The sequence below is a fragment of the Pseudomonas fluorescens genome, from assembly GCF_001307275.1.
GTDB lineage: Bacteria > Pseudomonadota > Gammaproteobacteria > Pseudomonadales > Pseudomonadaceae > Aquipseudomonas > Aquipseudomonas fluorescens_AA.
The window spans coordinates 3,381,838-3,439,508 of record NZ_CP012831.1; the positions used below are offsets into that span (position 1 = coordinate 3,381,838).

Genomic DNA, 57,671 nt, shown 5'->3' on the forward strand with positions numbered 1-57,671 from the left:
TGGAGGCCAAGTGATTAGCGACGAAAGCGATCGTTTCAACCCGCGCGATCCAAAGCCTGCGGACGCCGGCAAGCCATCGAAAAGCGTCAAGCGTCGCGAAGCCCGTCAGCTCGCGACCCAGGCGCTGTATCAATGGCACATGGCCAAGCAATCGCTGAACGAGATCGAAGCGCAGTTTCGGGTCGATAACGATTTCAGTGATGTCGACGGTGCTTATTTCCGCGAGATCCTGCATGGGGTCCCGCAGTTCAAGACCGAAATCGACACCGCGCTCACGCCTTGCCTGGACTTGACCATCGAAGAGCTGGATCCGGTTGAACTGGCGGTTCTGCGCCTGTCCACCTGGGAACTGCTCAAGCGCGTCGATGTACCGTACCGCGTGGTGATCAACGAAGGGATCGAACTGGCGAAAGTCTTCGGGTCCACCGATGGCCACAAGTTCGTCAACGGTGTGCTCGACAAGCTCGCCCCGCGCCTGCGTGAAGCTGAAGTGAAGGCGTTCAAGCGCTGATTGGCGCTTGTTATCCCAATGGGTGAGTTTGAGCTGATCCGTAACTACTTCGCCGCCGCGCCTTGCGCGCAGGGCGGCGAGGGCGTTGCGCTGGGGATCGGCGACGACTGCGCCTTGCTGGCAGCTCCTTTCGGAGAACAGCTGGCGGTCTCCACCGACACGCTCGTGGCCGGTGTGCATTTTCCAGACCCTTGCGACCCGTTCCTGCTCGGCCAGCGCTCGCTGGCCGTGGCGGTCAGCGACCTGGCCGCCATGGGCGCCAAGCCTTTGGCCTTTACCCTTGCCCTGACCTTGCCGACGGTGACCACCGATTGGCTGCAAGCCTATGCCCGCGGTTTGAACCAGATGGCCCAGGCCTGTGGCGTGGCGTTGGTGGGAGGGGACACCACGCGTGGGCCGTTGAGCCTGACCATGACCGTGTTCGGCCACGTGCCTTCCGGCCAGGCCCTGACCCGCAGCGGCGCACAGCCCGGCGACCTGCTGTGTGTCGGCGGCGAACTGGGCAATGCCGCCGGCGCCTTGCCGTTGGTGCTTGGCCAGCGGCGCGCCGAGCCTGGGATTGCCGAGCCACTACTGGCTCATTATTGGTCACCCCGACCGCAGATCGACTTGGGCCTGGCGTTGCGGGGAAAGGCCAGCGCGGCGATGGATATTTCCGATGGCCTGCTGGCCGATTGTGGGCATATCGCCCTGGCGTCCGGGGTAGCCTTGCAGGTTGAACGGGACCGACTGCCGCTGTCCAGCGCTCTGGTCGCGTTTCTTGGCGAGGCCGATGCCGCGCAGGCCGCCCTGAGCGGCGGTGACGACTACGTGCTGCTGTTCGCACTGCCACCGAGCCGATTGTCGGCGTTACAGGCCGCAGGCTGGCCGATCCATGTGATCGGCAGCGTCCTGGCCGGGCAAGGCGTCACGCTGGTGGACAGCGACGGGCACGACATCACCCCGCACGTACGGGGCTATCAACATTTTCGGGAGACACCGTGACAGATCATCCCAACCAGGTCCCGGCAGAGTTCGTTCCGCCTTCGGTCTGGCGCAATCCCTGGCATTTCCTGGCATTTGGCTTTGGTTCGGGCACTTTACCTAAAGCGCCGGGCACCTGGGGCTCGCTGGTTGCGCTACCCTTCATTCCGTTGTGGCAGATGTTGCCGGACTGGGGCTACTGGTTGATGCTCGGCATCACCATGCTGTTTGGCTTCTGGCTGTGTGGCAAAGTGGCGGACGACCTGCGGGTGCACGATCATGAAGGCATCGTCTGGGACGAAATGGTCGGCATGTGGATCACCTTGTGGCTGGTGCCGGAAGGCTGGTATTGGTTGCTGACGGGATTTCTGGTGTTCCGTTTCTTCGATATCCTCAAGCCGTGGCCGATCCGCTGGATCGACCGACATGTGCACGGAGGCGTCGGGATCATGCTCGACGATGTATTGGCCGGGGTTTTCGCCTGGCTGGCAATGCAAGGATTGGTGTGGTGTTTCACCTGAAGGAGCCAGGCATGGGCGTAAGCCGCGCACTACTGCTGTTGCTGTGTTTAGGAGCCTGTGTGGGGGTGAGGGTGGCCGAGTCGGCGCCGCAGCCTGACAAGGTTCGCGCGGCGAGTGAGGAGTGGGCCGATTACACCCAGGCCGATGGCCAGGGCATGGGCTGGGACATCTTGCGCGCGGTGTTCGAGCCTGAAGGCGTCAAGCTGGAAATCCGCAGCGTGCCCTACACCCGCTCGATCGGGTTGGTGCAGCGTGGCGAGGTCGACGTGCAGGTCGGCGCCTATCGGGATGAATCCGAAGGCGTGCTTTACCCGAAGTGGCACTACGACGTCGATCACATCTATGCCTTGGGGTTGGCCTCCAAGCCGACGCCTACCCTGGCGACGATTGGCAACTATCGGCTGGTATGGATGCGTGGGTACGAATACAACAACTACCTGCCCAACATCCGGCGTTTCAATGAGATCCACCGGGCGGTGGGTATCTTGCCGATGCTGATCCATGAGCGAGCGGATTTTTACATTGATGCGTCGATGGAAATCGAAGAAGTGCTCGCCAAGGCCGATAATCCGAAGCAGTTCAAACTCTCGCCGCTGATCAATTTGCCTCTCTACCTGGGCTTTGCCAACACCGCCAACGGACGGGCATTGAGCGAGCTGTTCGACCGGCGGATGGAAGTGCTGGTGAAAAGCGGCCAGCTCAAGCCGATTTTCGAACACTGGAAGCAACCCTATCCTTTCGACGAGAATGGCAAGCCACCGAAGCCGTAATCAAACTTTTCGATGGTTATGGCCGACAATTCAGCCTAAGCGTCGGTCGGGACGTGCTGTTACAATGCCCGCCTCTGCGAAACTCCAGTACTAGATCAGGAGCACACCGGTGCCTGTCGTTTTTGTTGCCGCTTCCAAGCTGCCAACGCCCTTTGCGCAATTCACCATGCATGGTTTTCTCGATGAAGCCACCGGCCGCGAGCACGTCGTGCTCAGCCTGGGTGATTTCGCCGACGGTTCTCCGGTGCTGGGTCGCCTGCACTCCGAATGCCTGACCGGTGATGCCCTGTTCAGCCAGCGCTGCGATTGCGGTTCGCAACTCGAGGCCGCGCTGCAGGCCATCGCCCGCGAAGGCCGTGGCGTGTTGCTGTACCTGCGCCAGGAAGGCCGTGGCATTGGCCTGTTGAACAAGATCCGCGCCTATGAACTGCAAGATGGCGGCGCCGATACCGTGGAAGCCAACGAACGCCTGGGCTTTGCCGCCGACCTGCGTGACTACAGCATCTGCCTGCCGATGCTGGAGCATCTGGGCGTGAAGTCGCTGCGCTTGATGACCAACAACCCACGCAAGGTCAAGGCGTTGACTGACATGGGCATCGTGGTGGCCGAGCGTGTGCCGCTGCACACCGGTCACAACCCCCACAACAAGCTCTACCTGGCAACCAAGGCCAGCAAGCTCGACCACATGATGGGCAACGAGCACCAAGGCGAGGTTGACCGGGCGTGACGCGCGGTCAGGTTCGGCGGCGGCTGTCGGTCAGTTGGTGGAAATACCTGGCCCTGGCCTTGCTGCCACTGTTTGTGATCAATGCGGTGTTCGGCCAGGGCGAAGCGATTCTGCCGGTGCTGGCGATGCCGTTGTTCATTGCCGGCCTGGCGTCGATGTTTGTCAGCCTGCGATTCTTCGGGCCGTATAAACAGGCCCTGGTCGCCACCCAGAAAGCCCTCGACACACCCGAAGAGCCCCAGGCCTGGATCGACCTGGCGGCCCGTCGCCGCGCCGCTTTCCTGGTGGCCGGGCTGCCAGCCTGGATCGGCGCCCTGGCGGTATTCGTGGGCCTGGAAGCCGTGCCGTTGATGTTGCTGGCCTTGTCGACCGCCGTGTTGTTCTACCTGTACCGCATCCCGCGTCAACTCGGCTGATGAACCGCTGGCTGGCGGTCTTGCTGCTGGCCGTCAGCGCCTCGACGATGGCCGCCTCGCGGGTCGTCAGCCTGGCGCCGTCGCTGTCGGAAATCGTCGTTGAACTGGGCTCCGCCGACCTGTTGGTGGGCGTGCTGGATGGCGGGGATCGCCCGCCGGCGCTCAAGGACGTGCCTTCGGTAGGCCGTTACGGGCAACTGGACATGGAGCGCTTGCTCAGCCTCAAGCCCGATCTGCTCCTGCTCTGGCCTGGCAGTGTCGGCCCGGCCCAGCGCGAGCAGCTCAAGGGCCTGGGCATCCCCATCCATGTCGCCGAGCCCCGCAGCCTCGACCAACTCATCACGCAAATCGAAGCCATCGCCAAGCAGCTCGGCCGCCCGGAGCGGGGCGTACAACGGGCGGCGCAGTTGCGCGGACGTCTCGAGGCGCTACGCCAGCGCTATCGCCGGGACCCGCCGTTGCCGGTGTTCTACCAGGTCTGGGACCGGCCGCTGTACACCGTTGGTGGCGGGCAGATCATCAGTGATGCGCTGAGCGTGTGCGGTGCCCACAACGTTTTTGCCGATCTGAGCGTGCCGGCGCCGCAGGTGAGTGTGGAAGCGGTGCTGCAACGTAGTCCGCACGTCATCCTGGCCACGGAACAGACGCAGCTCGATGCCTGGAAAACCTGGCCGGTGGCGCAGGGGCGCTTGTTGTTGGTCAATGACAAAGGCCTGGAACGGCCCAGTGGGCAGATGATCGAGGCGACGGCGCGGCTATGTGAGTTGATTGCGCCAGACCGATAGGCCGCGGCGCCTGTAATCGCGAGCAAGCTCGCTCCCACAGTTAACCTGTTGTGAAATCCCTGTGGGAGCGAGCTTGCTCGCGATGAGGCCAGACCAGACACCACAGTTGTTCCTGGATCAGAGTGACGGGGTCCAAGTCACCCCAAACAACCACGCCCGACCTTCCTCCCGATACCCATACTGCCCGCCATCATGGCTATACAGCGCCCGGCTGTAACCCTTGTCCAGCAGGTTATCCACCTTCATCTCCAGCTTCACCTCCCGGGTCAGCGCCCAACTGCCGCGCAACCCGAGCAGGGCATAGCCGCCCAAGGCGTTGCGGTTGTCTTCGTCGTCATAGCTGCCGCTCACCGCTTGCCAGGTGGCGCCCAGGCCGAGGCGATCGAATTGCCGGTCCAGGTCCAGGCTCAAGGTCCGCCGGGCGCGGCGGGCCAGGGTGTGACCGCTGTCGCGGTCGCGCGGGTCGATGATGGCCAGGGCCAGATTGCCCTGCCAGCCGAAGACATCCTGCAGGTAGGCCATTTCAAAGCCGTCGATCCGCGCCGAGGCGACGTTCTGCGGGCGTGAGTCGCGGCCAAAAATGATCGCGTCTTCCAGGTCGGTGCGGTACAGCGAGGTTTCCAGGCGGGCGCTGTCGCTCAGTTGGCTGCGCCACTGCAGCTCGTAGCTCTTGGCCGTCTCGGGCTTCAGGTCGGGGTTGCTGAAGTCCGGGTAGTACAGGTCATTGAAGGTCGGTGCGCGGAAGCTCTCACTGTAGGTCAGCAACAGGTCGTTGGCCGGATTGACCGGCACGGTGAGGGTGCCGCTCCAACTGTTCTGGCCGCCAAACTGTTGGTTCTGGTCGCGACGCAGGCCCAGTTCCGTCGAGAACGTTTCGGCCTGGAAGCGGTGCTGGATGAACGCTGCACGGTTCCAGCGGCTGTCCTCGTCGAACGGCGTGCTGCTGTTGACCCGGTCCTGATACCAGTCGCCGCCGACGATCAGGCTGTTGCGCTCGTCCAGCGTCACATCGTTCTGCCAGGTCACCGAATCGCGGTAGGTGTTGAAGACTTCGCGGACATCGCTGAGCTTGTCGAAGGTCTTTTCGCGGTTCTCGCTGTGGCCCAGTTCCAGGCGGGATTTCCAGGTGTCGTTGATGCGCCCGTCCACATAGGTGCTGAAGCTGCTCACCGCGAACTCGCTGTAGGGTTGCTGGGGCAAGGACTCGAAAGTGCTCGGGTCGAAGCGGCCGAACGGGTTGTCGTATTCGCTTTTGCCGCGGTTATCCAGCAGGTTCAGGCCAACTTCCAGGTCATCGCTGGCCGCATGGCTCAGGCTCAGGCTGAAGGGCTGGTTGCGGTTGGCATCGTCGTCGCGGTCGCTGGCGTAGGACTCGTGGGTCCGGTTGCTGCCAGCGCTGTCGTCGAGGCTGGCACCGAGGTTGAAACGGGTCTGCTCGTCGCCGCCGGACAGGCCCAGGCTGCGCTCCCAGGTCTGGTGGCTGCCGACCCCCACGTGCAGGCGCGGTTGCAGGCCCTGGGTGTTGCCGCGCCGGGTGAAAATCTGGATCACCCCGCCCACCGCGTCGGCGCCGTAGATCACCGAGCGCGAACCACGCAGCACTTCCACGCGCTCGATCTGGTTGATGTTCAGGCGTTGCAGGTTGCTGTCACCGGAGGTGGCATTGCCGATGCGCTGGCCGTCCACCAGCACCAGGCTCTGGGCCGATTTGGTCCCGCGAATGTAAATCCCCGGCAGGCTGCCGCGTCCACCCAGCGGCGCCACTTGCACACCCGGCACGCGGCTGAGCAAGTCCGTGACACTGGCCGGTTGCAAGCGCTCGATGTCGTCGCGGGTGAACACGGTGTTGGCGGCACTGCTGTCGTTACGGGCCTCGACCTGGCGGTTGGCGCTGATCACGATGTCGGGCAGCTTCAAGGCCTGGTCGCGTTCGAAGGTGTCGGCCAGCAGGTCGGGGGTGGGTAGCAGAGAGAGGGTGAGGGCGAGGCGGAGTTTCATGGGGTTCCGGACATTTCTGGTCTGCACAAACCCCTTGTGGGAGCGAGCTTGCTCGCGATGGCGGAAGATCAGTCAAGTCATCCATTGGCTGACACACCGCTATCGCGAGCAAGCTCGCTCCCACAGGGGCTTGTGTTGGCTGAACTTACAGGCCCAACAACTGCAACCGCTGACGCACCGCCGCTTCGATCCCCGCCTCGTCCAGCCCGCATTCGGCCAGCATCTGCGCCGGCTTGGCGTGTTCGACGTAGCTGTCCGGCAGGCCCAGGTGCAGCACCGACTTGAGGATGTTCTCCCGGGCCAGGAACTCGCTGACCGCCGCGCCGGCACCGCCCATGATGGCGTTTTCCTCGATGGTCACCAGCAGGTCATGGCTGCCGGCCATCTCGCGCACCAGGGCTTCGTCCAGGGGTTTGACGAAACGCATGTCCACCACGGTAGCGTCCAAGGTGTCGGCGACTTTCAAGGCCTCGGCCAGTTGCACGCCGAACACCAGCAGGGCGGTTTGCTTGCCCTGGCGGCGGATCACGCCCTTGCCGATCTCGATGGGTTCGAGGTCGGTCGAGAGGGGCGCGTTCGGGCCGGTGCCACGAGGGTAGCGCACCGCCGCCGGGCCATTGAACAGGTGGCCGGTGGTGAGCATCTTGCGCAGCTCGTTTTCATCGCTCGGGGTCATCACCAGCATGCCGGGGATGCAGCGCAGGAACGACAGGTCGAAGCTGCCGGCGTGGGTCGGGCCGTCTTCGCCCACCAGGCCGGCGCGGTCGATGGCGAACAGCACGTCGAGGTTCTGCACCGCCACGTCATGGATCAACTGGTCGTAGGCCCGTTGCAGGAAGGTCGAATAGATCGCCACCACGGGCTTGGCACCTTCGCAGGCCATGCCGGCGGCGAGGGTCACGGCGTGCTGCTCGGCAATCGCCACGTCGAAATAGCGCTGCGGGTAGCGTTCGCTGAACGCCACCAGGTCCGAGCCTTCCTTCATCGCCGGGGTAATGCCCACCAGGCGTGGATCGGCGGCGGCCATGTCGCACAGCCATTGGCCGAAAACGCTGGAATACTTCGGTCCACCGGCTTTTTTCGGCGCGGCGGCCGGTGCGTCCAGGGGTTCGAGCTTGGTGATGGCGTGGTAGCCGATCGGGTCGACCTCCGCCGGGGCGAAGCCTTTGCCTTTCTTGGTGACCACGTGCAGGAACTGCGGGCCCTTGAGGTCGCGCATGTTGCGCAGGGTGGCGATCAGGGTCGGCAGGTCGTGGCCGTCGATGGGGCCGATGTAGTTCCAGCCCAGTTCTTCGAACAGCGTGCCGGGCACCAGCATGCCCTTGGCGTACTCTTCGGTACGGCGGGCGATTTCCCAGGCACCGGGCAGGCGCGACAACACCTTCTTGCTGCCTTCGCGCATGCTGGCGTAGGTGCGGCTGGAGAGGATCTTCGCCAGGTAGTTGGACAACCCGCCGACATTGCGCGAGATCGACATGTCGTTGTCGTTGAGGATCACCAGCATGTTGGCGTTGACTTCCGGCGCATGGTTCAGCGCCTCGAAGGCCATGCCCGCGGTCAGTGCGCCGTCGCCGATCACGGCAATGGCCTTGCGCTCGCTGTTTTGCAGGCGGGCGGCAATCGCCATGCCCAGGGCGGCGCTGATGGACGTACTGGAATGGCCGACGCCAAAGGTGTCGTATTCACTCTCGGAGCGACGCGGGAAGGCGGCGATGCCGTCCTTCTGGCGCAGCGTGCCCATGCGCTCGCGACGATCGGTGAGGATCTTGTGCGGATAGGCCTGGTGCCCGACGTCCCACACCAGCCGATCGTCCGGGGTGTCGAACACGTAGTGCAGCGCGATCGTCAGCTCGATGACGCCCAGGCCGGCACCGAAGTGCCCACCGGTCTGGCCGACTGTATAGAGCAGTTCCAGGCGCAACTCATCGGCCAGGGTTTCCAGCTCGGCTTCACCCAGGCGACGCAGGCCGTCCGGCGTGTTGGCGCGGTCCAGCAGGGGCGTGGTCGGGCGCTTGCGGGGAATCTCTTGAAACGTCGTGGGCATCAGGCGAATCGTTATAGGTATAGAAAGAGGCGGCAGTTTACCTTATGCATCGCAAGCTGCCCACGCGTAGGCCGGAACTTGGCCGATACGCACTTATGAATGGGTTGACCCTGTATCAGCTACGTCGTTCGACGATATAGCGCGCCAAGTCGCGCAACGGTTCGGCCGCCGCGTCAAAGGGTCGCAGCGCGGCCAAGGCCTGGTCGCGCAACTCCAGGGCGTAGACCTTGGCCGCGGCGAGGCCGAGCAGGGCCGGGTAGGTCGGCTTGTCCCGGGCGATATCGGCGCCCTGGCGTTTGCCGAGGGTCTGGGTATCGCTTTCCACGTCGAGGATGTCGTCCTGCACCTGGAACGCCAGGCCAATGGCCCGGGCGTAGGTCTGCAAGGCTTGCAACTGCTCGGGGGTGGACCGACCGCTGGCCAGGGCACCGAGTTGGACGCTGGCCTCGATCAGCGCGCCGGTCTTGTGCCGGTGCATGTATTCCAGGGCGTCCTGGTCCAGCTTCAGGCCCACCGAACCCAAGTCGATGGCCTGGCCGCCGACCATTCCAGCGGGGCCCGCCGCCAACGCCAGGGCGCTGACCATGTCCAGGCGAATCTGCGCCGGGCAGTCGCTCAGGGCCGGGTCCAGCAGGGCGCTGAAGGCCAGGCTCTGCAAGCCGTCGCCGGCCAGGATCGCGCAGGCTTCGTCGAATTGTTTGTGGGTGGTCGGCTGGCCGCGGCGCAGGTCATCATCGTCCATGGCTGGCAAGTCGTCGTGCACCAGCGAATACGCGTGGATCAGCTCCACCGCGCAGGCCGCGCCGTTGGCATGTTCGGCCTGGCCGCCCAAGGCTTCGCACGCGGCATAGGCCAACAGCGGCCGCACACGCTTGCCGCCGTTCATGACGCTGTAGCGCATGGCTTCGTACAGGCGCGCCAGTTCCGGGCTCGGGGCGCTGAACAACGTATCCAGTGCAGCATTGACCCGGGCCTGGCTGCTGGCCTGATAGGCACCGATCATTCAGGTTGTTCCGCGTCGAAAGGCTCTTCGGTCAGCTCACCGTCGCGCTCGAGCAGCAATTGCACTTTCTGCTCGGCCTGGGCCAGCGCCGCCTGGCAGTCGCGAGTCAAGCCGATACCCTGCTCGAAGGCGGTCAGCGAGTCTTCCAGCGACAATTCGCCGTTCTCCAGCCGTTCGACCAGTATTTGCAGGTCGGCCAGAGATTGTTCGAAATCCAGTGCAGCTTTTTTGCGGGCCATGGCGGCTATTCCGGTTGACTGTTAAACCGGCGCGACACTAGCAGACATGGGGTTTTGGGGCAAATCAGGGCGGGGGGATCGAAGCGGGACAACGGGCTTGCACCGACCCGCTTTTGTGGCGAGGGAGCTTGCTCCCGCTCGACTGCGCAGCAGTCGCAATCCGTTTCAAGCCCAGCAGGTAGGGGCCGCTTCGCAGCCCAGCGGGAGCAAGCTCCCTCGCCACGGGTTTGCCTCCGAAATAAACGTCAGTTTTCGTATTCGGCTCATTTCGTGAGCCGAATACGCCTGCTATTCGGCTCACGCACCTCCCAGTACGTGATTTCCCACACAGAATCGCGTGTTCCCCGATTGTGGAAAATCTGCCGAATAGCTACTCTTCGCGCCATCTACGGCCCCTTGTAACGGGGCCTCCAGACGAAACCCGAATAATGACAAGCAGCGCCGAGGAAGGGCGCCGGGTTGCGTTGTGCATGGCAGGAGGCATACGTGCGTTTTCTTTCTTTATTGATCGTGTTGCTCGGTGCGCCGTTGGCGTGGGCCGAGCCTTCGGCCGAGCTGTCGGAGCCGGTCGGGGGCTGGCGCTACAGTGGCCTGCTCGATCGCACGGAAAACCCCCAGGTCGCCTATCCCACCCCGCCCATCGACCGGGGCGTGCAGCGCAACCGCACGATGATCGAGGGCCGGATCAAGGACATGGGCACGGCTCGCCAGCCCCATAGCCTGGCGGTCAACGGCAATCCACTGAATCTCTATACCGACGACGAGGGCCGTTTCGCCCGACCGTATGCGTTCGGCGCCGGTTCCAACAGCGTCGAGGTGCGCAGCTCCGAAGGCCGCTCCCTCAAGCGCGTGCAATTCTATGAAGCCAACAACCTGCGCACCCCGGCACAGATCCGCGTGGTGCTGGGCTGGGACGACCCCCAGGCCGAACTCGATCTGCATATCGTCACACCCGACGGCCAACATGCGTTCTTCGGCCGGCCGGCGCTGACCAATGGCGGCGGCCTCGACCCGGACGGCGTCGACGGCCCCGGCCCTGAAATGTTCACCATGACCGCGCCGATGCACGGCACCTACCTGGTCTACGTGAATTATTGGGGCAACTACGGCAGCGGCGGCTACAACTTTGATGAGGCCAGCAACCAGAACGAGGTGATCACCTCGCAGATCAACTTGGTGCTCAACGAAAACACCGTCGATGAAAAACGCGAGACCTTTGTCGTGCCCCTGCGCGCCATTGGCGATCTGTTGCTGGTCAAGACTTTCAATTACTAAGTATCCGCTCCACGGATGAACAGGCCCTTGTGAATATGAGCGACAACACTGCTTCCCCGACCACGCCGACCCCTGTCGCCAAACCTGTGCGCCGCTGGCCGGCGATACTGATCGGGCTGTGCCTGGTCGCGGGTGTGGCCGCCGGGTTGGGCTGGTTCATGACCAAGCCCAAGGCGCCGCCCATGGAGTTGGCGTTGGAAAAACTCGGCCTGAGCCGCCCCGACGGCTTGCTCGAGGCGCATTCCCTGAGCCAGTTGCCCAAGGACCTGTTGGCGGTGCCGTTCCTCAAGGCCACGCTCACCGAGGACTTCGTCTTCTATTACGAGGCCCACGCCGACCGCCTCGGGCTGATCGGCAGCCTGCGCCGGATCATCTACGAGCATGACCTCAAGCTGCAGGACAGCCTGATCGAAGAGCTTTTCGACCAGCCGGCCGATGTCGCGTTGTGGCGCGGTGCGGACGGTCGCCTCAAGGATTTCCTGTTGGTGATGGATCGCGGCGGCCTGGCGAAGGTGCTGGAGCCGTTGGCGAAAGTCGCACTGGATGACGCGCAACTGAGCAAGCTCAGCGACCTGAAGGTCGGCGGTGACGACGTTGCGCTCTACCAGCTCAGCTACAACGCCAGCAAATCCCTGCTCTTCGCCTCCCATGGCGACAAGCTGGTGGTGCTGTCCAACCCGACCAAGCTGTACGACCCGGCCAGCGGCTCCGCGGTTGAACCGGGCAGCGTTTCGACGACTGCCCTGGCTGCCTTGCTCAACGGCGACAAACTGTTCCCCGAAGCCTTCGGCCTGCCGCCCAAGGCGCCGGAGGTCAAGCAACGCATCTCGGTCAACGCCAGCGTGCTCGCCATGGGCTACCAGCGTTTCATCCCGAACTTCGCCGGTTTGCGTTTCGACATGGACGACAAGGGCTGGCACAGCTTCCTGGCCATGGACGAGCTGGAGAACCAGCCGGACTTCGACTTCAAGCCGATCTGGCAAGCCATGCCCATGGGCGCCAGCGCCTGCGTAGCCTTGCCCCTGGCCGCCGAGCAACAGAAACCGCTGCTGGTCAAACTCGGCGCCGACGAAAAAGCCGCCCAGGCCATGGTCGACCATGTGGCCGGCGCCGCAGGCCTGTGCTGGTACGCCGATTCGCGCCTGTACACGCCGCTGTTGGTGGCGAGCCTGAATGAAGACGATGGCAAGCTCGATGCCGACCTTGGCAACCTGTTCGGTTCGATGGTCGGCGCCTACGAAAACAATGTCGCCGAACATGCCTTCCCGGTCGTCGAGAAACAACAAGGCTCGACCCACCAGTGGTTGCGTCAGGTTAGCTCCAATTTCGGCCCCTACCTGGCCAAGGAAGCGGAGCAGCCCGAGGCGATTACCGGCAAGGCGTTCCTGCGGGTCAGCCTGGCACGCCACGGTTCGACCTTGCTGTTCTCCCTCGATGACAAACTCGTGGACAAGGCCCTGGGCACCCTCGACAAGCGCTTCCCGCCCATGGCCGACGTCGTGCCCAAGGACCTGCTGATGCCGGTCTACTTCGGCCCGGATTCCATGGCGCAACTGATGCAGCGTGAAACCCTCGACAGCTTGCCCCAGGACATGGAGCCGGTGTTCTACAACGCCGCGCAAACCTACCTGATCCCGAAGCTGCGCACCCTCGGTGGCTATGGCAAGTACGCGCTGACCTTGCCTGCAGGCAGCGAGCCGGATGGTCACTGGCAGTGGCTGCCGCTGGAATGGAAAGCGCTGTGACAGCACTGATCCGCAACCCCGCGTTGACGTTGCTGCTGGCGTTGCTGCTCGGCGGGCCGGCGCTTGCCGTCGAGGCGCCGGCGCTGGATGTACAGCAATCCCAGGTCTTTCGCGCCTGGTTCGTGCGCATTGCCCAGGAACAACTGAGCAGAGGCCCGAGCCCGCGCTGGTATCAGCAGGACTGCGCCGGGCTGGTGCGTTTTGCCGCCAACGAAGCGCTCAAGGTCCACGATGAAAAATGGCTGCGCAGCAATGGCCTGTCCAATCGCTACCTGCCGCCGGAACTGCCGCTCAGCGATGCGCAACGGCGCCTCGCCCAGCAATGGCAGCAGGGCGGCGGCAAGGTCGGGCCCTACGTCAACGCCATCAAGCTGATCCAGTTCAACAGTCGCCTGGTGGGCCGCGATGTCGCCCAGGCCCGTCCCGGCGACCTGATGTTCTTCGACCAGGGCGACGACCAGCACCTGATGATCTGGATGGGCCGCTACATCGCCTATCACACCGGCACTACAACCCCTACTGACAACGGCATGCGCTCTGCAAGCCTGCAACAACTCATGAACTGGAAGGACACCCGATGGATACCCGACGCAGCCAACCCCAACTTCATCGGCGTCTATCGACTCAACTTTCTCTCCCAATGACCGGTGCCCGCATGTTGCGCTTGTGTTCAAAATTGCCCCTGCTGTTCGCCTTGTTGCTGGCACCTGTCGTGAATGCCGAAGACACGGTGGAGCCCAGCGGCTACACGCCGGTGGCCGGTGAAAGTTTCTTCCTGCTGGCCGACAGCAGCTTCGCCAGCGACGAACAGGCCATGGTTCGCCTCGAAGCGCCGGGCCGCGACTACCGTCGGTTCCGCATGGAGCCCTACGGCGGCGCCGACATCCGCGTCTATCGCATCGACAAACCGCTGGATTTCCTCAAGCGCCAGAAGAACCTGCACCGCGTGGTCAGCGACGGCCAGTTCAAGGGCGAAGGCCTGTCGAACACCCTCGCGTACCTGTGGGACAACTGGTACCGCAAGTCCCGTCGGGTGATGCAACGGGCGTTCTCCTACGAGTCCCGCCAGCAAGTCACCGAAGAAGTGCCGGAATTGAAGATTGGCGACGCCCTGGTCGCGCCGACGCCGTATGAAGCGCCGGCACAGTTCGCCTTGATCCCGGGCTTGCCGGTGGTCAGCCAGTTCCGTTATCCGCTGTGGCAGGCCAAGCCGATCCAGCCGCCAGCCGGGGTCAACCTGGCCGGTTCCTCCAGTGAGTTCGTCAGCGTCGCGCCAGGCAATGTCTATGTGCCGCTGGGCCAGTTGAAGCCGGGCCTGTACCTGGTGGAAGCGCTGATCGGCAAATACCGCGCGACCACCATGGTCTTCGTCTCCAACACCGTGGCCGTGAGCAAGATTGCCGGCGACGAATTGCTGGTCTGGGCCGCACGCAAGCATGAAGGGCGTTCGGTGCCCAAGGTCAATGTGCTGTGGACCGACGGCCTGGGCGTGATGAGCAGCGGTGCCACCGATGAAGACGGTCTGCTGCGCCTCAAGCACGTCAGTCCGGAACGTTCGTTCGTGATCGGTGAAGACGAGGAGGGCGGGGTATTCGTCTCGGAAAACTTCTATTACGACAGCGAAATCTACGACACCAAACTCTATGCCTTCACCGACCGGCCGCTGTACCGCCCGGGGGATTGGGTGTCGCTGAAAATCGTTGGCCGTGAGTTCAAGAACGCCCGTGATTCGGTACAGCCGACCGCCGCCGACGTGAATGTCAGCGTGCTGGACGCCACCGGCACCGCGCTGCAAACCCTGGCCCTGAAGCTGGACGCCAAGGCCGGCACCCAAGGTCGTTTCCAACTGCCGGAAAACGCCGTGGCCGGCGGTTATGAACTGCGCTTCAGCTACAAGGACCAGCTCTACAGCAGCGCCTTCCGCGTGGCCGAATACATCAAGCCGCACTTCGAGATCGCCTTGAACCTGGCCAAGCAGGATTACCGGACCGGCGAGCCGGTCAAGGGCAACCTCGTGTTGCTGTACCCGGACGGCAAGCCCGTGGTGAATGCCAAAGTGAGCCTGAGCCTGCGCGCCCAGCAACTGTCGATGGTGGATAACGAGCTGCAATACCTGGGGCAATTCCCGGTGGAACTGACCAGCAGCGAAGTGACCACCGACGCCAAGGGCAACGCGACCCTCGACCTGCCGGCCGCCGACAAGCCGAGCCGCTACACCCTCACCGTGTTCGCCAGCGATGGTGCGGCGTATCGAGTCAAGACCACCAAGGAAATCCTCATCGACCGTGGCGCGGCGAACTTCCGCCTGAGTGCTCCCCAGCGGTTCAGCGCCGTCGGCCAGAAAGTGGCGTTCAGCTACGCCAACGAAGGTGGCAACGAGCAAGCCAAGGCCGTGACACCCGGCAGCTACGCCTGGGTGCGCCTGGAAGACCAGAGCACCGGCGAAGGCAAGCTGGCGGCCAAGGACAAGGGCTTCAACCTGACCTTCGAGCGCCCGGGCACCTACAACCTGACGCTCAAGGACGACCATGGCCGGGTCATCGGCGCCGCCGCCCATGCGGTGACCGGTGAAGGCATCAAGGCCGTGCCGGGCACGGTCGAGATCGTCTTCGACAAGCCTGAATACAAGACCGGTGACGAAGCGCTGGCGCTGATCACCTTCCCGGAACCGGTCAGCGATGCGTTGCTGTCGCTGGAGCGGGACAAGGTCGAGGCCACGGCACTGCTGTCCAAGGGCGGCGACTGGCTGAAGATGGAAAAACTCAGCGACACCCAATACCGCGCGCGCATCGCCGTGAAGGATAGCTTTGCGCCCAACCTGACCTTCTCGGTGCTGTACACCAAGGGCGGCCAGTACAGCTTCCAGAACGCCGGCATCAAGGTGGTCACGCCGCAGATCGACGTTGCCGTCGTCACCGACAAGGCGACTTACCGCCCCGGCGACACGGTGACCGTGGACCTGAGCACCCAGTTCGCCGGCAAGGCGATCCCGGCGCACCTGACGGTCAGCGTGGTGGACGAAATGGTCTATGCCCTGCAACCGGAAGTCGCGCCGACCATCGACCAGTTCTTCTATCACCCGCGCCGCAACAACGTGCGCACCAGTGCCAGCCTGTCGTTCATCAGCTACGACGTGGCGCTGCCAGGCAGCCCCGGTGCGCCGGGCAAGGCCAACCGCAGCGAACGTGGGGTCAAGGTGCTGGAGCGGCCGCGGCGTGAAGACGTCGACACCGCCGCTTGGCAGCCGGAGTTGGTCACCGACGCCAGCGGCAAGGCGCGCTTCACCTTCAAGATGCCGGACTCCCTGACCCGCTGGCGCATCACGGCCAAGGCGATCGCTGACGACGGCCAGGTGGGGCAGAAGAAACAGTTCATCGCCTCGGAAAAACCGCTGTACCTGAAGTGGAGCGGCCCGACCCGTTTCCGCACGGGCGACAAGCCGCAACTGGGCCTGTTCGCGTTCAGCCAATCGGAAAAACCACTGAAGGCCGAACTGCTGATTCGTTACGCCGGTGCTGAACAGCGTGTGGTGGCGGAGCTGAAAAACGGCATCAACTACGTGGCGCTGCCAGCCATGGAGCTGAGCAGTGGCGACTTGAGCGTGCAGTTGCAGTTGAACGGCGAAACCCAGGATGCCCTGGCCATGCACTTGAACGCCATTGGCAACGGCTGGCAAGTCACCCAGAGCCAGCGCGTTGACGTGTTGGGCACCGACACCCCGCTGACCCTGCCGGCCGACGCCAGCGATATTCGCCTGCGCCTGGATGACAGCCCGCAAGCGTTGTTCCGTTCAGCCCTGGACGACCTCCTGAGCTACCCGTACGGAGGCGTCGAGCAGACCGCCAGCCGTCTGTTGCCGTTGAGCATCGCCTATCCGACCCTGGCGTCGAACCCGCAGATCCGCGACCGCTTGCGGTTGATCATGCAAAACAGCCGCTTGCGCCTGGTGCAGATGGCCGGGCCGTCGGCGAGCTTCACCTGGTGGGGCCAGGACGGTGAGCCGGATGCCTTCCTCACCGCCTATGCCTATTACGCCGACTGGCACGCCAGCCAGGCCCTGGCCCTGAGCCTGCCGCCGGAACACTGGCAGCGGGTGCTGGAGGTCTACGCCAAGCAGGCCGGAGATACGCCGCTGCTGCAACGGGCGTTGATCCTGTCGTTCGCCAAGCAGATGCAACTGCCGGTGAACACCTTGCTCAGCGGCCTGATGGACGATCTGGCGAAGGCCAGTGAAGACAGCACCGAGAGCGTGCTGGACAGCGGTGAAGACAGCCTGGTCATGTACGCGCCGGATTCGGCCCTTGGCTTGGCCAGCGCCCGTGTCCTGACCGCGTCCCTGGCGAAACAGGCCAAGGTGCCGTTGCCGGCGGCCTTCAGCCGTCAAGCCGATGCGGCGCAACAGCAACTGGAACTCAGCTCCCAGCCGTTCGTCGAGGCCCTGGTGCTGTCGTTGCAGAGCTTCGATCAGGCCCGCGCCACCGCGCTGCTGGAGCGCGTGTTGCCACAGCAGTCCACCCTGGAACGGGCCCTGGCCCTGACCTGGTTGCAGCGCAGCATCGAACAGGCAGCGCCGGCCGTGGCCTTGGCACCGGGCGAAGGCTGGGCCGCCAAGCAGGGCGCGACCGGTGAAACCTACTGGCAGTGGCAGGGCGTGCAGCTTCCAACGACGCTGACCCTGACCGGTGCCCAGGAGCGCCCATTGCAAGCGGCACTGAGCTTCCAGAGCCAGCAACCACCGGTAGCGCCAATGGCGGTGTCCATCACCCGGCGCCTGTCGCGCCTGGTACCGGGGGACGAGGCCTTCACCTTCAAGCTCGAAGCCGTGGGCAACAAACCGTTGTCCAGCGACAGCCTCTATCTGGATGAAGTGATCATCAACAGCAAGGCCTCGACGCCGCTGCGCTACGGCATGCTCGAAGTGCCGCTGCCGCCGGGCGCCGATGTGGAGCGCACCACGTGGGGCATCCAGTTGATGGGCAAGGCCGACAGCGAACCGACGTCCCTGGAAAAGGCCCGCTTCGAGCCCGGCCAGATGGCGTACGCGGTACCGGTGGACGCCCTCAGTGGCGAGCTGCGCCTGCGGCACTTGGTGCGCTTCTCCCAGAAGGGCCAGTTCACCTTGCCACCGGTGCGCTTCACCCAGGTCTACGCGCCGCAGAATCAGGCTCGTGAACAGAAACCTGCGCTTGGTCAGGTCACGGTCAACTGACATGCGCGGGCGGTGGGTTGGGTGGTTGTTGTGCTTGATCCCTGCGCTGGCAACGGCGCAGGACGAGCCGTTGCGCCTGGCCTTCGACGGTCAATTGCTGCGAGTGAGCCAGGCCCAGGTGCTGGATCGCCAGCCGCTGCCTGCTTCCTTGCAGGCGCCACTGGGCAGTCTGTGGAAACTGTTTGTCTACGCCTGGTTGGTGGACACCAACGCTCGCGAGCCGGTCTATGAGTGCCGCGGCGAGTCGAAGGAAGAGGTCTATTGCTGCAATGCCGGGCAGAGCATCGGTCGCGATCAAGCCTTGGTGAAATCCTGCGGTTTGTATTTCGAACCGCAACGGCTCGGGCTGTCGGCTTCGAACTGGCGCGCTTACTGGCAGGCCCGCCAGGCGCCGGCCTGGTTGTTGGACCTGTCGACCTTGCAGCCCCAGACGCAGGTGTCGGTCGCGGAACTGCTCAAGGCCCTGGCCATGCTGCCGGCCCAGGACCAGGCCCGTCGGGTGCTGCTGGATGTGGTGCTCGGCGCGGCGGACGGGCGGCTGGTCGGCGAGTTGGGCAGTCGCCTGCGGGTCAAGACCTGGAGCTGGCTGGGTGACCAGGGGCCTTCCTCCCGACAAGGCGGTTTCGCCGGTTGGCTGGCCGACGGCACCCCGGTGTGGGCCGGTGGCCGTGGCACCAGCCAGCAGGTCCTGAAGGTCTACGGCGAAGGTTTGGCGGCGGCATTGCCGTCGCGCTGGCCGGCGGAAACCGGGCGTTGCGTGGAAGTCGGCCTGTTTGCCCGCTATCCCTGGCAGCGGGTGATGGCCGGTGACCGGCCTGCCGCGCCGGGTCAATTGCGCGGTGACTACCGCGTCGAATTCACCAACGGCAACCAATTGGACATCCACAGTGATGGCGAGCTGTTCCTGATGCCCGGCAAGCTGGTGGCGCGCCTGGACCGGGAGGAATACGTCGCCCGGGTCCTGCAGCGCGAAGCCAAGGCCGAGCCCGTCGAAGCCGCCAAGGCCTTGGCCGTGGCGATCCGCACCTATCTGCTGCAGAACGCCCAACGCAACGGCGATTGCTTGAGCATCGACGACAGCAGCCATCGCCAGCGCGTCGCGCCGCGCCCGGCGGCGCCTGAAACCCGCGCCATTGCCGCCTGGACCAGCGACCTGGTCCTGGCCGGCACCGACGTCACCTACCACTCCGACCAGCCCGGCCCGGACAAGCTGTCCTGGGCGCAAGCCGTAGAGCAAGCCAACGCCGGTCAACGCTACGACGCCATCCTGCTGCACGCCTACCCGCGTGCCAGCCTAAGCCGTTGGGACAATCCGGTGGCGTCCTGCGAGGCGCTGCCCGCCGCCCAGGACTGGCTGCTCAAGCAGCGCCGGGGCTGGCGTGAGCGGCTGGAAGGTGAAGTGGGCTACAACGAAATCAGCGCTTTCGCCGTCTGTCGCGTTGCCTTTGGCCGGCCGTATGTCGACCGCGAGCGCCAGCGCATCTATGTGCGCGGCGTGCTGTCGCTGCAAGACCGCCTCGACCTGACCCATGAATATCTGCACCTGGCCTTCGAAGCTCACCCCAACGGCCAGGACGAAACCTATATCGAAGGGCTCGCCCGTCACCTCTTGCTGGAATAGACCATGACACTCCGTTATCCACAGGTCTTGCTGTTGCTCTGCGCCCTGACCGCGTTGCCTCCGGCCATGGCCGCTGACGCCATCAAGCTCGACACTCCCGTTGGCGGCTGGCGCAGCGGGGCGCCGGGCGGTGAAGGCGAAAGCTTCAGCCAGACCGTCAACTACCCGGCCTCGTCGGTCAACACGCCCCCAGGCCAGGCCAACACCGCCCGCATTACCGGGCAGATCAAAGGCGCGCCCAAGGACAGCAATGCGCCGGGTCAGTTGATCGTCAATGGTGTCAGCTTGCCGCTGAAGCTGGATGGCGAAGGTCGCTTCGACCGGCCGTTCTCGTTCCCCAACGGCAGCAACAGCGTGGAAGTGCGCAGCGCCGACGGCCAGCAGCGCCACCGCACGCAATTTCTCAACACCAGTGGCGGCGCCACGCCGGCCAAGCTGCGGGTGTTGCTGACCTGGGACAGCGACGGCACCGACCTGGACCTGCACCTGGTCACCCCCGATGGTGCGCACATCTGGTACGGCGACCGCGCCGCTGCCAACGGAGCCGCCCTCGACGTCGACGTCACCACCGGCTACGGCCCGGAAATCTTCGCCATGCCGGCGCCGATCAAAGGCCAGTACCTGGTGTATGTGAACTACTACGGCGGCGGTTATCGCAGTGAAGAGGACGGCGAAGAGGGTGAGGGTGGTGGAGAGCAAGCGCAACAAGCCCTGACCACCGCGCAGGTCACCGTGATCACGGAGGAAGGCACGCCGAACGAGAAGATGGAAACCTTCGTCGTGCCGATGCGGGCGGTGGGCGAGCTGACGCTGGTCAAGAGCTTCAGCTATCCGTAAGCCGCCATCAGCAGCGACAACTGATGTTGCAGCCTGTGGAGCTCCCCCTGTGGGAGCCGAGCTTGCTCGCGATGACGGTCTTGCATCCAGCATCAATGCAAGCTGACCCACCGCCATCGCGAGCAAGCTCGCTCCCACAGAGGATCGATGGTGGACGCCTGATCTGTGAACGCTCAAAAAAAACTGTGGGAGCGAGCTTGCTCGCGATGGCGTCGGTAAATCCAGCATCTCTGCAAACTGATATACCGCTATCGCGAGCAAGCTCAGCTCCCACAGAGGATCGATGGTGGACGCCTGATCTGTGAACGCTCAAAAAAACTGTGGGAGCGAGCTTGCTCGCGATGACGTCGGTAAATCCAGCCTCTCTGCAAACGGATAAACCGCTATCGCGAGCAAGCTCAGCTCCCCCCACAGAGGATCGATGGTGGACGCCTGATCTGTGAACGCTCAAAAAAACTGTGGGAGCCGAGCTTGCTCGCGATGGCGTCGGTAAATCCAGCCTCTCTGCAAACGGATAAACCGCTATCGCGAGCAAGCTCGCTCCCACAGAGGATCGATGGTGGACGCCTGATCTGTGAACGCTCAAAAAAACTGTGGGAGCCGAGCTTGCTCGCGATGGCGTCGGTAAATCCGGCCTCTCTGCAAACGGATAAACCGCTATCGCGAGCAAGCTCAGCTCCCACAGAGGATCGATGGTGGACGCCTGATCTGTGAACGCTCAAAAAACTGTGGGAGCCGAGCTTGCTCGCGATAGCGTCGGTAAATCCAGCCTCTCTGCAAACGGATAAACCGCTATCGCGAGCAAGCTCAGCTCCCACAGAGGATCGATGGTGGACGCCTGATCTGTGAGCGCTCAAAAAAACTGTGGGAGCCGAGCTGAACTGGCCTAATAATTCCGGACACCTCTTAAGGGCGATATGATTTCGCCAACTTGGAGGTTCCATGAACGAAAGAAAGGTCTATACCCGCGAGTTCAAGCTGCATGCTGCCAGCATGGTGCTTGATGATAACTGCCCGGTACCAGAAGTTTGTGCATCTCTGGACATCGGACCCACCGCTTTACGGCGCTGGGTTGATCAGGTTCGTAAGGAACGCGAGGGCCAGCCAGTTAAAGGCACCAAGGCGATTACTGACGATCAGCGCCAGATCCAGGAGCTAAAAGCCAAGATCAAGCGCATGGAGATGGAAGCTGAAATCCTAAAAAAGGCTACCGCTCTCTTGATGTCGGATCCCGATCGTTTCCGATGATCGCAGAGCTAAGAGAGTCATTTCCGACGGCCGTGGTGTGTCGTGTGTTCGGCGTGAAGCGCAGCAGCTTTTATGAGTGGATTCAGCGGCGATCCAAGCCGCGGATCAGACGTGAAGAACTCAGGCTGAAAGTCGTTGAACTGCACAGTGAAAGTCGCGAAGCCATGGGCTCCAGGATGATCAGCAAGGGCCTGAAATCGCAAAATATTGCAGCGGGAAGAAGCCTGGTCAGAGCGCTGATGAGGGAAGCCAACATTGTCAGTAAACAACGCCAGCCGCATCCATTTAGATCCAAAGGCGTGGAGGCATTTGTCGCGCCTAATCGGCTCAAACGCAACTTCAAACCGACTGCAATCGATCAGGTTTGGTGTGGCGACGTTACCAGCCTGATGGTGGGTAAACGCTGGATTCATCTGGCCATCGTGATCGATTTGTTTGCTCGCAGGGTTATTGGTTGGGCTTTTTCTCTGGTTAATGAGGCCAACCTAGTCAGCAAAGCGCTACGCATGGCGACAGCTGTACGAACGTGTCCTCCAGGGCTGATGTTTCACTCAGACCAAGGATGTCAGTACACCAGTCGCAAGTTTCAAGAAGAACTGACCCGCCACGGCATTGTGCAAAGCATGAGTCATCGGGGACAGTGCTGGGACAACGCTCCAATAGAGCGTTTTTTCGGCACACTGAAGTCAGAGTGGGTACCTCGCAACGGCTACAGCCTGATCGAGGAGGCAAAAACGGACATGGTGCGTTTCTTCATGTACTACAACCGCACCAGGCTCCACAGCTACAACAACTACCTGTCGCCAATAGCCATGGAGCAAAAAGCGGCATAAACACCGTAATCGGTGTCCGGGATTACTTGACCAGTTCAAGCTTGCTCGCGATGGCGTCGGTAAATCCAGCCTCTCTGCAAACGGATAAACCGCTATCGCGAGCAAGCTCGCTCCCACAGGGGGCGTCAGCATTTGTGACAAATAAAAATCTCACGCGTGAGCTATTGTGGGCTTTTGAAACTACCTGTAGTGTTTCTCACGCGTGAGTTTTTCACAGTGGGGTCAGTACCATGCCAACCAGCGCTCCATCAGATCCGCCTGACGGGTCTGTGACCGATTCAGCGAGCCGCACGGGAGAGCGCGCCAAACCCTCCGCGAAAAAACCGTCGAGCTTCTACATGAAGCAGATGCGTGCGGGCCTGAGTGCCGCCGGGTATGTGAAACACGAGACTTGGGTGCTTCCGGAAAACCGAAGCCTGCTCAAGCAAATGGAGAAACAGCTACGCCAACCGATTCTGGCTGGCTCATTCATGTCGGAGGATTACATGAGCGCAGGTAATAACTGGAACATCGATCGCCTCTACAGCGCCCTTCAGGCCCTGGACGAAGTGGTCGCGAACGACATCACTCTCTCCCTCGTCCAAGGCTCCGAGTCCAGCATCAAGCTGGAAATGAATGACTTCGGTGGCTTGCCGATCTACATCGCAGTCGTGGGCGACCAGATCATCGTCGATACCGTCCTGGTGGATGTCGAGTCGATCAGCGACGTGGCGGCCTTCAACGACGCCGTGTTGCGCAGCCGGGAAATGTTCCCGCTGTCGTCCATCGGCATCGAGACCATGCCCAACGGACAGGTCGTCTACAACATGTTCGGCGCGCTGAGCTCCGACTCCAGCCTGACCAACGTCGTCACCGAGGTCAAAACCCTCGTCGACAACGTCCAGCGCGCCAGCGAAGCGTTCGAACGCTTCTTCATCTAATTCGCCGAACAGGAACCATCCAATGACTCAGTCCATCTGGAGCAAATTGTTCACCGCCCTGCGTGGCGGTGCCAACGAAGTCGGCGAATCGATCGTCGACCAACAGGCCTTGCGCATCCTCGACCAGGAAATCCGCGATGCCGACAGCGCGCTGGCCAATGCCAAGCGTGAACTGGTCACCATCATGGCCAAGCACAAGCTGGCGACCGATCGCGTCGGCGAATACAACGCCAAGATCAAGGACCTGGAAGCCAAGGCCCTGGCCGCGATCCAGGCCAACCGCGAAGACCTGGCGCTGGAAGTGGCCGAAGCCATTTCGACCCTGACCAACGAACTGGACGCCGAGCAAAAGCACGCGACCGAATTCGGCGGCTACGCGGACAACATGCGCAAGGACATCACCAAGGCCGAAAGCCGCATCAAGAGCCTGCGTCAGCAAGTGGACATGGCCAAGGCCCGCGAAAGTGTGCAGAAGGCCCAGGTCAGTGCCTCGATCGCCAGCGGTGGCGCCAATGGCAAGCTGGAAACCGCCGTCGGTACGCTCAACCGCCTGCAGGCCAAGCAACAGCAACGTGCCGCTGAACTGCAAGCCCAGGACGAACTGGCCGAAGCTTCGACCGGCTCCGACCTGGAACGCAAGCTGCGCGATGCCGGCATCACGCCGAACGAAGGCAGCGCCAATGCGATCCTGGAACGCCTGAAGAAAAAATCGGCTGAGTGATCTGTTCGGGCTGAACAATCAAGGCAGGCCGAGCACAAAACCTGTGGCGAGGGAGCTTGCTCCCGCTGGACTGCGCAGCAGTCCCATTCCTTGGGGCCGCTTCGCGCCCCAGCGGGAGCAAGCTCCCTCGCCACAATAGTGTCCGGCGCTCCTGGATTTAATTGTGACGCAGGTACTTTTATCCAAGCGCCGCAACAGGTTTAATGCTGTCCGGCCACTACGTTCGAGCGCTCACACGCCAGAGCGATGATCCCGCCAGGAACGAAGCCCCACGGAGTCAGGGACGAAATGTCGATTTTCCTTTTGTTGCGCTCGTACGCATCGTCCTTCTTCCATCGGTTCGGCTGGGCCGGCCTGGCCATTGCGCTGGGCGTGCACCTGTCCACGGCCTGGATCGGCCTGGTGCTGCTGGGCGAGCAACACCTCATCGCCGCCGCCACGTTTATCTACTTCTATCTCACCACCACGCTCACCGTCGGCTATGGCGATCTGTTGCCACAGACATCCGCCGGGCGAATTTTCGTGGCGACCTGGATCATGCTCGGGGGCATTGCCCTGTTGACGACGGTCATCGGCAAAACCACCAGCAGCGTCATCGATGTTTGGAGAAAAGGCATGAAGGGCAAAGGCGATTTCACCGGCAAGGTCGGCCACACGGTCCTCATCGGCTGGGAGGGCGCCTCCAGCGAACGGGTCATCGACCTGCTGCTGCAGGACGAAACCTCCAATGACAACCTGATCGTCATCTGCGATTGCGATCTCGAAGAAAACCCCATGCCCGGCAAGGCGTCCTTCATCAAGGGCGACAGCCTGTCCTCCGTCGCCCTGCTGCAGCGCGCTGGCGTGCCGGGCGCCGAACGCGTGCTGGTGCGCACCCATTCCGACGACCTGACCCTGGCCACCGTGCTGGCGGTCAATCAACTGGGGCCTGCCGGGCACGTGGTCGCCCACTTCAATGACAGCGAAATCGCCGCCCTCGCCAGCGCCTATGCTCCAAGCCTGGAATGCACCTCCAGCATGGCCATCGAAATGCTGGTGCGGGCCTCCCAGGACCCGGGCTCGTCAGTGGTCATCAATGAGTTGCTCTGTGTGGGCGAAGGCGCCACCCAGTACCTGATGAAACTGCCCGAGGCGTTTGAAGCGACGTTTGGCGAGCTCTACACCCGGATGAAAGAGCAGCATAACGCTACGCTGATCGGCTACCGCGCCCAGGGCGCCCGACACCCAGCGATCAACCCGCCTGGCGCCACGCGCGTCGTGGGCGGAGAACTCTTCTACATCGCCTCCACGCGACTCAAGGAAATTTCCCATGGGGTGGTTTAAACAGTTGATGGGGCTCGAGGCCCCGAACGCGAACACCACAGCCAGCCAGGGCGCCCCCGTCACCGGGCCGTTGGGCCTGGCCTCCGGCAAGCAGGTCATGTTCGATGCCACGCTCAAGTTGTTGCTCGACGGCAACAGCACCGTGGTCATCCCGGGTTCCCAGCAGATCTGGAGCCTGGGCATCGTCGACCTCGGGCAGTCGAACTGGCTGTCGCGCTGCTACATGAACGACGAAGACTACTGGCTGCAAGTGCACACCAGCGGCGACATCGCCGGGCAGGTCGAGTCGGTGATCCTGTTCAACTACCTCAGCTACGTCACGATCAACAGCGAAACGGAGTTGCGTCGCCTGGCCGGCCCTGAAAGCCTGATCGGCCTGCCGACCTACACCCACGACGGCGTCGAATACACCCGCGAATGGGGCACCGAGGCGGGCCAGACAGAATTGGTGACGTTGAGCGAGCGCGTGAGCAATCCGGATGAGTCCTACAGCGTCGAGCACCGTTCGATGCTGTACGCCCGCGACACCGGCCTGACGGATCGCCGGGAGTTCCTGTTGTTCTCCGTCGAAGAGGACGCCGAAGGCACCGTCAGCCTGAGCACTTCGCTGGGTATTTCGCTGTACACCACTGACCTGAACACTCTTTGAATAAGGAAGAAGTCCATGCTTGAAGCGCTCTCCATTTCCCTGAACAAGGCCGCCGTGTTCGGCTTCGCCCTGTACATCCTCGGCGCCGCCGTGCTGTTCGCGCTGTTCCAGTTCATCTACATCCATGTCACGCCGCACAAAGAGTTCGAACTGATCCGCTCGGGCAACGTGGCTGCGGCGATCGCCCTGAGCGGTGCCCTCATTGGTTTCGCCATCCCGGCCAGCAACGTGATTGCCTACTCGATCAGCATGCTGGACTTCGTCGTCTGGACGGTGATCGCCGCGGTCGTCCAGTTGCTGGCGTTCCTGGTGACCAGCCTGGTGCTCAAGGGCGCTTCGGCGCGCATCAAGCAGGGTGAAATCGCCGCCGGTATCTACATCGCCGCCGTGGCCATCAGCGTCGGCCTGTTGAACGCCGCGTGCATGACGCCTTCCACGAACTGATTGCGCCACGGAGAACGCGATGAAACGAAGCAAGTACGTCCAGCTTTCGCTGGCCGCGTCGGTCGCCATGGCGATATCCGGCTGCGGGCCGACGGAAAAAACCTACGAGTTGAAAAAGAAGTACAACTTCCAGTCCGTGCAGCAATGTGTCGATGAAAAGCTGCCGGTAGACATTTGTGCTGACGCCTACATGACTGCCATGACGGAGCATCGCCGCATTGCGCCGGTGTACGACAACCAGGCCGATTGCGATGCCGACTTTGTCCCCGATTGGTGCCAGCAGGATTCCGCTGGCAAGTTCATCCCCAAGCTCGGTGGTTTCGAGCTGAGTGCCGAGGGCGAGGTTACGCAGTCCGAAGTGGACGCGGCCAGGGCCCAATTGCCGGCCTCGGAAGCGATGAATACCGGTGGAGGTTTCAGCAACCTGCTGACCGGATTGCTGATCGGCAACATGCTGAGCAGCAACCGCAACAGCTATTTCTCCGAGCCGGTCTACCGCTACCGCGATGATCGTGGCAGCTTCGGCTCCTCCACGCTCAGCCAGCGGGTGTCGACAGGCTCGACGTTCACCAGGTCCAACCAGGCGCGATACGGCAGCTACACCGACTCCATCAAGTCCAGCAGCAAGCCGATGTCCGTTGCCTCATCCACCTCCCGTGGCGGCTTCGGCAGCAAGTCCAGTGCCCGCAGCGGTTGGGGCGGTTCGAGCAGCTCCGGCGGTTGAGGAACCAGCGCCATGAAGAAGATCCATTGCGCCGAGCGTCCTGACTGGAAGCAGACCGCCGAGCAGCTCGGCTTTCTGTTCCACACCATCGACGATGAACCCTATTGGGACGAAAGCGCGTACTACCAGTTCACCCTCAAGCAGATCGAGGACGACCTGGAAGACCCGACCACCGAGATCCATGACATGTGCATGGACCTCGTGGCCCGCGTGGTCCAGAGCGAAGAGTTGCTGGAGCGCCTGAGCATTCCCGCGCCGTTCTTCGACCTGGTGCGCACTTCATGGCTTGAAGGCCACCCGCACCTGTATGGGCGCATGGATTTCTCCTACAACGGCAGCGGTCCGGCCAAGCTGTTGGAACTCAACTACGACACGCCGACCAGCCTCTACGAAGCGGCGGCGTTCCAGTGGGGCTGGTTGGAGCAATGCATCGAGCGCGGCACGCTGCCGGCCCATGCCGACCAGTTCAACAGCATCGACACCAAGCTGCACCAGGCCTTCGCCCAGTTGCAGCTCACCCAGCCGTTTTATTTCGCCTCGGTGAAAGACTCCATCGAAGACAAAGGCACCACGGACTACTTGCGCCTGATCGCGGAAAAAGTCGGCATCGAGTCGCGGCACATCGATATCGAGGACATCGGCCTCAACAGTGACGGGCGTTTCGTCGACCTGGAAGAGCGCTGGATTCCACACCTGTTCAAGCTGCATGCCTGGGAGTTCATCTTTCACGAGCCTTTTGGTGCGGCGATTGCCCAGTGTGATACGCAGTTTTTCGAGCCGGCCTGGAAGTCGATCATCTCGAACAAAGGCATCCTGCCGCTGCTGTGGGAATTCAACAAAGGCCACCCGAACCTGCTCGCGGCTCACCTGGATACCGACACCAGTAAAGCGGTGCCCAAGGGCTGGGTGCGCAAGCCGTTCTTTTCCCGGGAAGGTGCCAACATCGAGCTGCAGACCGCTGACGGCTTGATTGTAAAAGAAGACGGCCCCTACACCGACGCGCCGTTCATCCTCCAGGAATTCGCGCCGCTGCCGAAGTTTGACGACAGCTACACCCTGATCGGTTCCTGGGTCATCGGCGACCAGGCAGCCGGCATTGGCGTGCGGGAAGACAACAGCCTGATCACCAAGGATTCCAGCCGGTTCCTGCCGCACCTGATCCTCGACTGATAGCCCTGCACACCACCCCCCTGTGGGAGCGAGCTTGCTCGCGATAGCGATGGATCAGCTGACATCGATGTTGACTGACCTGAGGCTATCGCGAGCAAGCTCGCTCCCACAGGTTTAGGTGTTCGCCGCAGGGTTTTTCAGGTCCACCAGTACCGCACCAGGTGGAAGAAGATCGGCGCGGCGAAGCAGACCGAGTCCAGGCGGTCGAGCATGCCGCCGTGGCCTTCGATCATGTGGCCCCAGTCCTTGACGCCGCGGTCGCGTTTGATCGCCGACATGACGATGCCACCGGCAAAGCCCAGCAGGTTGATCAGCAAGGCGATGAGGAACGACTGCCACGGATTGAACGGCGTGATCCACCACAGCGCGCCACCGATCAGCGAGGCCAGGAAAATGCCGCCGACAAAGCCCTCGACGGTTTTCGAGGGCGACAGGTTCGGCGCGATCTTGTGTTTGCCGAACAGCTTGCCGCACACGTACTGCAACACATCCGACAGCTGCACCACGATCACCAGGTAGGCGATCAGCAACAGGTTGCGGCCTTCGAAACCGGCGATGTCCAGGGTCAGCAGGGCAGGGACGAAAGAGATGCAGAACACCGCGATCATCAAGCCCCACTGGACCTTCGAAGCGCGCTCGAGGAAGTGTGTGCTATCGCCGCCCAGGGACGCCAGGATCGGCAGCAGCAGGAACACATACACCGGGATGAAGATCGAAAACAGCCCGTACCAGTCGTAGTAGATCAACAGGTATTGCAGCGGCAGCGCCAGGTAGAACGCCGCCACCAGGGCCGGGTAGTCACTGCGCCGGGTCGGTGTCAGGGTCAGGAATTCCCGCAGGGCGTAGAACGACACGGCGTAGAACAGCAGGATGACCGCCGCGTTGCCGAGCCAGAACGCCACGCCGATCACCAACACCATGATCCACCAGGCATTGATCCGGGCGTTGAGGTTATCGATCACCGAGTTCGGCGCGCCGCGGGTTTTCAGCCTGAGAATGAAACCGATCAACGAAGCCAGCACCAGAATGGCGCCGATCCCGCCAAACAACATCAGGGTATATCGATCCATGTCAGACGTGCTCCGGGGCCAGTGCCAGCAGCGCGGCGCGGCTGCGTTCAAGGAATTGCTCTTTGCTTTCGCCTTCTTCGATGCACAACGGCGCGCCGAAACTGGTGGTGCACAACAGCGGCAGCGGCAGCACACGCCCCTTGGGCATGACGCGGTTGAGGTTGGCGATCCACACCGGGATCACCTCGACCTCGGGGTGATTTTTCATCAAGTGATAGATCCCGCTCTTGAAGGGCAACAGGCCTTCCTCCGGATTACGCGTGCCTTCCGGGAAGATGATCAGCGAGTCGCCGTTTTCCAGTGCATCGAGCATCGGCTGCAATGGGCTGTAGGAAGGATCCTTGCGCTCGCGGTCCACCAGCACGCCGTTGAACACCCGGTTGATGATGTAGCGACGCACCGGGCTGGTCTGCCAATAGTCGGCCCCCGCCACCGGGCGGGTAAGCTTGCGCAGCGCCGGCGGCAGCGAGGCCCAGAGCAATACGAAGTCACCGTGGCTGCTGTGGTTGGCGAAGTAGATCCGTTGCACCGGCGTCGGCGCGCAGCCGAGCCACAGGCTGCGCGCGCCGGTGACCATGCGGGCGGCGGAGGTGATGAGGTTGGCGACCACGGGTTCGAACATGAAGATTCCTTGTCCTGAGAAGTTCGGGTAGTGACGCAATCTTTAACAGCTGTGGTGAGGGAGCTTGCTCCCTCACCACAGAAGCCTATCTAGATACTTGAAGCCAACCAGGGACTGGCCAGGATGAAGCCCAGCACCAGGACGACTTGTACGGCCAATAAGCGTGACTGCCGACGCAGCAGCAACAATGCGCCATGCCGGCGTTCGGTCCAGAGGCGACCAGCACGTGCGGCCGGTTGCAGGCCCAGCGCGGTGAGGGCCTGATCCAGGGTATAGGTGCGCTCGGCCAGGGACTGGGTGCTGTCAGCCATGCGCTGGAACAGATCGGCGTCAAACGCCACGCGCAGCGCCCAGTATTTTTCCAGCACGCCAAGCACCAGTAGCGCCGCACTCAACAGCAGCAACCACGGATCGATGAGGCCCACCAGCCACTGCCCCAACCCCAGCAGCGCCCCAAGCAGCGTCAGCCCGGTGGACAGCTGGTCCAGCGAATGACCCCGGCGCAACAGGCTCGCCACGGTGTGGAGCTCCATATCACTGATCATGGACATGCCCCTGTGCTGTGGATAATTGCTCCAGCGCCCGACGGTGCGCCGCCTGCAAAACGATACGCGGTCGGGCGCGCTGGATTTGCACGATCGCCGCATCAACGTTCGCCGCCCGGCCGCTGTGCAGCAGCCAGGCCACCACCGCCGTGGCGCTGCGCGAATAACCCAAGGCGCAGCAGACCAGCACCGGCCCGTGCTGGCGCAGGCTTTCGATAGCTTCTGCCGCTGTCAGGCATTGTTCGGTGGTCGGCGCCGTCAGGTCGAGCACCGGCAATGAGCGATAGGCGACCCCCGTGCTGTCCATGGACAGTTCCGCGCAGAGGTCGAGCACGCCGGTAAACGCACTGTCCTTCAATTCCATCGGCGTGGGGATTCGCCCCAGCCAGACGTTATCCGCCACCTGATCCGGTTGCGGATGCTTGCGCGTCCACCAACGAGAATTGATCCACGCCGCCGCCAGATACGGCGCCAGCAACCAGCGCGCTGCCGGACTCAAGCGACCATCGGCACGCTTCTGGAAACCGTCGGCACCGAACACCAGGTAATTCAGCGCCACCATGAGCACCGCGACCGCCGGCCAGATCAGCCAGAGCCACGCGCCGCCCAAGGCAAACGCCGGAATGAACAGCACCGCCGCGCCCAGGCCATAACGCCAGGCCAAGCGTCGGCGAGCAGGATCCGCCGCCAGACGCGCACTCAGCAGCGGACTGGGTCGATCCAGCGGCCACAACCAGACACACAGCCAACCGGCCAACGCACCCGTGGGCAGGTCAATGAAGTGATGTTGATACGTGGTCAGCACCGATACGCCGATCAACGCGAACCAACCGTGCATCAGCCAACGCCAGACCCCCTGCAAATGCCGCTGATAGCAGACCCAAAGGATGACCAGCAACGCAATGTGCAGCGACGGCGCCTGGTTGAACGGCTTGTCGAAACCCGCCAGCACCTCGAACAACCAACCGAACACACCATCCATCTCTGGCCGGGGGAAGGTGAAGCGCAACGGCCAGAGCAGGAAGCAACTGACCGCAATCACCTGGGCCGTGAGCAGGCGCAAGGCGTGGCGCTTGAGTTCGTCACGGCTGCTGGGCAATAGCAAGGACAGGCCGTACAACAGGTCGATCGACCAGTAAGGCACGATGGTCCAGGCCATGAACGGCATGTGGGTTTCCCAGGCGAACACCAACGTGCCGACGTCGTCACGCTGGGAAGTGACCCAGGTGGCGAAGCCGTAGGTGGTGAAGAACAGCGGCGCCAACAACAGCAGCCACAGCACTGCGGGTTTCAGCAGTGCGGGTTCGCGGGCCGGAGCGATGACGGCGCTCATTACTGCACTCGCTGCGCCAGCGAAACGCTGAAAATGCCCCATTCGTCGACCCGCAGGGTGATCTTGCGGAAGCCCGCCGCCTCAACCAATTGGTCCATTTCCGCCTGGGTACGTCGACGCATCACCCAGGCCTGGCCGGCACGGTGGCTGGTGAGGGCGCGGGCGATCAGTTCCAGCTGCGGGTGCCACGGCTGGCCGGTGTAGACCAGGAAACCACCAGGCTCCACGGCTTCGGCCAGGCCCGCGAGGGAGCCGCCGACCAGTTGGTTGTCGGCGAACAGCTCGTACAGGCCCGACACCACGGCGAGGGTCGGCTTGGGTTCCAGCGCCGCCAGGTCCTGGCGGTCGAAGGCATCGCCTTTGACGAATCGAGCGATATCGCCCAAGCCTTTTTCAACGATCAGCGCACTGCCATCGCGCACGTTGATGTCGCTGTAGTCGCGCAGCAGGATCGACTCGGGCAACGGGCTGACGCCTTGCAGGGCTTCGAGAATGTAGCGGCCATGGCCGGCGGCGATGTCGACGATGCGGACCTCGCGGTCCTGGGCGCGCAACTCGGCCATCGCCAGGCGCAGCAGCTCCTCGACGTTCAGCTTGCGCTGGCGAATGCCGCGCCAGCCGATGGAGTTCAGGTAGTTCTGGTCGATCATCTTGCCCAGCGCCGAGGTGCCGGTGGGGCGGTTGCGATAGACGTAATCCAGGGTACTGCCGGAGTCGAACCCGGTGTCGAAGCCCAGCTTCACCCCGGCCGACAACTTGCTGCCAAAGCGCATGCTGGCACGGGTCATGCGCCAGTAGAGGTCGCGCAGCGAGTTGTGGGGCAGCGGCGTGGCCAGGGTTTCGGCTTCGGCGCAGGTCGCGCCCAGGCGATCGGCGTCCAGCAGGGAAGGGCGGTCCAGCGGTCGGGCGAAGTTTTGCAGAATGAAGCGGCGGGCACTGGCAACGGCTGGCGCACGGTTCTTCTCGCCGAGGGTGTCGTGGAAGAAGCCCGGCAGGATGTGCTTTTCCTTGTGCAGGCTGCCCAGGCGCTCGAAGAATTGTTCCTGGGGTTTGCGGTGTACCACGAAGTCCGAGCCGGAGATCAACAACTGCGTCGGCACCTGGATCGCCTGGGCATCGGCCACTACGCGGTCGGCGGCTTCGTACAGGCCCAGCAGCACGTTCACCGAAATGGCCTTGGTGATCAACGGATCGCTGTCGTAGGACGCCACCCGCTCCGGGTCATGGCTGAGGAATTTCGCCTTGACGTAGCTGTTGACGAAGAAATTGCCGCGGAACTTGCGCATCAGCGCCAGGCCTGGACGGGCGAACGGCACGTAGAGCTTGACCTTGAACGCCGGCGACGCCAGCACCAGCGAGCGAATGCGCGGCGCGTAGTCGTGGACCCAGGTGGACACGATCACCGCGCCGACGCTTTGTGCGACCACAGCGATGTTCGCTTCGTCGATCTGATGCGCCGTGCCGATGTGATCGCAGAACGTCTGCACGTCCCGCGCACTGGTGGCAAAGCTCGGGCTGTCGCCCCGTTCACCCGGCGACTGGCCATGGCCACGGGCGTCCCAGGCAAAGAAGTCGAACCCGGGCAGGTCCAGCTCATCCACCAGGTGCGCGATGCGCCCGGAGTGCTCATGACCACGATGAAACAACAACACAGCCTGGCGGGGTTCACCCGCTGCCGCGTCGACAGCCGGCCAGTGTTGGTAGAACAGTTCCACGCCATCGTGGGTGGTGAATGTCCGGTGTTGGGCTTCGCGCATTGCAAGTTCCTTTATGCTGAGGGAGCGTTTTCCTTCACCTGGCCCAGGCCATGACGCACCCGATTGACCAAGGTATAAACCAGCAGGGCGGCAACCACCGCCATCACACCATTTATCCAGTACGCCCCGAGCCAACCCAGGGCAATACCGGTCGCCAACACGCCAAACACAAAGGCGCGGTCACTCTTGCCCATCGGCCCGTCATACCGCCGCGAAGCCCCTACCATCGCCCCCAGCACGCCGGCGTATTCGCTGAACAGCGCCAACAGCGTGACCAACAACACGAGCAGAAGACTGGTATCGGCAAACAGGGCAAAAGGCAGGATCAGGGCAACGTCGGCGATGATATCGCATAGCTCGTTGAGGTAGGCGCCCAGATGGGATTGCTGGCCAAATTCCCGCGCCAGCATGCCATCCACCGCATTCAACGCCATGCGCAGGAACATCCACACCGGAACCAGGACGAAAATCCACGGATGGCTGGCGAACCAGGCAATGACCGCCCCCACCAACACCGAGACGATACCCGCGAGCAGGGTGACCTGGTTGGCGGTGACCCCGTTGTTGTAGAGGCGTTGAACCATGGGGCGCAGCAGGTTTTGAAAGGCAGGCTTGAGTTGGTAGATGGAGGGCATCGGGGGAAGATCTCGGCCGGTTGCGGGGCTGGGCTTATACAGATGCGAGATTACGATAGGTTGAGGGGTTGCTGGCGGGTATTTCTCGAGAATGCGCGCGGGTAGGCATCTATTCGCGCATTTATTTGCGCAAGACACCTCGCCACAACTCTCCTGTGGGAGCCGAGCTTGCTCGCGATGGCGGTCTATCAAACAAAAAGATCTTCAGCCGGCTGACCATCTGCATGCTCATGTCGTGGCATCTATAGTCATCGGCGGGGTTCGCACGCCAAGCGTTTGAATTTAGCGAATCGCCCTACATCCATCCCCTCTTTCCCTGACTTATTTCCCTCGCCATCGCAGGCAGAGTCTCGCGCCCACTCCTACGCCGCGAGCTGCCTGCATGCCTGACTACGACAAAATCCTTGCCCAGGGCAACGTCATTGGTTCGCTGGTGATGGCGGCCATGGACCCCGAGCAGCCGGATGTCGAAGCGGTTTTCCAGGACTTTCGAACCTGCCTGAACGACTACGACGCCTGGGCTGAAAGCTTTTGGGCCGGCTGGGCGCTGGATCTTGAGCAAGTGTTCAAGGTCGGCAACGAGGTGTCCCTGGCGGCGCCGAAGAACCTGGACAAACCCGTCAGTGCCGCCGTGGTGGCTTGCCCGGCGGAAGGGCCACTGACGCTGGTGCACATGTTCCAGGCGGCGCGTTTCGTGCCGATTGGCGACACACCGGTGATGCTGGAGCCGGTCATCGATGGCATGCCGGGGAAGGAAATTTTCGGCGAGCCGATCCATCACGTGATCGGCCCCAGCGGCATCCTGGAAGTGCCTGAGTGTTGGCGAGGCCAGCGTTATCGCATCACCTTTTTCCCCCATGTCACGGCCGATCACGTCAAGGCGTTGTATGCGTCTTACCAAGGCGTGATCGACGAACTTGAGGGCTGGCTGAAAGCGGAGTGGGAGCAGTTTCAACCACTGTGGGCGGAGTTTTCCGACGCCGGGTTTCTTCAACGCTACGACGTGTTGCAGCAGGCTGATTGGCGCGGTTTCAAAAACGCCCTGCATCAACTCTGGGACGACGTTAAGCAGGTTTTCGGGCTGCTGGCCGATCTGCAGGCCAACAGCGAACAACTGTTGGAGTACCTGACTCAAGCCGAGCTTGAACAGCTACTGAAGGCATCCTCCGAGGCAATTGCCAAAGGGTTGATGGTGTTGAGCGACGAGCCGTTGCTCTTCGTTCACGTGGCCGCGTTCACCAGTTGGCTGCGGATGTTGCCGCCTCAGTACGCGGCCGAAGTCGTCGGAGAACTGCGCGCCTCGGTACTGATCAATTTCCTGCTGATGCGTTTGACCGGGGGGCTGGGCCTGGGTCTGCGCATGAGCGGTAACGTATTGGGCCGGGTCCGCTCGGAGCGGGCCCGGGAATGGTTGCTGGCATCGAGCCTGAGACTGGGCCAGCTCACCCCCGACCGGCTCAATCAACATGCCGATGTGCTCAAACCGTTGGTGGTCAGCCAACGCGCACCTTTAAAACCGACGCCTGTCGGACCCTTGCACATCACCCCGGAACACTCTGCGCCATTGTCTGTGAGCAATCCGGCCGCCGTGGCGCGGGAAAAATCCCAGCCGTCTACCCGCCTGAGCGAACACGAACCCCACGACGACGCCCCGGCCCAATCGAAAAACCCCAACGGCGACAGCGCCGACACCGCGGCCCAGACCCAGACCAGCGGCTGCCCGGTGTCGATGGTCACCGGCGAAGAACTGCTGACTCTGGACGATGGCACCCTCGACGGCCGCTTGCCGTTCGTCTTCACCCGGCTGTACCGCACCAGCGCCGTCGCCCTGGACGTCGGCCTCGGGCGCGGCTGGAGCCATGCCCTGGCCCATCGCCTGGAGCTCGACGGCGAGCAGATCACCTGGGTCGACCAGGAAAATCGCCGCACGATCTTTCCATTGCCCACCACCCAACGTCCGGCGATCCACAACAGCCTGGCCCGGGCGGCGATCTACCTGGGGGCCGAGCCGGACGAACTGATCATCGCCCAACCCGGGGAAAACGCCCCGTTCCTGCACTTTCGCGACGGCCACCTGATCGCCCTCAGTGACCGCTACGACAACCGCCTGACCGTCCAGCGCAACATCCACGGCGACATCAGCCGCCTGGACAACGGCGCCGGGCGCTCCCTGCGCCTGCGTTACGAACAGCGCCACCTGGTCGCCGTCGACTACCAGAGCTTCCACCCGGCCCTCACCCTCGACGAAGCCTGGCGGACCGAGCAGACGCTGGTGTCCTACCGCTACGACGGACGTTTCCGACTGATCGAAGCGACCAATGCCGCCGGTGAAAGCGAACGCTACGACTACGACGACCAGCACGTCATCCTCCAGCGACAACTGGCCGGCGGCGCGAGTTTCTACTGGGAGTGGCAAGGCGTCGGGGCGGCGTCCCGCTGTGTACGGCATTGGGCCTCCTTCGCGCAGATGGACAGCCGCTACACCTGGGGCGAGGACGGCCGTGTCACGGTCCGGCACCTGGATGGCAGCCAGGAAGTGTATGTCCACGACGACCGGGCGCGACTGGTGCGCAAGGTCGAGCCCGACGGCGGCGAGCACCTCAAGGCCTACGACGAACAGGGCCGGTTGATCGCCGAACAGGACCCGCTGGGGGCGGTCAGCGAATACCGCTACGACGACGTCGGACGGCTGCTGGCGCTGATTCCGCCGGACGAAGCGCCGACTTCCTACGAGTACCGCAACGGCTTCCTGCACGCCCGTTCCCGCGGCAAGGCCGTGTGGAGCTACCGCCGCAATGCCCGGGGCGATGTGATCGCGAGCATCGATCCCGACGGCCAGCGTACGGAATATGCCTACGACGCCCATGGGCAACTGCTGGCCAGGTATGAGCCGGACGGTGGCGAGCATCGTTTCACCTGGAGTCGTCTGGGCCAACTGACCGAAGAGGTCCTGCCCGACGGCGGTCGGCGGTGTTTTGCCTACGACGCCCTGGGACGTTTACTCAGTCGCCGGGACGAACACGGCGCCCTCACGCACTACCAATGGGACGCCGTCGGCCGCCTGCTGCAAGTCACCCTGCCCACCGGTGCGACCCGGGCCTGGAGCTACAACGCCTACGGCAAGGTCATCGCCGAGCGCGACGAGCAGGGCCGAACCACCCGCTACGAATACGCCGACGACCTGCACCTGGTCAGCCGCCGCCTGAACCCCGACGGCAGCGAGCTGAAGTACCGCTACGACTCGGCGCGGCTGTTGCTGACCGAGATCGAAAACGAATCCGGCGAACGATATCAGCTGGACTACACGCCCAACGGCTTGATCCGACAGCAAGTCGGCTTCGACGGCCAACGCACCGCCTACGCCTACGACCTCAACGGCCACCTGCTGGAGAAAACCGAGCACGGCGAGGACGGTTCGCAACGGATCACCCGCTACCAGCGTGACGCGGCCGGGCGATTGCGGATCAAGACCTTGCCCGACGGCCAGGCCATCGAATACCGCTACGACGACCTGGGTCGGCTGATCCAGGTCGACGACGGCAGCGATCACCCGCTGGCCTTCGAATACGACGCCCAGGATCGGTTGGTCACGGAACACCAGGGCTGGGGCACCCTGCGCTATCGCTACGATGCCTGCGGGCGCCTCAACCACCTGCGCCTGCCGGACGACAGCCAGCTCGACTACCACCACGCCTCCGGTGGCGCGCTGACCGCCATCGACCTCAACGGCGCGCGCCTGACCGAACACCGGGTTGACGGCGGCCGCGAGCGGCAACGCCGGCAGGGCCAGCTGCGCAGTGATTACACGTACGACGAACAGGGCCGCCTCAAGGCCCAGACCGTGTGGCAGAACCCCCAGCAACAACTGTTCTGGCGCGATTATGCCTACAGCCCCCGGGGCAACCTCCAGAGCCTTTCCGACCAGCGAAACCGCCGCCGCTACCAGTACGACCCGCTGGATCGCCTGACCCGCATCGACTTTTCCCACAGCGAACCGCCGGAACACTTCAGCCACGACCCGGCCGGCAACCTGCTGATGCAGGACCGTCCCGGGCCGACCACCCTCAAGGGCAACCGCCTGCTGAGGGAGGGCGACCGCCACTACGACTACGACGCCTTCGGCAACCTGATCCGCGAACGCCGCGGCCAGGCCCTGGTCAGCGCCTACCGCTACGACAGCCAACACCGCCTGATCGGCGTCACCGGCGCCGACGGCCGCGAAACGTCCTACCGCTACGACGCCTTCGGCCGACGCATCAGCAAGACCGTGGGCGGCCTGACCACGGAGTTTTTCTGGCAGGGCGACCAGCTCGTCGCCGAAAACAGCCCGCACCACCACCGCAGCTATATCTACGAACCAGGCACCTTCCGCCCGCTGGCCCTGCTCGACGGCGAAGGCCCCGACGCCCGCCCGTTCTACTACCACCTCGACCACCTGGGCACCCCCCAGGAACTGACCAACCCCGCCGGCCAGATCGTCTGGTCGGCGCGCTACAACGGCTACGGCAAACTCACCGAACTCACCCACGGCAGCGCCGAACAACTGGAACAACCGCTGCGCTTCCAGGGCCAATACTTCGACCCGGAAAGCGGCCTGCACTACAACCGGCACCGCTACTACAATCCCGAAACCGGCCGCTATTTGACGCCTGATCCGAGCAAGTTGGCGGGTGGGCTCAATGGGTATCGCTACACGGTGAACCCGACGGGGTGGGTGGATCCGTTGGGGTTGGTGGATTGTCCGGGGCAGGGTGGGTGTCGGCCGGCGGTTGGGGATCAGGATCCGGCGGCGAAGGTTGGGGTGGATGAGGGGGTGAAATCCCCTCCTAAACCTACATATCTTTATCGTGGAGACTTGAGGAAGCCAGAAGTCATTTTTAAAGAAGGCTTTATGAGCTTGGGGAAAAGCACTGATTTATTGCTTCATGTTTGGGATAACAGAGACCCGCCCAGTAATTTTGTCAGTACAACTACGGATGTTGATATTGGGACCTATTTCGGAACAAAATATAATACACGGAAAGGATATCTGTATGTCCTAAAGAAAATTCCTGGGCGTGATGTGAACAAGGAGCTGCCTCGCAACGATGTTCCATATAGTTATGAGCGCGAGATTGCCATTCCTGATCGAGTAAAAGCTGAAGATATTCTCGGAGCCACTCCCCTGAATAAAGATGGTTCCTATGTTGGGTATTCTATACCCAATCCTCAAAGGAAATAAAAAATGACTAAGCAAGTTATCCCAGTTATTACAAACGGTCGAAGAGAAGAGGTGGTACTTGATGTTAATGCCAGTAAATCAACCGTCCTGCTGACCTTCAAAAACGGCTGGTCAAAAAAATACTCCGGAGTGGATGTATACGAGTGCCTTGGCAAAATTATCCAAGAGCATTCTGATTCAAAATTTTTATGCAAGGGAGCTAAACTTAGTGTGCGACCTTCTAGTATGTCCTCGCAAATGTCTTCAGGAATAGCTGCTTATGAACATGTCTTAGGTAAGCGTGCATCGAGAGCGGATCTTGTTAATATATTCGATTATGAAGACCAAGATATAGTGAGTGATCCTCAGCTACAAAAAGATTATTTCTTTCTCTGGTTGGATTCTATAAAGGATGTGGATGAATAGAGTATGGATGTGTGGAGCAAGATATTTTGATCGATTTTAGCGATATAACTCGCGGTCCACTGCACAGTCAAAAGTCAATGAAATCCCAATGTGGGAGCGAGCTTGCTCGCGATAGCGGAGTATCAGTCACCCTCAATGGCAACTGACCCACCGTCATCGCGAGCAAGCTCGCTCCCACAGGTTCATCGGTGATTCGCCGGTCGCTACTCGCCTGCAGCCATTAAAAAAACCACCCCTTTGGCACCGATAACATCGTTTCTCGGCCCCGCGGCTTTTCCCTATATTGGCCCTCAGATCCGGTGGATGGCTCAACGTCCACCCCCTCAGTGTGAGTAGCCTCAATGAACAATAAACCTGACAGCACAGGGCTTGATAACGCCGGCGCGGGAACCCGGGCGGTCTGGGGTGGGGAGCAAGTCAGGCACCCCTACAACGCCACGCAAACCCCCATCGTGGCCAGCGCCGCGTACGGCTACGATGACATCGACGTCTGGTACGACGTCGCCTTGGGCAAGGCCCCCGGTTTTATCTACAGCCGCATGAGCAACCCCACCGTCGAGACCCTCGAAGCCAAGATTCGCGAGTTGGAAATGGCCGAGTCCGCCGTGGCCTTCAGCAGCGGCATGGCGGCGATCAGCAGCGTGCTCTACACCTTCCTGGCCCATGGCGATCGCGTGGTGTCGACCAAGGACAGCTACGGCGGCACCAACAAGATCTTCGAAGAGTTCCTGCCGCGCACCGGCGTGGCGGTGACCCTGTGCGAGACCTTCGATCACGACGACATCGAGCGTGAAATCGCAAAGGGCTGCCAGGTGCTGTACCTGGAAACTCCCACCAACCCGACCCTGAAAATCCTCGACATCCCGCGCCTGGTGGCGGCGGCCAAGCGTGTCGGCGCGGTGGTGGTGGCGGATAACACCTTTGCTACGCCACTGAACCAGAGCCCGCTGGCCTTGGGGGTGGACGTGGTGATTCACAGCGCCACCAAGTTCCTCAGCGGCCATGGCGACGTGCTCGGTGGCCTGGTGTGCGGCCGCGAAGCCTTGATGGCCAAGGTGCGTCATTACCGGGAAATCAACGGCGCGAGCCTCGACCCGTTCTCGGCCTACCTGATCATCCGCGGCATGAAGACCCTGGCGCTACGCATGCGCCAGCAACAGCACAGCGCCCGGGCCCTGGCCGAATTCCTCTGCACCGAACCCCTGGTGGAGTCGGTGAATTACCCGGGCCTGCCCAGCCACCCGAACCATGCCGTGGCCTGCGCGCAAATGTCTGGCTTCGGCGCCATCGTCAGCTTTGTCCTGGCCGGTGGCATGGACACCGTCAAGCTGCTCCTGCCACGCCTGCGCTTCGCCCATTGCGCGGGCAACCTGGGCGCGGTGGAAACCATCTACGGTCCGGCCCGCACCACCAGCCATGTCGAGAACACCTTGGAAGAACGCCAGGCCTTGGGCATCTCCGAAGGCCTGGTGCGGGTTTCGGTGGGTATCGAAGACACGGACGATTTATTGGATGACCTCAAACAGGCCTTCGCCTTTGTCAAAAAAACACTTGATCCGCAACTCAATGAAGTCCTCACCGAGACCGCAACCTGAAGTGTGAATGTTGATACCCGCGACAAGGCTGTCAGCGGGGCGTTCATGAATAGGAATAATAATAAAAGCTCAGTGGCGCTTGTCTTACTCGCGCAGAGGTAGAGGCGCGCCCTGACATTTCATGAGAAACAACCATGTCCATAACAGAACAACAAACTAATACGCGGACCGGCTTCAAGCAGGAAATGCAGACGCGCCATATCGTCATGTTGGCACTAGGCGGCGTCATTGGTACCGGGCTGTTCCTCACGTCCGGCTACACCGTCAACCAGGCCGGCCCCATGGGCGCGGTGATCGCCTACATCATCGGTGCGCTGATGGTCTACATGGTGATGATGTGCCTGGGCGAACTGGCGGTGCAGATGCCCGAAACCGGTTCGTTCAGCACCTACGCCACGCGTTTCCTCGGGCCCGGCACCGGCTACACGGTGGCCTGGCTGTATTGGCTGACGTGGACGGTGGCCATCGGTTCCGAGTTCACCGCTGCCGGTATCCTCATGTCCCGATGGTTTCCCGACACGCCGGTGTGGATCTGGAGCGCGCTGTTCGCCGGCGTGGTGTTTCTCACCAACGTGGTCTCGGTGCGTTTGTTCGCCGAGACCGAGTTCTGGTTGTCGTTGATCAAAGTACTGACCGTGGTGGTGTTCCTGCTGATCGGCGGTGGCGCGATTCTCGGCCTGTTGAACATCGACCAGGCCCATAGCATCGGCTTGAGCAACTTCACCCGCGAAGGACTTTTTCCTACCGGCTTCATGCCTATTGCGATGACGCTGCTGGCGGTGTCCTTCGCGTTTTCCGGCACTGAACTGATCGGCATCGCCGCCGGCGAAACCAAGGACCCGCAACGCAATGTACCGCGGGCCATTCGCACCACCGTGCTGCGCCTGGCGGTGTTTTTCGTCGGGACCATTTTTGTCCTGGCGACACTGCTGCCCCGCGAGCAAGCCGGCCTGGTGGAGAGCCCCTTCGTCACGGTGTTCACCTACATCGGCATTCCGTACTCCGCCGACATCATGAACTTCGTGATCATCAGCGCCCTGTTGTCGGCGGCCAACTCCGGGTTGTACGCCGCCTCGCGGATGCTCTGGACCCTCAGCGACCAGGGCCACCTGCCCAAGCAATTCTCGGCCCTGACCCGCATGGGCACGCCGCTCAACGCGATCATCGTCAGCATGGCCGGCGGCGCCGCCTCGTTGCTCAGCAGCGTGTTCGCCGCCGACACCATCTACCTGGCGCTGGTGTCGATCTCCGGCCTGGCCGTGGTGGTGGTGTGGATGAGCATCGCCGCGAGCCAGATCGCTTTCCGTCGTCACTATGTGGCCAACGGCGGCGACATTCGCGACCTCAAGTTCCGCGTTCGCGGTTATCCGTGGGTGCCGCTGGGGGCGCTGGTGTGCTGCAGCCTGGCGTGTGTCGGGATCGCCTTCGACCCTGAACAGCGGGTGGCGCTGTACTTCGGCTTGCCGTTCATCGCCTGGTGTTACTTCGTGTATTACATTACCCGCAAAAGCCGCGAGCGACGCTTGTCGGTTGCCCTCGTGGCACAACCGTCGGACGCGTTCTAAGCCGCGTCGACGGGGCGGGCAAACGTGCCCGGTGCGTGGGGGTCAACGAGGTCCAGATCATGAAGCAAAAAACGTTGCCCCCGTTGAATTGGCTGCGGGCATTCGAAGTGTCGGCCCGCTGCCTGAACTTCACCCACGCCGCCGACGAATTGTTTTTGACCCAGGGCGCGGTCAGCCAGCAGATCCGCCAATTGGAAAGCCACCTGGGGGTGGCGCTGTTCAAGCGCTTGCCCCGGGGCCTGGGCCTGACCGAGGAAGGCCAGGCGTACCTGCCGGTGGTGCAGGACGCGATCACGCGACTGGCAGTGGGCACCAACGAAATCTTTGGCCAGCACAAGCGCCGGCCAATCAAGGTGCGCGGCAGCCTGGCGTTTTTCGTGCACTGGCTGGCGCCGAAACTGGTGGACTTTCGCCAGGCCCATCCCCACGTCGACATCCGCTACATCAGCAACATCTGGGTCAAGGAACTGGACGGCGAAGACGACATGGAAATCCGCTGGGGCCACGGGCAATGGCCCGGCCTGGTGTCCCAGCGCCTGACCTGGGACACCTTGTTCCCGGTGTGCTCGCCGGCCTTGATGGCGACGCTGAAGGTGCCGGCGGACGTGGCGAAGCATTCGTTGTTGCACGTGCTGGGCTACGAAGAAGGGTGGGGGTACTGGCTGAAAATGGTCGGTGTCGACAGCGTCGATTCCTCGACCGGCATGCAATTCGACACACTGGTCTGCACGTTACGCATGGCCGAACTGGGGCAGGGCATCGCTCTGGCGCGGTCGTCGATGGTCAGTGAGTTGCTGGACGATGGGCGCCTGGTCGAACCCTTCGCCCAGCGTATCGAAGCCAGCGAATCGTTTTACCTGGTGCGCAGTTCCGGGGCCGAGCAACACCCGGACGCGGCGCGGTTTTCCACCTGGCTGGTGGAGCAGGCGCATCGTTTCAAGTGAGCCGTTTCAAGTGAATATCCGGAGTTGACCATGCGCTATGTGAGTACCCGAAATTCAGCCGTGCAGGTCGATTTCGAAAAAGTTGTGCTGTCGGCCATCGCTGAGGATGGCGGCCTGTTCGTCCCTGTCGAGCTGCCGCAGTTCGAATCCCAGGACATCGCTAACTGGTCCACATTGGCCTACGACGAACTGGCCTATCGAGTGATGCGTCCGTTCGTGGGCGAGGCGATCCCCGAGGCCGACTTCAAGCGGGTGCTCAAGGAAGCGGGCAGCCAGTTCAGCCATCGTTCTTTGGCGCCGTTGCATCAGGTGGATCGCAACGAGTGGGTCCTGGAATTGTTCCATGGGCCGACCCGCTCCTCGAAGGACTTTGCCGCGCAATTGCAGGCGCGACTGGTGCAGTACTTTTTGCGCAAACGCGGGCGTCGCGCCGTGGTGATCGGCGTCACCAACGGCGACACCGGCTTGGCCGCCATCGAGGCCTTCAAGCACTGTGACGAGACCGATGTGGTGGTGATTTATCCCGAGGCCGGAGTGCTGCAAGACCAGCTTCAAGACCTGCAAGCGACGGCGCATCCGCGGGTTCATCAAGTGGCCGTCGATGGCAGTTTCGATGAATGCCAGACCTTGGTCACTCAACTGTTCCGACAGCACGAGGCGATCAGTTTCAACTCCAGCAACTGGGTCAGCGTCATGGCGCAGTTGGTGTTTTATTTCCACGCGGTGCTGCAGTTGGGTGGCGGCCAGCGACCCATTGGCTTCAGCGTGCCGGCGGCGAGTTTTGCCGAGGTCTATGCCGGCTACATCGCGCAGAAGATGGGTTTGCCGATCACGCAGATGATCGTCGCCACCAACCAGAATGACGCGCTGCATCAGTTCTTTTTGAAGAACCACTACTCGCGATTGCGCGCCAGCAAGACCCTGTCGCCGGCCATGGATTTGTCGATCTTTTCCAACTTGGAACGGTTTCTCTGGGAGCTCTATGGGCACGATGATCAAGCGGTGAGCGCGCTGATGCACACCTTCGAAACCCGTGGCGAAATGACCATCGCCAACGAGTTCTGGCTACAGGCGCGGATGATCATCGACTCGTATGCGGTCAGCGATGAGCAGACGCTGGAGGAAATCACCTCGCTGTATCGCGACACCGGTTATGTCATCGACCCCCACACCGCCACCGGCGTGCTCGCGGCGCGCTTGTACCGCCGCAGCCTGGTGGCGCCGATGGTGACCTTGGGCGAGATCTCACCGGCCAAATCGGCGCAGTTGCTCGGTGAGTTGGGGATCAGCATTGCGGCGCAACAGCATCCAGTTTCCGAACATGGCCCGGCGCAGATTCATCGCATCCAGCCGGACGACCTCGCTGCCCTCCATCAACTGCTCGGCGCCCTATAACCGGAGGCCCCATGAAGCGAATCCTCGACCCCCTCGACGAACGCATCATCGCCGAACTGCGCCTTAACGCCCGCGCGGCCCACGCCGAGCTGGCGGCCAAGGTCAACCTCTCGCGCAACGCCGTACGCCAACGCATCGAACGCCTCGAACGCGACGGCGCGATCCAGGGCTATACAGTGCGCACCGGGGAGGGCGCGCAAGCGTCGTCGAACATCAACGCCGTGATCTTCGTCTACCGCTACGACCGCATGCGCGGCGCCGAGGTGTTGCAAGCGTTGCAGGCCATGCCGGAAGTGCTGCAGTGCGATGTGATGAGTGGCGAGTTTGACTTGATGCTGCGGGTGGGTGCGGCGAACCCGGAGCGGGTGCATAAAGTGTGGAAAGAAATCTCCGCGCTGCCCGGGGTAGAGAACACCGTGACGTCGTTTGTGTTGTCGTCGGTGGTCTAATGCCGCAGACGCCCAGCCACCACAACCCCGTGGCGAGGGAGCTTGCTCCCGCTGGGCTGCGAAGCAGCCCCAACCCGGTTGACCGCAATCTACCTGACCCACCGCACAGGCCAATTCCAGGGGCCGCTGCGCAGCCCGGCGGGAGCAAGCTCCCTCGCCACAAGAGCGGCCGGCGGTGTGTCAGCCAAGCAGGTGAATTTCCTGACACCAATAGACCTGGCACCGAGAAAACCTGTGGGAGCGAGCTTGCTCGCGATAGCGGTAAACCAGCCCCCATCGATGTACCTGACCTGGCCCCATCGCGAGCAAGCTCGCTCCCACAGGAGGAATGTGCCCAACCACTACCGTGGCGAGGGAGCTTGCTCCCGCTGGGCTGCGAAGCAGCCCCAACCAGGCTGACCACAATCCACCTGACCCACCGCGCAGGCCAATTCCAGGGGGCCGCTGCGCAGCCCAGCGGGAGCAAGCTCCCTCGCCACAAGAGCGGTCGGCGGTGTGTCAGCCAAGCAGTTGCATGCCCCAACACCAATAGACCAAGCACTGAAAAAAACTGTGGGAGCGAGCTTGCTCGCGATAGCGGTACACCAGCCACCACTGATGTACCTGACCTGGCCCCATCGCGAGCAAGCTCGCTCCCACAGGAGGAATGTGCCCAACCACTACCGTGGCGAGGGAGCTTGCTCCCGCTGGGCTGCGAAGCAGCCCCAACCAGGCTGACCACAATCCACCTGACCCACCGCGCAGGCCAATTCCAGGGGGCCGCTGCGCAGCCCAGCGGGAGCAAGCTCCCTCGCCACAAGAGCGGTCGGCGGTGTGTCAGCCAAGCAGGTGAATTTCCTAACACCAATGGACCAGGCACCGAGCAAACCTGTGGGAGCGAGCTTGCTCGCGATAGCGGTACACCAGCCACCACTGATGTACCTGACCTGGCCCCATCGCGAGCAAGCTCGCTCCCACAGGAGGACTGTGCCCAGCCACCACCGTGGTGAGGGAGCTTGCTCCCGCTGGGCTGCGAAGCAGCCCCAACCCGGTTGACCGCAATCCACCTGACCCACCGCGCAGGCCAATTCCAGGGGCCGCTGCGCAGCCCAGCGGGAGCAAGCTCCCTCGCCACAAGAGCGGCCGGCGGTGTGTCAGCCAAACAGGTGAATTTCCTGACACCAATAGACCTGGCACTGAAAAAACCTGTGGGAGCGAGCTTGCTCGCGATAGCGGTACACCAGCCACCACTGATGTACCTGACCTGGCCCCATCGCGAGCAAGCTCGCTCCCACAGAGGAATGTGTTCGGCCAGTGGAACAAGCAGGCTTACCGCTTTGCCCACCCCTGGTCAAAACGCCCAAAAAATAGAGCAAATTGGCATATTTCACTGCCCACCCCACCCCCCTAACCTAGATCCCAACAACCCACCCCCGGATCAAGGACATAACAAAAATGACTGAATACAAACTGGCGCTGGTCGGCTTCGGCGGTGTGAACCGGGCATTGGCTCAGCTGATTGCCGAGCGTAACGAAAGCTGGAAAACCGACCTCGGCTTCACCCTGAAAATCGTCGGCGTCACCGACCTGTTCCTCGGTTCGGTGATGGACCGCCACGGCCTCGACGCCGCGTCACTGGCCAGACTGCCAGCCACCCAAGGCGCCATGGCCCAACTCCCCGGCGGCACCGTCGACGCCCTCAACGAAGCCGTGATCAAAGACTGCGGCGCCGACATCATCGCCGAAGCCACCTTCACCAACCCGGTGGACGGCGAGCCCGCTACCTCGTTCTGCCGCTGGGCCCTGGAGCGCGGCAAACACGTGGTCACCACCAACAAAGGCCCCATCGCCCTGCACGGCGCCGAACTCAAAGCCCTGGCCCAACGCAACAACGTCGCTTTCGAATACGAAGGCTCGGTCATGAGCGGCACCCCCGTCATTCGCCTTGCTAAACAATCCCTGGCCGGCAGCTCGATCAGCGGTTTCGAAGGCATCCTCAACGGCACTTCCAACTTCGTCCTCACCTGCATGGAAGGTGGATTGGGGTTTGCCGAAGCGGTCAAAAAAGCCCAGGAACTGGGCTACGCCGAAGCCGACCCCACCGCGGACGTCGAAGGCCATGACGTGCGCCTCAAAATCGTGATCCTCGCCAACGAACTGCTGGACGCCAAGCTCACCGTCAACGACGTCACCTGCAGCGGCATCTCCGCCCTCAGCCTCGCCGACATCGAAAAAGCCCGCCACGACGGTGCCCGCTGGAAACTCATCGGCGCCGCCACGCGCCAGGCCGACGGCTCCATCAGCGCCAGCGTCGAACCGCGCCTGCTGAGTAACGACCACCCACTGGCCAGCGTCAGCGGCGCCACCAACGCTGTGTCGTTCACCAGTGAACTGCTTGGCGCCGTGACCGTCTCGGGCCCCGGCGCAGGCCGCACCGAAACCGCCTTCGCGCTGCTGTCGGACATCATCCACATCCACCAATCGGCAACCCGCAAACAGGAGCACAACCTGTGAACGTATCGCGCCTGGCCCTGGCGGTCGTCGAACCGCACATCGAAGTCCTCAACCCATTCGACGGCAGCGTCGTCGGCACCGTCGCAGACCTCAAAGCCTCAGAAGTCCCGCAACTGCTCGAGACCGGCCGCAACGGCGTCAAAGCCTGTGCCTTACTGCCGCGTCATCGTCGCGCTAGCATTCTCGAACAGGCCGCACTGAACATCGAACGCGACGCCAAGGCCTTCGCCCGGCTGATCGTCGACGAAGCCGGCAAGACCCTCAAACAGGCGGAAAAAGAAGTCAAACGCTGCGTCAACACCCTCAAGCTCTCCGCCGAAGAAGCCAAGCGCAACGCCGGCGAAATCGTGCCGTTCGACGCCTACGAAGGCGCCGAATCGCGCCAAGGCTGGTTCACCCGCGACCCCCTGGGCCTGATCGTCGCCATCACCCCCTACAACGACCCGCTGAACCTGGTCGCCCACAAACTCGGCCCGGCCATCGCCGGCGGCAACGCGGTGATCCTCAAACCGTCCGAACTGGCACCGTTGTCAGCCCTCAAACTGGTCTCGTACCTAGTCGCCGCCGGCCTGCCCGAAACCGTAGTCACCGTCGCCACTGGCGGCGCCGAACTCGGCAAAACCCTGGTCGCCGCCCGTGACGTGCGCATGATCTCCTTCACCGGCGGCTTCGTCACCGGCGAACAAATCGCCCGCACCGCAGGCCTGAAAAAACTCGCCATGGACCTCGGCGGCAACGCCCCCGTCATCGTCATGGCCGACTGCAACCTCGACGCCGCCGTCGACAGCTGCATCTCCGGCGCCTTCTGGGCCGCCGGGCAAAACTGCATCGGCACCCAACGCCTGCTCATCCACGCACCGATCTACGCCGCCTTCCGAGAACGCTTCGTCCACCAGGCCCAAGCCCTCGTCGTCGGCAACCCACTGCTCGCCAACACCGACATCGGCCCGATGATCACCCACCAAGCCGCGCAAAACGCCGAACACGTGGTCAACGAAGCCCTGCAACAAGGCGCTACCTTACTCTGCGGCCACCGCCGCCAAGGCGCCTGCTACGCCGCGACCGTGTTGGAAAACGTCGACCATGCCAGCCGACTCTGGCGCAACGAGGTCTTCGCACCGGTGGTGGTGTTGCAGCCGTTCGAGACGTTTGATGAAGCCATTGCGCTGGCTAACGAACCTGATTACGCGCTTCATGCCGGGATTTTCACCAATGACCTGTCCACGGCTATGAGTGCCGCACGACGGATCGAGGCGGGAGGGGTGATGATCAACGACTCCTCCGATTTTCGTTTCGATGCGATGCCGTTCGGGGGCTCCAAGTACGGCAGTTTGGGCAGGGAAGGGGTGCGGTTTGCGTACGAGGAAATGACCCAGCCGAAGGTGGTTTGTTTGAATACGCTGGGTTGATAGGTCAGGTTGTTGGCATCGGGCAGGTTGGTCACCTGCCCGATTTTTTGCGGCATCCCAAAGAGCCTCGAGTCTTGCGCTTCACAAATGTTTTTCCGGGGCTGTCGGGCAAATCGTCCTGGCTCATCTAAGCTGAATTTTCCTGGAAAACGCGCCAAGTGCCTTCTCGTACGAATGCGGCCAACCCGGCTTGCGGCACCGCTCAGCAGCCAGGCGGGAGGAAGGATGCCGAACGTACTGGTGGTGGTCTGGGACTTCGATACACGCCGATTAAGGGTCCCCGTCGAGAATAGTCTTCTCGGCATACAACTTAGGATCGGGGCTTTGTTGTCCATGGCGAGAACGGCCTTCGCCAAACATGTCGATCAACATCAACTGAATTATTGCCTGGTCGTCGCCCCCGAGTATCTTTTCTCCAAGGACATGCCTGTCTCGTTTATGTCGGAGGAGGAAAAAGAAATCATCCGGGCAACATTGGCAGATATTTCAACGAGAAATCCGTGGCTGATACTGGTCCCTGGCACGACGCTCTGGTTCAAATCAATGTTGCGCCCGGAATCCAGGGCGCTGAAAAGGGAAACCGGTAAGTTGAAATCATGGGGACCGGCCAGAAATATCAACAAGGCAAAATATCGTGTGGAGATGGATGCGGTTGTGAATGAAATCCCGGAGCGGGACCGCATCAGTAAAGGGATCTATGGCCATCATGCAGCGACTACGAAGGAGGAGATCGCGAAAATCGAATCAAGAGGGGCGGAAGCCAGGGACGGAATCGTCAGAAATACCGGCTTCATCATTTGGAATGGAAACGTCTTCTATCAGCATAAACGCTACCCCAATATCGGAAATGATGGGTTGGACGAACTGGCCGGGGCGCAGTTCTGGGCCGATAAGATATTCATGCCGGGCAGTTATCGGGAAGCCCCGGCTATCCATGGGCTGCAACTGGCTTTGGAAATCTGCGCAGAGCATTTCATTGGCGCGACGGTTTTGCATAAGAACAACGTCCTGGATTTCCATATCCTGGTCTCGGCCAGCATTGCTCTTGCTAAAGCTCGCGTGGGCGTAAAACACGGAGGATATGTGGTTCACGCTGATTCAGGCGGCAGTTCAGTCTACCGACGCGAAGGCAGGGACTTGGTTCTGCTCCAAGCCATCGATGAAACCGAAATAGGCTTGTTGGGTGTTGAAGCTGGTCGCGCCAGGAGTTTTGTTTGCGCGATTGCCTAGACCGAGCCTGACCTCGCCGAAAGAGCTGCGGCGGATGTGAAATCCAGATCCGCGCTTACCCCGGGTATTGAGTGACTGAGCCTTCGGAATCAACCCCATCAAAACAACTGACCCACCGCTATAACAAGCATTTCACCCCAGCCCCTGGGGGCAGTCCCCCCTGTGGGAGCCCCCCCTGTGGGAGCCGAGCTTGCTCGCGATAGCGGCACACCAGTCAACATCAATACCTCAGACCCACCACCGCACAAGCCGCTCACCACGTCCCGCTTCCCTTCATGCCGCCGATGGCGACAAATCTAAACCCCCGTGTGGCTCCCCCACCAAGTAGCGTTCAAAGCACCGAGTGTGCAGCCAACGTCGTCGATCTCTCCAAAAATTAACTTCTGCAAACGTTCAAGGCTGAAACGTATCAGCTCCAAGAAAAAACCAAAATATGCACAAATGCATTTTTTCCTTGACCCGCAGGGGGGCGTCTCTACAAGGTGATTTTACTGTATGCGCATCCAGTATTTCTCAAGCATCATTTATTTGAATCCATTCATGGACGAGGTATTACCTTATGAAAACCACCACTGAAAAATTCGGTGTAACCCCCCATCAACCCAGCCTCTGGACCCGCGCTGATGCGCTGAAAGTCCGGGCGGACGATCCCACCACCACGCAGCCGCTGGTCAGCGCGGATTTCCCGGTACTGAACAATGACGTGTTCATCTGGGACACCATGCCCCTGCGCGACTTGGACGGTAACGTGACATCCGTCGATGGCTGGTCGGTGATCTTCACCCTGACGGCCGATCGTCATCCAAACGACCCGCAGTACCTCGACGAGGACGGCAACTACGACATCCTCCGCGATTGGAACGATCGTCACGGTCGGGCAAAGATGTACTACTGGTTTTCTCGTACCGGCAAGAACTGGGAATTCGGTGGCCGCGTGATGGCCGAAGGGGTTTCGCCGACCGCTCGCGAATGGGCCGGCACGCCGATTCTGTTGAACGACCGAGGTGAAGTGGACCTGTATTACACCGCCGTCACCCCAGGCGCGACCATCGTCAAGGTGCGCGGTCGGGTCGTGACCACTGAACACGGTGTCAGCATGGTCGGCTTCGAGAAGGTCAAGCCACTGTTCGAGGCCGACGGCAAGATGTACCAGACCGAAGCCCAAAACGCCTTCTGGGGTTTCCGCGACCCATGGCCTTTCCGCGACCCGAACGACGGCAAGCTGTACATGCTGTTCGAGGGCAACGTGGCCGGTGAGCGCGGCTCGCACAAAGTGGGCGAGGCCGAAATCGGCGATGTACCACCGGGCTATGAAGATGTCGGCAACTCGCGCTACCAGACCGCCTGTGTAGGCATCGCCGTCGCCCGCGACGCAGACGGTGACGACTGGGAAATGTTGCCGCCCCTGCTGACCGCCGTGGGCGTCAACGACCAGACCGAACGCCCGCACTTCGTGTTCCAGGATGGCAAGTACTACCTGTTCACGATCAGCCACACCTTCACCTATGGCGACGGCGTGACCGGGCCGGACGGCGTGTACGGTTTTGTCGCGGACTCGCTGTTCGGCCCCTACGTGCCGCTCAACGGTTCCGGCCTGGTGCTGGGCAACCCGTCCTCCCAGCCATTCCAGACCTACTCGCACTACGTGATGCCAAACGGCCTGGTGACCTCCTTTATCGACAGCGTACCGACCGACGAAACCGGCACACAGATTCGTGTCGGTGGCACTGAGGCACCCACGGTGGGCATGAAAATAAAAGGGCAGCAGACGTTTGTGGTGGCTGAGTACGACTATGGGTACATCCCGCCGATGCTCGACGTTACGCTTAAGTAATAGCAACGCCGGGATTTCAGGCAGCGGGTTTGAGGTCGATGACAAAACCGTTGTGGATATGATCGAGATATTCCGCCTGATTTATTGCGATGTTGGTCGCAACCTCCATTGAACAACGAGTCGTAATCTTCTTCGCGACTGGCTGCAAGGATGCAGCCAGTCGCGAATGCATTCCCCTTCGACGTATGTACACAAGCGCCTCTGTGGGAGCGAGCTTGCTCGCGATAGCGGTGCATCAGCAACCTTCCAGCCAGCTGTTTATCGTGACTCCACGAGACTAGCCAAGACCGACATCGCCTTGCGCCATTGCCTACAACTACGCCAGAATCCGCCGGCTTGTGCCCTTTGAGTCCCCTCGGTAGTTTGAATCCGTCACTGCTCATCAGTGATCGGGTTTCGCAGCCCGGACTCTATAGGCGCACAACGTCACCTTCGAAAGCAGATTACCCATGTCTGTGATTTCGTCAGAGGTGGCTGTGCGTGGGAGACCTTCGGGTCTGCCGGTCCCTAGAGTCCCGGTCTGCGAACCCGCGTACAGCTGCCACCCCATACTTCGTTTCGCAGCGAAGGGTGGTAGCTCCAACAGACTCTAGGAGCTTTATCATGGTCAAAATTACACCGAACCCGCCAACTGCGGACGAACATGAGTCTCGCGTTCAGTCTGCTCGTAACAAGAAGCTTGATGATGCTGCGAACCGGGCCTTGGATTTTTATCTGAAGCCTACGCCGAAGAAAGAAACGTCTGACAAATCCAACACCATCTTCCGTATCGCACCGGATGTTGATTCGGAATGTCTGCTTGCCAATCTCAGCGAGAACCTGGCTTCGGCGAATGCCATGATCAGTGATTTGGCGTTTGATCTTGAGGGATCGCGACGGCGTGTTGCGATGGGGATTTTGCAGGTGATTGAGTTGAGTGAGCTGTTGGCTAATCGGGCTTTGGATATTGTTGAGGTGAGGTAGCAAGGGGTCGCGCTTACCCCAGATATGAAAAAAGGTCTTGCAGGGCAAGACCTTTTTTACATTTGAATATCAGGACGCACGGTCGCCAGGAGGGCACAGAAACTGTGCAAATACCTCTTGCACAGTCCCTGCAGCCGCAGCCGCGGTACTAGCTTGCGATAGCGCAACATATATGATGCTGACGCACCGCATCCACGAGCAAACCCTTTCCCCGGGCTGAGTCTACTCACGGTAGCGGTTCATCAGTCAACAGGTCAGCAGCCTGTTGACCAATCTGCACCGACAAAACCCCAGCACCCAGCGTCATCGCCTTGCGCCTTTGCCTACAACTGCGCCAGAATTCGCCAGCTTGTGCATCTTGAGTCCGCTCAGCGCCACCGCTAATCAGTGATCGGGGGGCGCAGCCAGATCTTCGGTGCACAACGTCACTTCGGAAAGCAAATCGCGCTCCCATGCCTATGATTTCGTCTGAAGTGGCTGTGCGTTGGAGACCCTCTCGGGTCTGCCGGTTCCTTAATATCGGTCTTTGACCCCGCGCACAGCTGCCCTAATGCTTCGTTTCGCGGCGAACGGTTGTAGCTTTTGTAGTTCGACTTATGATGTGATGAATGGTTTGTTTTTTTTGGCTGCTAATTGATTATGTAGGTTGGTGTAGAAATGGGAGAGAAAGAGGTTAAGTCATTAGTGCTTAACTCGCTTTTAATGTCAGGGCACATTGCTCAATCAACTCTGGTTTTTAGTGAGATGAGTTTGGCAAAAAAAGTTAGACGGGTAGATCTGGGTTTTATTCAGGGAAGTGAAATGGTGGCAATAGAAGTGAAGAGTGAAAAGGATTCTTTGTTTCGATTATTAGGTCAGGTGGATGAGTATCGAAAATATTTCGATCGTGTTGTGGTTGCAGTGGCGCCCAAGTTTACTAAAAGCGTGCTGACGGTTGCTGAGGATGATGTTGCTGTATGGGAGGTTTCTAGCGGTGGGCTGAGAGTTGTTCGTAAGGGCAGGTTGATAAAGAATATTTCTAAAGAGAGTTATATTGATCTAATGACGAAGAGAGAAATCTCCATTTTGGCTAAGAGGGTGGGGGTGAAGCCGGAGAAGTTTGCGATGTATGAGTTAAAAATTGAGGTTCTAAATCGGCTGAGGAAAGCATCCAAGGCTGATATTAAGGAAATATTGCTTAATGGTATCCAAAAGAGGTTCGGGCTGGCCTCCAATAGATTTTTGTCTAAAGTATGCTCCTCAGGGAATGTAAGCGTTGCAGATGTTGCTTTACTGAGCCCATATCTAACCCGGCTAGAAAGCTTGGCCTGATAAGTTTTAATCAGTCCATTCTTCATCTGTGTTTATTTCACTAGGTTCTGAGTTGTAGTGTAGTTGGTTGAATAAATGAATATTGATGCGAGCAGCAGTCGACTTTAGTGCGCTATAAATTCCAAAATCATTGCTTTCAGATGTTATTTCAATTTGTTGTGTGCCCCAGAGCCGAAGTTCAGGAATCCAGTAGTCGCCCTCAGTGATTTCCTTCGCGATTTCAATGTACGCTGCTTTTCGTCTTTCTTTTGCGTTAGGTGCGTTGTCATCCACCTCGCGTCTTACAAATTTCCAATCTTTTTTTAATGGATAATCTATTCGAGGGGGAGGGGTCCCCGCTCCACCATCTTGTTTCTGCGCACGAGCGCTTCCTCTGTCCGAGTATACTAAAGGCTTGAATAAGCCTTCCTCTGCTATTTTGTTGAATAGTATTCTCTCATATATCGAGTTGTCTCCTCTGTGTTGTCCAGCAAATCCAGAAGGAAAAGAAGAAGCGCTAATTGATATAGTAAGATCTTGTATTGCCGCTTTTGATTCATGCATGAACTTCTCTAGAAGGGGGATCCTCTCGATAAAAGTTGCGTCAATGCTGGCTAGGTCATAGATGATTAAGATGTTTTCGGCTTTTGTTAGGTTTAATGCCTCAGTTAAGCGTTGATGCTTCGCGATGTTTTTTTCATTTGGGCTAATTCTTATAACTAATCCACGGCCGAGGGACGATAGTTTGACTATCTGTTCCTCAAGGTTGTCCAGGTTTTCATGCCTTAGGCAAGGGATGGTATTTTCACGGGTTTTGATGAACTGATACCAATTGTCATATGCATTATTTGCGTTGAGGAGATGTAGAATTTCTTGAAATACAGGCTTTTCGGGATAGGCGCCGGTGAACAGAAATACCTTATTTTGCGTCAAAAAATTTTCATCAATATCCGCGATCCAGGGGCGCTGACCGATAGCTGTGTCAATTCGTTTTAATGTACTTTCCAAACGATGGGAATTAAGCCATCCCCTTAAGGAGAATACCGGCAGCAAAGAGTCTTTATCTTTGTCTGGGAGTTGCTCTATGGCTGTCATTTCGGCGTTGCTAATTGCTAGAATTGGAATGTAGTTCCAGTTTGAAAATACTGGTTGCATAATTACTGTTTTCCCAATCTGATTTTTATAGCGGCGAGCGAAACTTGTGCAAGTTCAGCTATTTTTTTATATCTTTCGTCTGGCTTAAAGTTGCCAAAAGAATCTAATGCAGATTGAATTAGATGTGCTGGCATAATTATGTCGGCGGCAAGCCTGTTTGCTTCTCGTTCTAGATCGTCAGTCAGTCTTGAACGGTAAAGTACATCATCAGTAATGCCGCTAGCTAATCGGTCGCGGTGTAAAAGAAAATGTGCGATTTCATGCGCTATTGTAAAGCGTTGTCGCTCTTTAACATCGTGGCGGTTAACTTTTACTGTGATAATTCCATCAGTTTCTCTTATCTCGCCGGAAATAGAGCCAGGCATAGTAGATTTTAATACAGATATACCAAATTCTTTGGCAATTGCACCAACTGTTATTGGCAAGGATTCTTGGTGTTTAGATATGGCTGCTCTTTGGTCGTCTGATAATGCTTTCCATTCGGGTGAGGTTCTCAACGCTCTCTCTCCTCATCTGCGATGTCGTCTGGCATATATATCCCTCTATATACTACATTTTCGACTGCGTTCTGAATGAGCTTGTCGAATCTGTTTTCTTCGATGAGCTTTATTATGTTTCTTTCTGTTGCGGCAGGGAGTTCTATTTTGGTGATTAACTCTACAGTCGCTTTAGCGGTGGTGCGGGCATCTTTTTTTGCTTCTTTTTTGATGTTGCTGTATCCAAGGATGGATAATATCGCGATCAATACGCCCAAAACGGTAATTATTACGGATACAGCCGCTAGAACCAATGTTGCGGCGCTCGTGTCTTCGGGTTTTTTTAGTGAGATGACTTCTTTTTCAAGGTGTCTTATTTTTTCGGTCTGAACTCTTATTTCAAGCTCTAATTTACTTATGTCACGAATAGATTTTTCGGTATTCTCTTGAGCGGTGCTTGTAATTAGTTTTATTATCTCGGAGGTGTTGGCGGTAGCTTGCGCCAGCACTTCTTTGGAGGGGGCAGGTTCTGGAATTGTTTGTGCTCTCGCGATATTTAAATTTAAGCTAAGAAATATTATAAGCAGTA

At 60.9% G+C, this 57,671-nt stretch carries 49 protein-coding genes (2 of these 49 only partly in view); 36 read left to right on the forward strand and 13 right to left on the reverse strand.

From position 1 onward, the window contains the following. The 8 genes from ribE to AO356_RS15000 form a co-directional block, all read left to right on the forward strand. Positions 1-14 carry the end of a 6,7-dimethyl-8-ribityllumazine synthase gene (gene ribE, locus AO356_RS14965; protein WP_003206025.1) on the forward strand. Its footprint begins 463 nt before the window's first position, so only the last 14 of its 477 coding nucleotides appear in the window; its start codon lies beyond the left edge, outside the window; the stop codon is at positions 12-14. Further along, positions 11-511, forward strand: coding sequence for a transcription antitermination factor NusB (gene nusB / locus AO356_RS14970; RefSeq protein ID WP_003185935.1), 501 nt, complete (start codon positions 11-13; stop codon positions 509-511). Before ribE ends, nusB begins: the two co-directional genes overlap by 4 nt. An 18-nt stretch (positions 512-529) precedes the next feature. Continuing rightward, positions 530-1,495: a thiamine-phosphate kinase gene (gene thiL / locus AO356_RS14975; protein ID WP_060740419.1), complete on the forward strand. Its 966-nt coding sequence runs from the start codon at positions 530-532 to the stop codon at positions 1,493-1,495. Continuing rightward, positions 1,492-1,995 (forward strand): phosphatidylglycerophosphatase A, encoded by a 504-nt coding sequence (locus tag AO356_RS14980; protein WP_053125805.1) that lies wholly within the window; start codon positions 1,492-1,494, stop codon positions 1,993-1,995. Before thiL ends, AO356_RS14980 begins: the two co-directional genes overlap by 4 nt. 11 nt (positions 1,996-2,006) lie before the next feature. After that, positions 2,007-2,765 carry a substrate-binding periplasmic protein gene (locus AO356_RS14985; RefSeq protein ID WP_060740420.1) on the forward strand — a complete coding sequence of 253 codons (759 nt, stop codon included), beginning with the start codon at positions 2,007-2,009 and terminating at the stop codon, positions 2,763-2,765. A gap of 109 nt (positions 2,766-2,874) precedes the next feature. Continuing rightward, positions 2,875-3,492 (forward strand): GTP cyclohydrolase II, encoded by a 618-nt coding sequence (gene ribA / locus AO356_RS14990; protein WP_014340439.1) that lies wholly within the window; start codon positions 2,875-2,877, stop codon positions 3,490-3,492. Then, positions 3,489-3,908: a hypothetical protein gene (locus tag AO356_RS14995; RefSeq protein WP_060740421.1), complete on the forward strand. Its 420-nt coding sequence runs from the start codon at positions 3,489-3,491 to the stop codon at positions 3,906-3,908. The genes ribA and AO356_RS14995 overlap by 4 nt, the downstream gene beginning before the upstream one ends. Beyond that, positions 3,908-4,693 carry a cobalamin-binding protein gene (locus AO356_RS15000; protein WP_060740422.1) on the forward strand — a complete coding sequence of 262 codons (786 nt, stop codon included), beginning with the start codon at positions 3,908-3,910 and terminating at the stop codon, positions 4,691-4,693. The genes AO356_RS14995 and AO356_RS15000 overlap by 1 nt, the downstream gene beginning before the upstream one ends. A gap of 117 nt (positions 4,694-4,810) precedes the next feature. Here the strand turns inward: AO356_RS15000 and AO356_RS15005 are convergent, their stop codons facing one another. The 4 genes from AO356_RS15005 to AO356_RS15020 form a co-directional block, all read right to left on the reverse strand. After that, positions 4,811-6,691: a TonB-dependent receptor domain-containing protein gene (locus AO356_RS15005; RefSeq protein ID WP_060740423.1), complete on the reverse strand. Its 1,881-nt coding sequence runs from the start codon at positions 6,689-6,691 to the stop codon at positions 4,811-4,813. 145 nt (positions 6,692-6,836) lie between these two features. After that, positions 6,837-8,735, reverse strand: a complete 1,899-nt coding sequence (gene dxs, locus AO356_RS15010; protein ID WP_060740424.1) for a 1-deoxy-D-xylulose-5-phosphate synthase — start codon at positions 8,733-8,735, stop codon at positions 6,837-6,839. A 115-nt stretch (positions 8,736-8,850) separates the two neighbouring features. After that, positions 8,851-9,738: a polyprenyl synthetase family protein gene (locus AO356_RS15015; RefSeq protein ID WP_060740425.1), complete on the reverse strand. Its 888-nt coding sequence runs from the start codon at positions 9,736-9,738 to the stop codon at positions 8,851-8,853. Then, positions 9,735-9,977, reverse strand: a complete 243-nt coding sequence (locus AO356_RS15020; RefSeq protein ID WP_060740426.1) for an exodeoxyribonuclease VII small subunit — start codon at positions 9,975-9,977, stop codon at positions 9,735-9,737. The genes AO356_RS15015 and AO356_RS15020 overlap by 4 nt, the downstream gene beginning before the upstream one ends. Before the next feature lie 486 nt (positions 9,978-10,463). Between AO356_RS15020 and AO356_RS15025 the strand changes: the two genes are divergently transcribed. The 15 genes from AO356_RS15025 (at position 10,464) to AO356_RS15095 (ending at position 28,696) form a co-directional block, all read left to right on the forward strand. Then, complete coding sequence (locus AO356_RS15025; protein ID WP_060740427.1) at positions 10,464-11,252, forward strand: YfaP family protein; 789 nt, start codon at positions 10,464-10,466, stop codon at positions 11,250-11,252. A 35-nt stretch (positions 11,253-11,287) separates the two neighbouring features. Further along, a complete protein-coding gene (locus AO356_RS15030; RefSeq protein WP_060740428.1) occupies positions 11,288-12,997 on the forward strand; it encodes a DUF2138 domain-containing protein in 1,710 nt (569 codons plus the stop codon). Continuing rightward, on the forward strand, positions 12,982-13,641 hold the full coding sequence (locus AO356_RS15035) for a DUF1175 domain-containing protein (RefSeq protein ID WP_060740429.1): 660 nt from the start codon (positions 12,982-12,984) through the stop codon (positions 13,639-13,641). Before AO356_RS15030 ends, AO356_RS15035 begins: the two co-directional genes overlap by 16 nt. Further along, positions 13,638-18,206, forward strand: coding sequence for an alpha-2-macroglobulin family protein (locus tag AO356_RS15040; RefSeq protein WP_081015363.1), 4,569 nt, complete (start codon positions 13,638-13,640; stop codon positions 18,204-18,206). Before AO356_RS15035 ends, AO356_RS15040 begins: the two co-directional genes overlap by 4 nt. 1 nt (position 18,207) lies before the next feature. Then, positions 18,208-19,827, forward strand: coding sequence for a DUF2300 domain-containing protein (locus AO356_RS15045; RefSeq protein ID WP_060740431.1), 1,620 nt, complete (start codon positions 18,208-18,210; stop codon positions 19,825-19,827). A 3-nt stretch (positions 19,828-19,830) separates the two neighbouring features. Beyond that, positions 19,831-20,664, forward strand: coding sequence for a YfaP family protein (locus AO356_RS15050; RefSeq protein ID WP_060740432.1), 834 nt, complete (start codon positions 19,831-19,833; stop codon positions 20,662-20,664). 942 nt (positions 20,665-21,606) lie between these two features. After that, positions 21,607-21,912 (forward strand): IS3 family transposase, encoded by a 306-nt coding sequence (locus AO356_RS33070; RefSeq protein ID WP_060738273.1) that lies wholly within the window; start codon positions 21,607-21,609, stop codon positions 21,910-21,912. Next, the gene (locus tag AO356_RS15060) at positions 21,909-22,745 is read left to right on the forward strand and encodes an IS3 family transposase (protein WP_060738274.1); all 837 of its coding nucleotides are present in this window, start codon (positions 21,909-21,911) and stop codon (positions 22,743-22,745) included. Before AO356_RS33070 ends, AO356_RS15060 begins: the two co-directional genes overlap by 4 nt. 338 nt (positions 22,746-23,083) lie before the next feature. After that, on the forward strand, positions 23,084-23,665 hold the full coding sequence (locus AO356_RS15065) for a YjfI family protein (RefSeq protein ID WP_003205989.1): 582 nt from the start codon (positions 23,084-23,086) through the stop codon (positions 23,663-23,665). Between the two features lie 22 nt (positions 23,666-23,687). After that, entirely contained in the window at positions 23,688-24,386 is a 699-nt protein-coding gene (locus tag AO356_RS15070) for a PspA/IM30 family protein (RefSeq protein WP_003185899.1), read from the forward strand. A 288-nt stretch (positions 24,387-24,674) separates the two neighbouring features. Then, on the forward strand, positions 24,675-25,709 hold the full coding sequence (locus tag AO356_RS15075) for an ion channel (protein ID WP_060740434.1): 1,035 nt from the start codon (positions 24,675-24,677) through the stop codon (positions 25,707-25,709). Then, entirely contained in the window at positions 25,696-26,358 is a 663-nt protein-coding gene (locus AO356_RS15080; protein WP_060740435.1) for a DUF2491 family protein, read from the forward strand. The genes AO356_RS15075 and AO356_RS15080 overlap by 14 nt, the downstream gene beginning before the upstream one ends. A 15-nt stretch (positions 26,359-26,373) precedes the next feature. Next, entirely contained in the window at positions 26,374-26,802 is a 429-nt protein-coding gene (locus AO356_RS15085) for a DUF350 domain-containing protein (protein WP_060740436.1), read from the forward strand. 19 nt (positions 26,803-26,821) lie between these two features. Continuing rightward, positions 26,822-27,526 carry a DUF1190 domain-containing protein gene (locus AO356_RS15090; RefSeq protein WP_060740437.1) on the forward strand — a complete coding sequence of 235 codons (705 nt, stop codon included), beginning with the start codon at positions 26,822-26,824 and terminating at the stop codon, positions 27,524-27,526. A gap of 12 nt (positions 27,527-27,538) precedes the next feature. After that, complete coding sequence (locus AO356_RS15095) at positions 27,539-28,696, forward strand: glutathionylspermidine synthase family protein (RefSeq protein ID WP_060740438.1); 1,158 nt, start codon at positions 27,539-27,541, stop codon at positions 28,694-28,696. 137 nt (positions 28,697-28,833) lie between these two features. Here AO356_RS15095 and AO356_RS15100 read toward each other — a convergent pair whose 3' ends face one another. From AO356_RS15100 to AO356_RS15125, 6 genes are all read right to left on the reverse strand, one after another. Continuing rightward, positions 28,834-29,766: a phosphatidate cytidylyltransferase gene (locus AO356_RS15100; RefSeq protein ID WP_060740439.1), complete on the reverse strand. Its 933-nt coding sequence runs from the start codon at positions 29,764-29,766 to the stop codon at positions 28,834-28,836. A 1-nt stretch (position 29,767) separates the two neighbouring features. Continuing rightward, complete coding sequence (locus AO356_RS15105; RefSeq protein WP_003205972.1) at positions 29,768-30,388, reverse strand: lysophospholipid acyltransferase family protein; 621 nt, start codon at positions 30,386-30,388, stop codon at positions 29,768-29,770. A gap of 89 nt (positions 30,389-30,477) precedes the next feature. Beyond that, entirely contained in the window at positions 30,478-30,933 is a 456-nt protein-coding gene (locus tag AO356_RS15110) for a hypothetical protein (protein WP_060740440.1), read from the reverse strand. Further along, entirely contained in the window at positions 30,923-32,266 is a 1,344-nt protein-coding gene (locus tag AO356_RS15115) for a phosphatase PAP2/dual specificity phosphatase family protein (RefSeq protein ID WP_060740441.1), read from the reverse strand. Before AO356_RS15115 ends, AO356_RS15110 begins: the two co-directional genes overlap by 11 nt. Next, positions 32,266-34,023 carry a bifunctional alpha/beta hydrolase/class I SAM-dependent methyltransferase gene (locus AO356_RS15120; protein ID WP_060740442.1) on the reverse strand — a complete coding sequence of 586 codons (1,758 nt, stop codon included), beginning with the start codon at positions 34,021-34,023 and terminating at the stop codon, positions 32,266-32,268. The genes AO356_RS15115 and AO356_RS15120 overlap by 1 nt, the downstream gene beginning before the upstream one ends. An 11-nt stretch (positions 34,024-34,034) precedes the next feature. Continuing rightward, the gene (locus AO356_RS15125) at positions 34,035-34,658 is read right to left on the reverse strand and encodes a CDP-alcohol phosphatidyltransferase family protein (RefSeq protein ID WP_060740443.1); all 624 of its coding nucleotides are present in this window, start codon (positions 34,656-34,658) and stop codon (positions 34,035-34,037) included. A 382-nt stretch (positions 34,659-35,040) separates the two neighbouring features. Here AO356_RS15125 and AO356_RS15130 point away from each other — a divergent pair, with 382 nt between their 5' ends. From AO356_RS15130 to AO356_RS15185, 13 genes are all read left to right on the forward strand, one after another. After that, positions 35,041-39,879, forward strand: a complete 4,839-nt coding sequence (locus AO356_RS15130; protein ID WP_060740444.1) for an RHS repeat-associated core domain-containing protein — start codon at positions 35,041-35,043, stop codon at positions 39,877-39,879. A gap of 3 nt (positions 39,880-39,882) precedes the next feature. Then, a complete protein-coding gene (locus AO356_RS30965; protein ID WP_081015364.1) occupies positions 39,883-40,284 on the forward strand; it encodes a hypothetical protein in 402 nt (133 codons plus the stop codon). A 341-nt stretch (positions 40,285-40,625) separates the two neighbouring features. After that, the gene (locus tag AO356_RS15135; protein WP_060740445.1) at positions 40,626-41,879 is read left to right on the forward strand and encodes a cystathionine gamma-synthase family protein; all 1,254 of its coding nucleotides are present in this window, start codon (positions 40,626-40,628) and stop codon (positions 41,877-41,879) included. 134 nt (positions 41,880-42,013) lie between these two features. Beyond that, a complete protein-coding gene (locus tag AO356_RS15140; protein ID WP_060740446.1) occupies positions 42,014-43,444 on the forward strand; it encodes an amino acid permease in 1,431 nt (476 codons plus the stop codon). A 59-nt stretch (positions 43,445-43,503) separates the two neighbouring features. Then, on the forward strand, positions 43,504-44,388 hold the full coding sequence (locus AO356_RS15145) for a LysR substrate-binding domain-containing protein (protein WP_060740447.1): 885 nt from the start codon (positions 43,504-43,506) through the stop codon (positions 44,386-44,388). Between the two features lie 30 nt (positions 44,389-44,418). Next, positions 44,419-45,783: a threonine synthase gene (thrC, locus tag AO356_RS15150; RefSeq protein ID WP_060740448.1), complete on the forward strand. Its 1,365-nt coding sequence runs from the start codon at positions 44,419-44,421 to the stop codon at positions 45,781-45,783. Positions 45,784-45,794: 11 nt separating this feature from the next. Further along, positions 45,795-46,232, forward strand: coding sequence for an Lrp/AsnC family transcriptional regulator (locus AO356_RS15155; protein WP_053125728.1), 438 nt, complete (start codon positions 45,795-45,797; stop codon positions 46,230-46,232). Positions 46,233-47,666: 1,434 nt separating this feature from the next. Continuing rightward, positions 47,667-48,725 (forward strand): homoserine dehydrogenase, encoded by a 1,059-nt coding sequence (locus tag AO356_RS15160; RefSeq protein ID WP_060740449.1) that lies wholly within the window; start codon positions 47,667-47,669, stop codon positions 48,723-48,725. Further along, positions 48,722-50,134 (forward strand): aldehyde dehydrogenase family protein, encoded by a 1,413-nt coding sequence (locus AO356_RS15165; protein ID WP_060740450.1) that lies wholly within the window; start codon positions 48,722-48,724, stop codon positions 50,132-50,134. The genes AO356_RS15160 and AO356_RS15165 overlap by 4 nt, the downstream gene beginning before the upstream one ends. A gap of 225 nt (positions 50,135-50,359) precedes the next feature. Beyond that, on the forward strand, positions 50,360-51,364 hold the full coding sequence (locus tag AO356_RS15170; RefSeq protein ID WP_060740451.1) for a hypothetical protein: 1,005 nt from the start codon (positions 50,360-50,362) through the stop codon (positions 51,362-51,364). A gap of 559 nt (positions 51,365-51,923) precedes the next feature. Continuing rightward, positions 51,924-53,198: a glycoside hydrolase family 68 protein gene (locus tag AO356_RS15175; protein ID WP_060740452.1), complete on the forward strand. Its 1,275-nt coding sequence runs from the start codon at positions 51,924-51,926 to the stop codon at positions 53,196-53,198. Between the two features lie 603 nt (positions 53,199-53,801). After that, complete coding sequence (locus tag AO356_RS15180; protein WP_060740453.1) at positions 53,802-54,161, forward strand: DUF6124 family protein; 360 nt, start codon at positions 53,802-53,804, stop codon at positions 54,159-54,161. Positions 54,162-54,818: 657 nt separating this feature from the next. Further along, positions 54,819-55,472 carry a sce7726 family protein gene (locus tag AO356_RS15185; protein ID WP_060740454.1) on the forward strand — a complete coding sequence of 218 codons (654 nt, stop codon included), beginning with the start codon at positions 54,819-54,821 and terminating at the stop codon, positions 55,470-55,472. Positions 55,473-55,478: 6 nt separating this feature from the next. Here the strand turns inward: AO356_RS15185 and AO356_RS15190 are convergent, their stop codons facing one another. The 3 genes in view from AO356_RS15190 to AO356_RS15195 are tightly spaced (at most 2 nt apart) and all read right to left on the reverse strand, a layout consistent with a single transcriptional unit that may run on beyond the window. Beyond that, positions 55,479-56,606 carry a beta family protein gene (locus AO356_RS15190; protein ID WP_060740455.1) on the reverse strand — a complete coding sequence of 376 codons (1,128 nt, stop codon included), beginning with the start codon at positions 56,604-56,606 and terminating at the stop codon, positions 55,479-55,481. A 2-nt stretch (positions 56,607-56,608) separates the two neighbouring features. Then, positions 56,609-57,103 carry an ImmA/IrrE family metallo-endopeptidase gene (locus AO356_RS30970; protein WP_237140817.1) on the reverse strand — a complete coding sequence of 165 codons (495 nt, stop codon included), beginning with the start codon at positions 57,101-57,103 and terminating at the stop codon, positions 56,609-56,611. Next, a protein-coding gene (locus tag AO356_RS15195; RefSeq protein WP_060740456.1) for a hypothetical protein crosses the window boundary here: on the reverse strand, positions 57,100-57,671 show its 3' portion. The gene runs 241 nt beyond the window's last position; the window shows 572 of its 813 coding nt (coding positions 242-813); the start codon falls outside the window, past its right edge; it ends in the stop codon at positions 57,100-57,102. Before AO356_RS15195 ends, AO356_RS30970 begins: the two co-directional genes overlap by 4 nt.

Excerpts from the sequence above, each read along its gene's own strand:
- AO356_RS15050 (WP_060740432.1), top strand. The coding sequence starts at position 19,831 with ATGACACTCCGTTATCCACAGGTCTTGCTGTTGCTCTGCGCCCTGACC.
- AO356_RS15145 (WP_060740447.1), top strand. The coding sequence starts at position 43,504 with ATGAAGCAAAAAACGTTGCCCCCGTTGAATTGGCTGCGGGCATTCGAA.
- AO356_RS15045 (WP_060740431.1), top strand. The coding sequence starts at position 18,208 with ATGCGCGGGCGGTGGGTTGGGTGGTTGTTGTGCTTGATCCCTGCGCTG.
- AO356_RS15075 (WP_060740434.1), top strand. The coding sequence starts at position 24,675 with ATGTCGATTTTCCTTTTGTTGCGCTCGTACGCATCGTCCTTCTTCCAT.
- AO356_RS15095 (WP_060740438.1), top strand. The coding sequence starts at position 27,539 with ATGAAGAAGATCCATTGCGCCGAGCGTCCTGACTGGAAGCAGACCGCC.
- AO356_RS14985 (WP_060740420.1), top strand. The coding sequence starts at position 2,007 with ATGGGCGTAAGCCGCGCACTACTGCTGTTGCTGTGTTTAGGAGCCTGT.
- AO356_RS15080 (WP_060740435.1), top strand. The coding sequence starts at position 25,696 with ATGGGGTGGTTTAAACAGTTGATGGGGCTCGAGGCCCCGAACGCGAAC.
- AO356_RS15140 (WP_060740446.1), top strand. The coding sequence starts at position 42,014 with ATGTCCATAACAGAACAACAAACTAATACGCGGACCGGCTTCAAGCAG.
- AO356_RS15060 (WP_060738274.1), top strand. The coding sequence starts at position 21,909 with ATGATCGCAGAGCTAAGAGAGTCATTTCCGACGGCCGTGGTGTGTCGT.
- AO356_RS15090 (WP_060740437.1), top strand. The coding sequence starts at position 26,822 with ATGAAACGAAGCAAGTACGTCCAGCTTTCGCTGGCCGCGTCGGTCGCC.
- thiL (WP_060740419.1), top strand. The coding sequence starts at position 530 with ATGGGTGAGTTTGAGCTGATCCGTAACTACTTCGCCGCCGCGCCTTGC.
- thrC (WP_060740448.1), top strand. The coding sequence starts at position 44,419 with ATGCGCTATGTGAGTACCCGAAATTCAGCCGTGCAGGTCGATTTCGAA.
- AO356_RS15015 (WP_060740425.1), bottom strand. The coding sequence starts at position 9,738 with ATGATCGGTGCCTATCAGGCCAGCAGCCAGGCCCGGGTCAATGCTGCA.
- AO356_RS15020 (WP_060740426.1), bottom strand. The coding sequence starts at position 9,977 with ATGGCCCGCAAAAAAGCTGCACTGGATTTCGAACAATCTCTGGCCGAC.
- AO356_RS33070 (WP_060738273.1), top strand. The coding sequence starts at position 21,607 with ATGAACGAAAGAAAGGTCTATACCCGCGAGTTCAAGCTGCATGCTGCC.
- AO356_RS15135 (WP_060740445.1), top strand. The coding sequence starts at position 40,626 with ATGAACAATAAACCTGACAGCACAGGGCTTGATAACGCCGGCGCGGGA.
- AO356_RS15085 (WP_060740436.1), top strand. The coding sequence starts at position 26,374 with ATGCTTGAAGCGCTCTCCATTTCCCTGAACAAGGCCGCCGTGTTCGGC.
- AO356_RS15170 (WP_060740451.1), top strand. The coding sequence starts at position 50,360 with ATGCCGAACGTACTGGTGGTGGTCTGGGACTTCGATACACGCCGATTA.
- AO356_RS15100 (WP_060740439.1), bottom strand. The coding sequence starts at position 29,766 with ATGGATCGATATACCCTGATGTTGTTTGGCGGGATCGGCGCCATTCTG.
- AO356_RS30965 (WP_081015364.1), top strand. The coding sequence starts at position 39,883 with ATGACTAAGCAAGTTATCCCAGTTATTACAAACGGTCGAAGAGAAGAG.
- AO356_RS15185 (WP_060740454.1), top strand. The coding sequence starts at position 54,819 with ATGGGAGAGAAAGAGGTTAAGTCATTAGTGCTTAACTCGCTTTTAATG.
- AO356_RS15190 (WP_060740455.1), bottom strand. The coding sequence starts at position 56,606 with ATGCAACCAGTATTTTCAAACTGGAACTACATTCCAATTCTAGCAATT.
- AO356_RS15065 (WP_003205989.1), top strand. The coding sequence starts at position 23,084 with ATGAAGCAGATGCGTGCGGGCCTGAGTGCCGCCGGGTATGTGAAACAC.
- AO356_RS15030 (WP_060740428.1), top strand. The coding sequence starts at position 11,288 with ATGAGCGACAACACTGCTTCCCCGACCACGCCGACCCCTGTCGCCAAA.
- AO356_RS15120 (WP_060740442.1), bottom strand. The coding sequence starts at position 34,023 with ATGCGCGAAGCCCAACACCGGACATTCACCACCCACGATGGCGTGGAA.
- AO356_RS15105 (WP_003205972.1), bottom strand. The coding sequence starts at position 30,388 with ATGTTCGAACCCGTGGTCGCCAACCTCATCACCTCCGCCGCCCGCATG.
- AO356_RS15160 (WP_060740449.1), top strand. The coding sequence starts at position 47,667 with ATGACTGAATACAAACTGGCGCTGGTCGGCTTCGGCGGTGTGAACCGG.
- AO356_RS15070 (WP_003185899.1), top strand. The coding sequence starts at position 23,688 with ATGACTCAGTCCATCTGGAGCAAATTGTTCACCGCCCTGCGTGGCGGT.
- AO356_RS15175 (WP_060740452.1), top strand. The coding sequence starts at position 51,924 with ATGAAAACCACCACTGAAAAATTCGGTGTAACCCCCCATCAACCCAGC.
- AO356_RS15035 (WP_060740429.1), top strand. The coding sequence starts at position 12,982 with ATGGAAAGCGCTGTGACAGCACTGATCCGCAACCCCGCGTTGACGTTG.
- AO356_RS15130 (WP_060740444.1), top strand. The coding sequence starts at position 35,041 with ATGCCTGACTACGACAAAATCCTTGCCCAGGGCAACGTCATTGGTTCG.
- AO356_RS15000 (WP_060740422.1), top strand. The coding sequence starts at position 3,908 with ATGAACCGCTGGCTGGCGGTCTTGCTGCTGGCCGTCAGCGCCTCGACG.
- AO356_RS15180 (WP_060740453.1), top strand. The coding sequence starts at position 53,802 with ATGGTCAAAATTACACCGAACCCGCCAACTGCGGACGAACATGAGTCT.
- AO356_RS15125 (WP_060740443.1), bottom strand. The coding sequence starts at position 34,658 with ATGCCCTCCATCTACCAACTCAAGCCTGCCTTTCAAAACCTGCTGCGC.
- AO356_RS15040 (WP_081015363.1), top strand. The coding sequence starts at position 13,638 with ATGACCGGTGCCCGCATGTTGCGCTTGTGTTCAAAATTGCCCCTGCTG.
- AO356_RS15115 (WP_060740441.1), bottom strand. The coding sequence starts at position 32,266 with ATGAGCGCCGTCATCGCTCCGGCCCGCGAACCCGCACTGCTGAAACCC.
- AO356_RS15155 (WP_053125728.1), top strand. The coding sequence starts at position 45,795 with ATGAAGCGAATCCTCGACCCCCTCGACGAACGCATCATCGCCGAACTG.
- AO356_RS15005 (WP_060740423.1), bottom strand. The coding sequence starts at position 6,691 with ATGAAACTCCGCCTCGCCCTCACCCTCTCTCTGCTACCCACCCCCGAC.
- AO356_RS15110 (WP_060740440.1), bottom strand. The coding sequence starts at position 30,933 with ATGATCAGTGATATGGAGCTCCACACCGTGGCGAGCCTGTTGCGCCGG.
- dxs (WP_060740424.1), bottom strand. The coding sequence starts at position 8,735 with ATGCCCACGACGTTTCAAGAGATTCCCCGCAAGCGCCCGACCACGCCC.